The 55,647-nt window shown below is 63.8% G+C and carries 55 protein-coding genes and 1 pseudogene (2 of these 56 running past the window's edge); 25 read left to right on the top strand and 31 right to left on the bottom strand.

Annotated elements, in window-relative coordinates; all coding sequences use genetic code 11:
- From NKI38_RS07700 to NKI38_RS07690, 3 genes and pseudogenes are all read left to right on the top strand, one after another.
- Positions 1-1,712, top strand: the 3' portion of a protein-coding gene (locus NKI38_RS07700) for an ABC transporter ATP-binding protein (protein WP_352656129.1). 37 nt of this gene lie to the left of the window's left edge; the window shows 1,712 of its 1,749 coding nt (coding positions 38-1,749); its start codon lies off the left edge, out of view; it ends in the stop codon at positions 1,710-1,712.
- Positions 1,713-1,957: 245 nt separating this feature from the next.
- Positions 1,958-2,944, top strand: a pseudogene (locus NKI38_RS07695) (serine hydrolase domain-containing protein); the annotation flags it as partial.
- Positions 2,944-4,059 (top strand): anhydro-N-acetylmuramic acid kinase, encoded by a 1,116-nt coding sequence (locus tag NKI38_RS07690; RefSeq protein WP_352656127.1) that lies wholly within the window; start codon positions 2,944-2,946, stop codon positions 4,057-4,059. The pseudogene NKI38_RS07695 and the gene NKI38_RS07690, both read left to right, overlap by 1 nt.
- Here the strand turns inward: NKI38_RS07690 and NKI38_RS07685 are convergent, their stop codons facing one another.
- From NKI38_RS07685 to NKI38_RS07675, 3 genes are read right to left on the bottom strand one after another with little or no spacing between them, the layout of a single operon-like run.
- Positions 4,060-4,485 carry a GNAT family N-acetyltransferase gene (locus NKI38_RS07685; protein ID WP_352656125.1) on the bottom strand — a complete coding sequence of 142 codons (426 nt, stop codon included), beginning with the start codon at positions 4,483-4,485 and terminating at the stop codon, positions 4,060-4,062. It lies immediately after the preceding gene.
- Positions 4,482-5,873, bottom strand: coding sequence for a sigma-54-dependent transcriptional regulator (locus tag NKI38_RS07680; protein ID WP_352656123.1), 1,392 nt, complete (start codon positions 5,871-5,873; stop codon positions 4,482-4,484). The genes NKI38_RS07685 and NKI38_RS07680 overlap by 4 nt, the downstream gene beginning before the upstream one ends.
- Complete coding sequence (locus tag NKI38_RS07675; RefSeq protein ID WP_352656153.1) at positions 5,870-7,846, bottom strand: sensor histidine kinase; 1,977 nt, start codon at positions 7,844-7,846, stop codon at positions 5,870-5,872. The genes NKI38_RS07680 and NKI38_RS07675 overlap by 4 nt, the downstream gene beginning before the upstream one ends.
- 171 nt (positions 7,847-8,017) lie before the next feature.
- Between NKI38_RS07675 and NKI38_RS07670 the strand changes: the two genes are divergently transcribed.
- Positions 8,018-9,346 carry a dicarboxylate/amino acid:cation symporter gene (locus tag NKI38_RS07670; RefSeq protein WP_352656121.1) on the top strand — a complete coding sequence of 443 codons (1,329 nt, stop codon included), beginning with the start codon at positions 8,018-8,020 and terminating at the stop codon, positions 9,344-9,346.
- A 74-nt stretch (positions 9,347-9,420) separates the two neighbouring features.
- Here the strand turns inward: NKI38_RS07670 and NKI38_RS07665 are convergent, their stop codons facing one another.
- The 12 genes from NKI38_RS07665 to NKI38_RS07610 all read right to left on the bottom strand — a co-directional run bounded on the left by NKI38_RS07665 (position 9,421) and on the right by NKI38_RS07610 (position 21,144).
- Positions 9,421-10,443, bottom strand: coding sequence for an ROK family protein (locus NKI38_RS07665; RefSeq protein ID WP_352656119.1), 1,023 nt, complete (start codon positions 10,441-10,443; stop codon positions 9,421-9,423).
- On the bottom strand, positions 10,440-11,162 hold the full coding sequence (locus NKI38_RS07660; protein WP_352656117.1) for a ribulose-phosphate 3-epimerase: 723 nt from the start codon (positions 11,160-11,162) through the stop codon (positions 10,440-10,442). The genes NKI38_RS07665 and NKI38_RS07660 overlap by 4 nt, the downstream gene beginning before the upstream one ends.
- A complete protein-coding gene (locus NKI38_RS07655; RefSeq protein ID WP_352656115.1) occupies positions 11,159-11,992 on the bottom strand; it encodes an alpha/beta fold hydrolase in 834 nt (277 codons plus the stop codon). The genes NKI38_RS07660 and NKI38_RS07655 overlap by 4 nt, the downstream gene beginning before the upstream one ends.
- Entirely contained in the window at positions 11,992-12,810 is an 819-nt protein-coding gene (locus NKI38_RS07650; protein WP_352656114.1) for a sugar phosphate isomerase/epimerase family protein, read from the bottom strand. The genes NKI38_RS07655 and NKI38_RS07650 overlap by 1 nt, the downstream gene beginning before the upstream one ends.
- Positions 12,810-13,886: a Gfo/Idh/MocA family protein gene (locus NKI38_RS07645; protein WP_352656112.1), complete on the bottom strand. Its 1,077-nt coding sequence runs from the start codon at positions 13,884-13,886 to the stop codon at positions 12,810-12,812. The genes NKI38_RS07650 and NKI38_RS07645 overlap by 1 nt, the downstream gene beginning before the upstream one ends.
- Positions 13,887-13,897: 11 nt before the next feature.
- A complete protein-coding gene (locus NKI38_RS07640) occupies positions 13,898-14,719 on the bottom strand; it encodes a sugar phosphate isomerase/epimerase family protein (protein WP_352656110.1) in 822 nt (273 codons plus the stop codon).
- A gap of 198 nt (positions 14,720-14,917) precedes the next feature.
- A complete protein-coding gene (locus NKI38_RS07635) occupies positions 14,918-15,760 on the bottom strand; it encodes a carbohydrate ABC transporter permease (RefSeq protein WP_352656108.1) in 843 nt (280 codons plus the stop codon).
- Between the two features lie 5 nt (positions 15,761-15,765).
- Positions 15,766-16,662 carry a carbohydrate ABC transporter permease gene (locus NKI38_RS07630; protein ID WP_352656106.1) on the bottom strand — a complete coding sequence of 299 codons (897 nt, stop codon included), beginning with the start codon at positions 16,660-16,662 and terminating at the stop codon, positions 15,766-15,768.
- A gap of 135 nt (positions 16,663-16,797) precedes the next feature.
- Positions 16,798-18,045 (bottom strand): ABC transporter substrate-binding protein, encoded by a 1,248-nt coding sequence (locus tag NKI38_RS07625; protein ID WP_352631413.1) that lies wholly within the window; start codon positions 18,043-18,045, stop codon positions 16,798-16,800.
- 110 nt (positions 18,046-18,155) lie between these two features.
- Positions 18,156-19,301: an ABC transporter ATP-binding protein gene (locus NKI38_RS07620; RefSeq protein ID WP_352656104.1), complete on the bottom strand. Its 1,146-nt coding sequence runs from the start codon at positions 19,299-19,301 to the stop codon at positions 18,156-18,158.
- Positions 19,302-19,389: 88 nt separating this feature from the next.
- A complete protein-coding gene (locus tag NKI38_RS07615; RefSeq protein WP_352656102.1) occupies positions 19,390-20,340 on the bottom strand; it encodes a PfkB family carbohydrate kinase in 951 nt (316 codons plus the stop codon).
- Positions 20,341-20,343: 3 nt separating this feature from the next.
- Positions 20,344-21,144, bottom strand: coding sequence for a beta/alpha barrel domain-containing protein (locus tag NKI38_RS07610; RefSeq protein WP_023756676.1), 801 nt, complete (start codon positions 21,142-21,144; stop codon positions 20,344-20,346).
- Between the two features lie 160 nt (positions 21,145-21,304).
- Between NKI38_RS07610 and NKI38_RS07605 the strand changes: the two genes are divergently transcribed.
- The 3 genes from NKI38_RS07605 (at position 21,305) to NKI38_RS07595 (ending at position 24,451) form a co-directional block, all read left to right on the top strand.
- A complete protein-coding gene (locus tag NKI38_RS07605; protein WP_352656100.1) occupies positions 21,305-22,066 on the top strand; it encodes a DeoR/GlpR family DNA-binding transcription regulator in 762 nt (253 codons plus the stop codon).
- A 266-nt stretch (positions 22,067-22,332) separates the two neighbouring features.
- Complete coding sequence (locus NKI38_RS07600) at positions 22,333-23,481, top strand: Gfo/Idh/MocA family protein (protein WP_352656099.1); 1,149 nt, start codon at positions 22,333-22,335, stop codon at positions 23,479-23,481.
- 10 nt (positions 23,482-23,491) lie between these two features.
- Positions 23,492-24,451: an alpha/beta hydrolase gene (locus NKI38_RS07595; RefSeq protein WP_352656097.1), complete on the top strand. Its 960-nt coding sequence runs from the start codon at positions 23,492-23,494 to the stop codon at positions 24,449-24,451.
- On the opposite strand, the gene NKI38_RS07590 is transcribed toward NKI38_RS07595, so the two are convergent.
- Positions 24,448-25,482 carry a LacI family DNA-binding transcriptional regulator gene (locus NKI38_RS07590; protein WP_352656095.1) on the bottom strand — a complete coding sequence of 345 codons (1,035 nt, stop codon included), beginning with the start codon at positions 25,480-25,482 and terminating at the stop codon, positions 24,448-24,450. The genes NKI38_RS07595 and NKI38_RS07590 overlap by 4 nt on opposite strands.
- A 342-nt stretch (positions 25,483-25,824) precedes the next feature.
- Here NKI38_RS07590 and rsgA point away from each other — a divergent pair, with 342 nt between their 5' ends.
- On the top strand, positions 25,825-26,862 hold the full coding sequence (gene rsgA, locus NKI38_RS07585) for a ribosome small subunit-dependent GTPase A (protein WP_352656093.1): 1,038 nt from the start codon (positions 25,825-25,827) through the stop codon (positions 26,860-26,862).
- Between the two features lie 18 nt (positions 26,863-26,880).
- Here the strand turns inward: rsgA and NKI38_RS07580 are convergent, their stop codons facing one another.
- The gene (locus tag NKI38_RS07580) at positions 26,881-27,414 is read right to left on the bottom strand and encodes a sterol desaturase family protein (protein WP_352656091.1); all 534 of its coding nucleotides are present in this window, start codon (positions 27,412-27,414) and stop codon (positions 26,881-26,883) included.
- 185 nt (positions 27,415-27,599) lie between these two features.
- Here NKI38_RS07580 and NKI38_RS07575 point away from each other — a divergent pair, with 185 nt between their 5' ends.
- Positions 27,600-28,070 (top strand): NUDIX hydrolase, encoded by a 471-nt coding sequence (locus NKI38_RS07575; RefSeq protein ID WP_352656089.1) that lies wholly within the window; start codon positions 27,600-27,602, stop codon positions 28,068-28,070.
- A gap of 9 nt (positions 28,071-28,079) precedes the next feature.
- Here the strand turns inward: NKI38_RS07575 and pobA are convergent, their stop codons facing one another.
- The 6 genes from pobA to pcaD are packed head-to-tail and all read right to left on the bottom strand — an operon-like array spanning position 28,080 to position 32,885.
- Entirely contained in the window at positions 28,080-29,252 is a 1,173-nt protein-coding gene (gene pobA / locus NKI38_RS07570) for a 4-hydroxybenzoate 3-monooxygenase (RefSeq protein WP_352656087.1), read from the bottom strand.
- Positions 29,252-30,304: a 3-carboxy-cis,cis-muconate cycloisomerase gene (locus NKI38_RS07565; RefSeq protein WP_352656085.1), complete on the bottom strand. Its 1,053-nt coding sequence runs from the start codon at positions 30,302-30,304 to the stop codon at positions 29,252-29,254. The genes pobA and NKI38_RS07565 overlap by 1 nt, the downstream gene beginning before the upstream one ends.
- 12 nt (positions 30,305-30,316) lie before the next feature.
- Complete coding sequence (gene pcaG / locus NKI38_RS07560; RefSeq protein ID WP_352656083.1) at positions 30,317-30,931, bottom strand: protocatechuate 3,4-dioxygenase subunit alpha; 615 nt, start codon at positions 30,929-30,931, stop codon at positions 30,317-30,319.
- Positions 30,931-31,686 (bottom strand): protocatechuate 3,4-dioxygenase subunit beta, encoded by a 756-nt coding sequence (pcaH, locus tag NKI38_RS07555; protein ID WP_352656082.1) that lies wholly within the window; start codon positions 31,684-31,686, stop codon positions 30,931-30,933. Before pcaH ends, pcaG begins: the two co-directional genes overlap by 1 nt.
- Positions 31,676-32,083: a 4-carboxymuconolactone decarboxylase gene (pcaC, locus tag NKI38_RS07550; protein WP_352656080.1), complete on the bottom strand. Its 408-nt coding sequence runs from the start codon at positions 32,081-32,083 to the stop codon at positions 31,676-31,678. The genes pcaH and pcaC overlap by 11 nt, the downstream gene beginning before the upstream one ends.
- Entirely contained in the window at positions 32,076-32,885 is an 810-nt protein-coding gene (gene pcaD / locus NKI38_RS07545; protein ID WP_352656078.1) for a 3-oxoadipate enol-lactonase, read from the bottom strand. Before pcaD ends, pcaC begins: the two co-directional genes overlap by 8 nt.
- A gap of 93 nt (positions 32,886-32,978) precedes the next feature.
- On the opposite strand from pcaD, the gene pcaQ reads away from it, so the two are divergent.
- The 8 genes from pcaQ (at position 32,979) to NKI38_RS07505 (ending at position 41,074) form a co-directional block, all read left to right on the top strand.
- Entirely contained in the window at positions 32,979-33,896 is a 918-nt protein-coding gene (gene pcaQ, locus NKI38_RS07540; protein ID WP_352656076.1) for a pca operon transcription factor PcaQ, read from the top strand.
- Positions 33,897-34,039: 143 nt separating this feature from the next.
- Positions 34,040-35,356, top strand: coding sequence for an ABC transporter substrate-binding protein (locus NKI38_RS07535; protein ID WP_352656074.1), 1,317 nt, complete (start codon positions 34,040-34,042; stop codon positions 35,354-35,356).
- 21 nt (positions 35,357-35,377) lie between these two features.
- Complete coding sequence (locus tag NKI38_RS07530; protein WP_352656151.1) at positions 35,378-36,121, top strand: ABC transporter ATP-binding protein; 744 nt, start codon at positions 35,378-35,380, stop codon at positions 36,119-36,121.
- The gene (locus NKI38_RS07525) at positions 36,118-36,846 is read left to right on the top strand and encodes an ABC transporter ATP-binding protein (protein WP_352656072.1); all 729 of its coding nucleotides are present in this window, start codon (positions 36,118-36,120) and stop codon (positions 36,844-36,846) included. Before NKI38_RS07530 ends, NKI38_RS07525 begins: the two co-directional genes overlap by 4 nt.
- Positions 36,843-37,739: a branched-chain amino acid ABC transporter permease gene (locus tag NKI38_RS07520; protein ID WP_352656070.1), complete on the top strand. Its 897-nt coding sequence runs from the start codon at positions 36,843-36,845 to the stop codon at positions 37,737-37,739. The genes NKI38_RS07525 and NKI38_RS07520 overlap by 4 nt, the downstream gene beginning before the upstream one ends.
- Positions 37,736-38,800 carry a branched-chain amino acid ABC transporter permease gene (locus tag NKI38_RS07515; RefSeq protein WP_352656068.1) on the top strand — a complete coding sequence of 355 codons (1,065 nt, stop codon included), beginning with the start codon at positions 37,736-37,738 and terminating at the stop codon, positions 38,798-38,800. The genes NKI38_RS07520 and NKI38_RS07515 overlap by 4 nt, the downstream gene beginning before the upstream one ends.
- 2 nt (positions 38,801-38,802) lie before the next feature.
- On the top strand, positions 38,803-39,588 hold the full coding sequence (locus NKI38_RS07510) for a coniferyl-alcohol dehydrogenase (RefSeq protein WP_352656149.1): 786 nt from the start codon (positions 38,803-38,805) through the stop codon (positions 39,586-39,588).
- Between the two features lie 40 nt (positions 39,589-39,628).
- Entirely contained in the window at positions 39,629-41,074 is a 1,446-nt protein-coding gene (locus NKI38_RS07505) for an aldehyde dehydrogenase (protein ID WP_352656067.1), read from the top strand.
- 34 nt (positions 41,075-41,108) lie between these two features.
- Here the strand turns inward: NKI38_RS07505 and NKI38_RS07500 are convergent, their stop codons facing one another.
- Positions 41,109-42,038: an aldose 1-epimerase gene (locus tag NKI38_RS07500; RefSeq protein ID WP_352656065.1), complete on the bottom strand. Its 930-nt coding sequence runs from the start codon at positions 42,036-42,038 to the stop codon at positions 41,109-41,111.
- A 60-nt stretch (positions 42,039-42,098) separates the two neighbouring features.
- Between NKI38_RS07500 and NKI38_RS07495 the strand changes: the two genes are divergently transcribed.
- The 8 genes from NKI38_RS07495 (at position 42,099) to NKI38_RS07460 (ending at position 50,359) form a co-directional block, all read left to right on the top strand.
- The gene (locus NKI38_RS07495; protein ID WP_352656064.1) at positions 42,099-42,890 is read left to right on the top strand and encodes a FadR/GntR family transcriptional regulator; all 792 of its coding nucleotides are present in this window, start codon (positions 42,099-42,101) and stop codon (positions 42,888-42,890) included.
- Positions 42,887-44,614, top strand: a complete 1,728-nt coding sequence (locus tag NKI38_RS07490) for an IlvD/Edd family dehydratase (RefSeq protein WP_352656062.1) — start codon at positions 42,887-42,889, stop codon at positions 44,612-44,614. Before NKI38_RS07495 ends, NKI38_RS07490 begins: the two co-directional genes overlap by 4 nt.
- Positions 44,615-44,625: 11 nt before the next feature.
- The gene (locus NKI38_RS07485) at positions 44,626-45,405 is read left to right on the top strand and encodes an SDR family NAD(P)-dependent oxidoreductase (RefSeq protein WP_352656060.1); all 780 of its coding nucleotides are present in this window, start codon (positions 44,626-44,628) and stop codon (positions 45,403-45,405) included.
- 32 nt (positions 45,406-45,437) lie between these two features.
- Positions 45,438-46,436: an AraD1 family protein gene (gene araD1 / locus NKI38_RS07480; protein ID WP_352656058.1), complete on the top strand. Its 999-nt coding sequence runs from the start codon at positions 45,438-45,440 to the stop codon at positions 46,434-46,436.
- A 51-nt stretch (positions 46,437-46,487) separates the two neighbouring features.
- Entirely contained in the window at positions 46,488-47,513 is a 1,026-nt protein-coding gene (locus NKI38_RS07475; protein WP_352656057.1) for an ABC transporter substrate-binding protein, read from the top strand.
- A 76-nt stretch (positions 47,514-47,589) separates the two neighbouring features.
- Positions 47,590-48,693, top strand: a complete 1,104-nt coding sequence (locus NKI38_RS07470; protein WP_352656055.1) for an ABC transporter ATP-binding protein — start codon at positions 47,590-47,592, stop codon at positions 48,691-48,693.
- Entirely contained in the window at positions 48,690-49,562 is an 873-nt protein-coding gene (locus NKI38_RS07465) for an ABC transporter permease (protein ID WP_352656053.1), read from the top strand. The genes NKI38_RS07470 and NKI38_RS07465 overlap by 4 nt, the downstream gene beginning before the upstream one ends.
- The gene (locus NKI38_RS07460; protein ID WP_352656051.1) at positions 49,559-50,359 is read left to right on the top strand and encodes an ABC transporter permease; all 801 of its coding nucleotides are present in this window, start codon (positions 49,559-49,561) and stop codon (positions 50,357-50,359) included. The genes NKI38_RS07465 and NKI38_RS07460 overlap by 4 nt, the downstream gene beginning before the upstream one ends.
- Positions 50,360-50,374: 15 nt before the next feature.
- On the opposite strand, the gene NKI38_RS07455 is transcribed toward NKI38_RS07460, so the two are convergent.
- The 7 genes from NKI38_RS07455 to NKI38_RS07425 all read right to left on the bottom strand — a co-directional run.
- The gene (locus NKI38_RS07455) at positions 50,375-51,778 is read right to left on the bottom strand and encodes an FAD-binding oxidoreductase (RefSeq protein ID WP_352656049.1); all 1,404 of its coding nucleotides are present in this window, start codon (positions 51,776-51,778) and stop codon (positions 50,375-50,377) included.
- Between the two features lie 136 nt (positions 51,779-51,914).
- Complete coding sequence (locus NKI38_RS07450) at positions 51,915-53,174, bottom strand: ABC transporter substrate-binding protein (RefSeq protein WP_352656047.1); 1,260 nt, start codon at positions 53,172-53,174, stop codon at positions 51,915-51,917.
- A gap of 48 nt (positions 53,175-53,222) precedes the next feature.
- On the bottom strand, positions 53,223-53,651 hold the full coding sequence (locus NKI38_RS07445; protein WP_352656045.1) for a DUF4440 domain-containing protein: 429 nt from the start codon (positions 53,649-53,651) through the stop codon (positions 53,223-53,225).
- The gene (locus NKI38_RS07440; protein WP_352656043.1) at positions 53,648-54,703 is read right to left on the bottom strand and encodes an aldo/keto reductase; all 1,056 of its coding nucleotides are present in this window, start codon (positions 54,701-54,703) and stop codon (positions 53,648-53,650) included. The genes NKI38_RS07445 and NKI38_RS07440 overlap by 4 nt, the downstream gene beginning before the upstream one ends.
- Entirely contained in the window at positions 54,700-55,053 is a 354-nt protein-coding gene (locus NKI38_RS07435; protein WP_352656041.1) for a TIGR04076 family protein, read from the bottom strand. The genes NKI38_RS07440 and NKI38_RS07435 overlap by 4 nt, the downstream gene beginning before the upstream one ends.
- Before the next feature lies 1 nt (position 55,054).
- Positions 55,055-55,537 carry a DUF3830 family protein gene (locus NKI38_RS07430; RefSeq protein WP_352656039.1) on the bottom strand — a complete coding sequence of 161 codons (483 nt, stop codon included), beginning with the start codon at positions 55,535-55,537 and terminating at the stop codon, positions 55,055-55,057.
- A protein-coding gene (locus NKI38_RS07425; RefSeq protein ID WP_352656037.1) for a GntR family transcriptional regulator crosses the window boundary here: on the bottom strand, positions 55,534-55,647 show its 3' portion. Its footprint extends 621 nt past the window's final position; only the last 114 of its 735 coding nucleotides appear in the window; its start codon lies off the right edge, out of view; it ends in the stop codon at positions 55,534-55,536. The genes NKI38_RS07430 and NKI38_RS07425 overlap by 4 nt, the downstream gene beginning before the upstream one ends.

Genomic DNA, 55,647 nt, shown 5'->3' with positions numbered 1-55,647 from the left:
GCTTCGGCCGCAATCCGCAAGCCAATGAGGTGGTGCGTGGCATAGGCTTCGATCTGGCCGATGGCGAGACGCTGGCCATTGTCGGCGAAAGCGGCTCGGGCAAATCCGTCACCGCGCTCTCGATCAATCGGCTGATCGATTTCAGCGGCGGCCGCATCACCGGTGGCGCCATGAAACTGAAACGCGCCGACGGCAGCCTTTTCGACCTGATGACCGCGACCGAACCGCAACTGACCGGCATTCGCGGCGCCGAGATCGGCATGATCTTCCAGGAGCCGATGACCTCGCTCAACCCGGTGCTGACCATCGGCTGGCAGATCGAGGAATCCTTTCGCCTGCACCGCGGCCTGACCGGAAGACAAGCCACGGCAGCGGCCAAGGATGCGCTCGACCGCGTGCGCATTCCCGATGCCGCGCGGCGGCTGAAATACACGCCCAATCAATTGTCTGGCGGCATGCTGCAGCGGGTGATGATTGCCATCGCGCTGGCCTGCAATCCGCGCCTGCTCATCGCCGACGAACCGACGACGGCGCTCGACGTGACGGTGCAGGCACAGATCATGGCGCTGCTTGCCGAACTGAAGCGGGAAACCGGTATGTCGATGATCTTCATCACGCATGACATCGGCCTGGTCGCCGGCATCGCCGACAAGGTGATGGTGATGCAGAACGGGCAGGCCGTCGAACAGGGCGAGCTCAACCAGATCCTCGACAATGCGCAGCACCCCTACACGCAGCATTTGCTGCGGGATGTGCCGCATTTCACCAACGGCAGCACGACGCGTTCGGACGGACGGCGCGACAAGGGCGCGAGCCACGAGCCGGCCTTGAAGGTCGACGGCCTCGTGGTGCGGTTTCCTCTCAAGAGCAGTTTCTTCAGCCGCGCCACGGGCGCCGTGCATGCCGTCGATGGCGTCGATTTCGACCTGATGCCAGGCGAAACTTTGGCCATCGTCGGCGAGAGCGGTTCTGGCAAATCGACCACCGCGCGTGCCGTCTTGGGGTTGGTGCGATCGACGCGCGGCAGCTTCTCGGTCGGGGCTAGAAAAGCTTCTGCTCAGCAAAGCGCCCTGCCCGTGCAGATGGTATTCCAGAACCCCTACGCCTCGCTCAACCCGAGGCTCAGCATCGAGAGCATCCTGGCCGAACCGGTGATCGCAACCGGCGGCCGGGTGGACGCCAAGATCCGCACGAGAATGACGAGCCTGCTCGAACGCGTTGGCTTGCCCAAGAACAGCCTGGAGCGCTACCCCCATGAATTCTCCGGCGGCCAACGGCAAAGGCTGTGCATCGCCCGGGCGCTGATGCTCAACCCTTCCGTGGTCGTCCTCGATGAAGCAGTGTCTGCCCTCGACGTCTCGGTGCAGGCCAAGGTGCTGGAGCTGCTGGTCGACTTGCAGCGCGAGTTTGGGCTGGCCTATCTGTTCATCTCGCACGACATGGCGGTCGTCGAACGCATCGCCCACCGCATCGCTGTCATCTATGCCGGCCAGATCGTCGAGATCGGCGATGCGAGTTCGGTGCTGTCGAAGCCGAAGCATTCCTACACGAAGAAGCTCATCGCCGCCGTCCCGACCATCGACCGCCGCCACGAGCATTTCGAGATCGACACGCGCCAGGTCCCCTCGCTGGTCCGCCCGCAGGGGTTCGAGCCGGCGCCGGCGAGGTGGGAGCAGTTTGGCAGCGATCATATGGTGAGGGTGGAGGTGTGATGGGTGGCACCCTGGAATACGCGAGGTCGGCGGGACAGCACCCCCCTCTGCCCTGCCGGACATCTCCCCCGCAAGGGGGGAGATTGGATGTCGCCACGGCTTTCGCCAATCTCCAACATTGGAAAGTTGGCGGAACATCAACGCTGCCAATCTCCCCCCTTGCGGGGGAGATGTCCGGCAGGACAGAGGGGGGTGTGACGGATCGCGGCCTCTCGGACGGAGGCCGGCATTGAACGACCTCCCCCGAGCTCTTCAATCGCGCCTTCCAGCCCCTCGCAGCAGCGGTTTCCGCCAAGCGCATTCCCGGTGGCGTGCTCGGCATTGTCAACAAAAATGGCGAACGCATCATCCGATCGATCGGGTCCGCGCAGCTCGTGCCAAAGCCCCGCCCCATGCAGGACAACACTTGGTTCGACCTGGCATCGCTAACCAAGGTCATCTTCACCACGCCGCGCATCCTGGCGCTGGCGGAAGGCGGCGTCATCGATCTCGATGCGCCGTTGATCTCGGTCCTGCCCGATCTTCGCCAGTATGATGCGGAGGCCTGGGAGCGGAAGGTGACGTTCCGGCAGTGCCTCGGCCACCAGACGCCCTTTCCGGCGGTCGAGCCGATCTACACTTACGGACGCGATCCCGACCTGCTGCGCGCCTTCGTCCTGCAGCGCGAATGGCGGGCCCGCGATCCGGTCTATTCCGACATCAACTTCATCCTGCTCGGTTTCGCGCTTGAGCGGCTGTCGGGAAAGACGATCCGCGACATCGAGCCCGGTCCGGGCTTTGCTTGGTCAACGGAGCCCAATGTCGCCGCGGCGACCGAGGACTGCACCTGGCGCCATCGCGTGCTGTCCGGCGAGGTGCACGACGACAATTGCTCGGCGCTGCAAGGCGCAGGTCACGCCGGCCTGTTTGGAACGGCAGCCTCGGTGCTCGATTTCGCGCAAGGGCTGCTGACGGGCGCCTCCGAACGTTCGATCGCGCTGATGCGCACGCTCTTGTCCGTTACCCGCACCCATGGCTGGGAGCGCCCCTATGCGGGCTGGTCCGGCGGGGCCTTGTGTAGCCCGGGCACCATTGGCCACACCGGCTTTACCGGTACCGGACTGTGGATCGACTTCGACGGAGGCAAGGCTTGGACCTTGCTCACCAACCGGATCCATCCGACACGTCATTTCGACAGTGGAATCGGTTCGCTTCGGCAGGCGGTCGGCGATCTCGTCAATGGAGCTCAATAATGGAACCAATCTGGGCCGTCGGCCTGATGACCGGCACCGTGCTGGACGGCAACATCGACGTCGCGCTGATCAAGACCGATGGTGAGCGGATCGACGATTTCGGCACCTATCGGCTGATGCCCTATCCCCCGTCGATCCGCGCCCTGCTGGAAGAGACGCTAACGGAGGCACGGGCCTGGAATTTTGTCGGGCCGGAGCCGGCGATTTTTCGCAAGGCGGAGGAGGCCCTGACGCGTGCCCAGTCGGCGGCGGTCAGGGAATTGGTCGAGAGCTATGGCATGACGATGGCCGATATCGGCGTCGTCGGTTTTCACGGCCAAACCGTGCTGCATCGCGCGCCGCAGATCGGACGGCTTGGCCAGACAAGGCAGCTCGGCGATGGCGAACTGATGCACGCCCTGTTGGGCACCAAAGTCGCCTACGATTTCCGCTCGGCCGACATGCGCGCCGGCGGGCAAGGCGCACCATTGGCCGCTGCCTATCACACCGCGCTGATGCGCAGCGCTGGCGCCAGTGGCGAGGTGGCGGTGCTCAATCTCGGCGGCGTCGCCAACATCACCTGGTGGGACGGCGCCGACAATGTCGTTGCCTTCGACACTGGACCGGCCAACGCGCCGCTCAACGATTTCATCAAATCGAAAGGGCTCGGCGAAATGGACCGCGATGGCGCACTTGGCCGGGCGGGAACGGTCGATGAGGCAAGGCTCGCCAAGCTGTTGCAGCACCCCTATCTGACCAAAGCCTACCCCAAATCGCTGGACCGTTTCGATTTCGGCGCCGCGATGGCGGACGGCCTGGGCGCCGAGGATGGTGCGGCGCTGCTCACCGCCTTCACCGCTGCCGCCGTCGGCAAGGCGCTCGACCTTTTGCCGCGCCGGCCGAAGAAACTGGTCGTCAGCGGCGGCGGCCGTCACAACCCGACGATGATGGCAATGCTCGCCAGCCGTGCCGATGTCGAGGTGGTGCAGGCTGAAACTCTCGGCTGGAGCGGCGATGCCGTGGAGGCGGAATGCTTTGCCTTCCTCGCGGTTCGCGTGCTGCGCGGCCTGCCGATCAGTTTTCCAAGCACCACCGGCGCGCCGCAGCCGATGCGCGGCGGGCGGCTGGCCGGCTGATCAGGCAACCAGTTTCTTCTGCAGGAAGATACGGCTGCGGCCGACAGGGAAATCGGCCAGCGTGCCGAAGGGCTGATAACCCTGGCGCTGATAGACCTTGGCGGCGTTTGGATTGAAGGTATCAATCCAGGCATTGTTGCAGCCGCGCGCAACAGCTTCCTGTTCGGCCGCGTCCAGCATTGTGCCGGCCATGTGCTGGCCGCGCAGCCTTTCATCGACCCACAGCCATTGCACGTAAAGCCAGCCCCAGGCGGTGTAACCCGAAATGCCGGCGACGAGCGCGCCGTCCTCATCGCGCACGAACACCGCCAGGGCTTTTCGCTCGGAAACGCCGACATCGCCGTCGTTGAACGCCGCTAGGCGTTCGCCGAGAAAAGTGAGGTCTTCCGGCAAAGGATTTGCCGTCGTCTCAAATGTCGTCTTCATATCGATCCCCGAACAGGGTGCGCGTCCTGATCGCCGCCATTGCGAAATTCGGAGGCGGCAATGCCGTAGCGCTTGAGCTTGTCGTAAAAAGTCTTGCGCGGCACGCCGAGCGCGTCGATGGCGCTGCGCACGTCGCCGCCGTGATCGCGCAACGCATCGCGGATGAGTTGCGCCTCGTATTGGCCGACCCGTTCGGGCAACGCTGCCGCGGGCTCCGGCGAGTGCGCAGAACCGGCTTTCGCCTCATCATCCGGGCCAAGGCCAAGCGCGACACGGTCGGCAAAATGGGCGAGCTCGCGCACATTGCCCGGCCAGGCATGCGACTGGAGATGGTCGCTGACGGCGGCGTTCACCCTGGCGACAGGCCGGCCGAAGCGCTCCGAAGCCTTGCCGAGGAAATGCCCGAACAGCATCGGAATGTCGCCGCGCCGTTCGCGCAGGGGCGGTATGCGCAACGTCACCACGTTGAGGCGAAAATACAGATCCTCGCGAAAATCGCCGCGCTGGTCTGGCCGGCCGAGATCGACCTTCGTTGCCGCGACAACCCTGAGGTCGACGCGGCGGGTCTCGTTCGAGCCAAGCGGCGTGACGCTACGCGTTTCGAGCACGCGCAGCAGCTTGACCTGGAGCGCCGGCGGCATGGATTCGATCTCGTCGAGGATCAGCGTACCGCCGCTGGAATGCTCGATGCGGCCGATGCGCCGCCGTTGCGCCCCGGTGAATGCGCCCACCTCGTGACCGAACAGTTCGCTTTCTATGACGGTCTCAGGCAGCGCGCCGCAATTCAGCGCCACGAAGGGCTTTGCCCGTCGCCGCCCCCATCTGTGCAGAAGATCCGCGACCACTTCCTTGCCGGTTCCGGTCTCCCCTTCGACCAGCACATCGACATCCATGTCGGCGATCTGGCGCAAGGTCTCGCGCAGCCTTCTGATGGCGGGCGCTTCGCCGATCAGCGGCAGACCGTCGGCAGCCTGCGCCGCGGCTTCGCGCAACCGCCGGTTCTCCATCACCAGCCGCCGCTTCTCACTTGCCCGCTTCAGCGCCTCGACAAGGCGATCGCCGGCATAGGGCTTTGGGATGAAATCGTAGACGCCGTCCTTGAGCGCGGCCACGGCGAGATCGACATCGCCATGCCCGGTGACCAGGATCACGGGTATGTCCGGGTCGATCGCCTTGATGCGATCGAACAGCTGCAGACCATTCATGCCCGGCATGCGGATGTCGCTGACCACCACGCCCTCGAAATTCCTGTCGACGACACCAAGCGCTGCCTCGGCGGCGTCGAGCGCGGCCACGGTGAATCCGGCAAGCTCGAGCAACTGCGTGGTGGCGTGAAGCAGGTCTGCATCGTCGTCGACGAGTGCCACCAGCCCTGATCCGTCCGTCATTCTATCCGCCTCAAGTCGATGGTGAAGGAGGCGCCACTGGCGCTGCCGGGGGTGCTGGCGCTGCCGGGATCGAGCCGCAGGGTGCCGCCCAATTCCTGGGCGATCTCCTGCGAAATCACCAGCCCGAGGCCAAGCCCCTTCTCCTTGGTGGTCTGGAACGGCATGAACAGATTGCCGGCCGCCTCCGGACCGAGACCAGGGCCGTTGTCGCGCACCGAAATCAGCACCCTGTCATCGCGCTCGGCGAGTTCGATCTCGATGCGGGGATCAGGTTGGTCCTTCATGGCGTCCAGCGCATTCTGCAGCAGATTGACCAGGATCTGCTCCAGCCGGATGCGGCTGGCCATGACCACCGGCGAGGCGTTGCCGCGCGGCTTGACGATGGTCACGCCGGAATCGCGGATGCGGCCGGACAGCAGCGACAGCGCGCCGTCGATCGCTTCGCGCACCGGCAGTGGCGAGGCGGCGACGCCCGGCCGGCGAGCGAAGGTGCGCAGCGTGCTGGTGATCGCGCCGATACGTTCGGTCATCGAAACGATCGATGTCAGATTGCCGCTGGCCGGTTCGGTTTTGCCGCTGTCGAGAAAGCGGCCGGCATTCTCGGCATAGGTGCGGATGGCGGCAACCGGCTGGTTGATCTCATGCGCCACACCGGCCGCGATCTGTCCGAGTATCGACAGCCGGTTGGCCTGAGCGAGATCGTCGCGCAGCCGGCGGACCTTGGCTTCGGCATTCTCGCGCTCGGCGATTTCGCCGGCAAGGGCGGCGTTGGAGCGCGTCAGCTCGGCCGTTCGCGTGCTGACGCGGCTCTCCAGTTCGGCATTCATGCGCGCCAGTGCTTCTTGTCGAAGCCGGCGGGCGCGGCGGCGGCGGGTGAGCACGAAGGTTAGCAAGCCCATCAGCAGCAGCCCGAGCAATGTGGTTAGGCGCGCCGTGTTGGCGGCGGAGGAGAGAGCAGCGTCGGCAGGCGTCAGCAGCCAGAGACGCCAGCCGGGAACCGCGCCAGGCAGATCCTGCACCACTTCGACGAACTGGCGCGACTTTCCGGCGCTGTCGATCGTCGCCAGGCCGTCACCGGCGCCGCGCCGTAGCGGCAGCGGCTCGAAGCCGGCATCGGCCAACTGTAGCTGCTCGTGGGCAGCAGCGGCATCTTCGGCGGAGAGCGGCGCCAACGCACGAAACCGCCAGTCGGGCTGGCTGGTGGCAAGCACCACGCCGCGCTCATCGGTGACGAAAACGAGAAAGCCGCTGGAGCGCCAATTGGCTTCGACGCCGTCGAGCTCGACCTTCAACACCGCGACGCCAAGCGGCTTGCCGCCATCGTCGACCCGGCTGGCCAGGTAGAGGCCTGGCTTGCCGCTGATCGTGCCGAGGCCATATTGGCTGGCGGCTCCCTTCGCCATGGCCTCCTGGAAATAGTGACGAAAATTGTAGTCGATGCCGACAAAGCTCGCCGGTTCGCCGGCATTGCTCCCTGATATGGCGATGCCTGCCGTATCGATGACATAGATGGCTGACGCCGAGGCATCGCCGGCGATCGACTTGAGCTTGTCGTTGAGGGCCTTTTCTTGCATTTTTCCGGCTCGGCGCAGAGCGCCGCGCACCGCATCGTCGCGGGCCAGCACCAGTGGAACCAGGCGCTGCTTTTCGATTTCGCCGGTCAGCGTTCCCGCCGCCAGTGGCAAAGCGGCAAGTGCTGTGTCGCGTAAATTGTCGGCCGCCTGGCCGGCGGCAATGCGCCCGGCGATGACGATCGCGCCGGCCAGGACGGCAAGGGCGACGACCACGACGAGCCAGCGGCCATTGCGCAGCCGGGCCACTGCCTCGCGCAGCAACTCACGGCCGGCAAACCCTTGGGATTCGCTATCGGTGCCTGCTTGCAGCGTCTGCCCTCTCCCTTTTGCTCGCAGCCTTGCGGCCAGTGTAATGCGAAAATCCGCCCGGGCAAACGCTGCCTGTGCGGAAATCCGCACAGGCATTGCCCCCATGGCCTCTGACAAAGGCGGAAATATGGGATTCCGGCCTTTCCGCGAACTGGCACAGCGCTTGCAAAAGTCTTGGCTAGCGGCGTGCGACCGGAGCGCCGCGATGGGAGAAGTCACGCAGGGCGGTGCATTTCCGCCCCATCCGGCAGGGAGAGTTCGATGCACATCGCAGACCAATCAGGCGCGTCTTCCGCGCAGCGCAAGCCTTTCTATGCCCAACTCTACGTGCAGGTGCTCGTCGCGATCACCGTCGGCATCCTGCTCGGCCATTTCTATCCGTCCGTCGGCGAGAGCATGAAGCCGCTCGGCGACGCCTTCATCAAGCTGGTCAAGATGATCATCGCCCCGGTCATCTTCCTGACCGTGACGACGGGCATTGCCGGCATGAGCGACCTGCAGAAGGTCGGGCGTGTCGCCGGCAAGGCGATGCTCTATTTCCTCACCTTCTCGACGCTGGCGCTGATCATCGGCCTTGTCGTCGCCAATGTCGTGCAGCCGGGCGCCGGCTTCAACATCGACCCGGCGACGCTCGACGTCTCGACCGTCAACACCTATGCCGCCAAGGCGCACGACCAGTCGGTCACCGGCTTCCTGATGAACATCATCCCGACGACGATCGTCGGTGCCTTCGCCGACGGCGACATCCTGCAGGTGCTATTCTTCTCGGTGCTGTTCGGCATTGCGCTGGCGCTGGTCGGCGACAAGGGCACGCCCGTGCTCAATTTCCTGCAGGCACTGACGACGCCGATCTTCAAGCTGGTCAGCGTGCTGATGAAGGCAGCCCCGATCGGTGCCTTCGGCGCCATGGCCTTCACCATCGGCAAATACGGCATCGGCGCGGTCATCAACCTCGCCATGCTGGTCGGCACTTTCTACGTGACGTCATTTCTGTTCGTCTTTATCGTGCTGGGTGCGGTCTGCCGCTACAATGGCTTCTCCATCCTGTCCTTGATCCGCTACATCAAGGAAGAGCTGCTGCTGGTGCTGGGCACCTCGTCGTCGGAGGCAGCCCTGCCCTCGCTGATGGAAAAGATGGAGAAGGCCGGTGCCAAGCGCTCGGTGGTCGGATTGGTCATCCCGACCGGCTATTCCTTCAATCTCGACGGCACCAACATCTACATGACGCTGGCCGCGCTGTTCATCGCGCAGGCGACCAACATCCACCTTTCGATCGGCGACCAGATCCTGCTGCTGCTGGTTGCCATGCTCTCGTCCAAGGGTGCCGCGGGCATCACCGGGGCGGGCTTCATCACCCTTGCCGCCACGCTGTCGGTGGTTCCGGCGGTGCCGGTCGCCGGCATGGCGCTGATCCTCGGCGTCGATCGCTTCATGTCGGAGTGCCGGGCGCTGACCAACTTCGTCGGCAATGCCGTCGCCACGCTGGTGGTGGCACGCTGGGAAGGCGAACTCGACGAAGCCAAGCTGGCGAGGGCCCTGGCGGGCACGGCCGACGACAGCCTGCCGGCGGATGTCGTTCCGGCCGAGTAATCCGTGCGGTCTGATACCAACAACGGCCGGAGGCATGCTGCCTCCGGCCGTTACGCACGCCGCGCAGCTTGAGCTCAGCCGTTGAAGTCCCTCCTCGTGTCCGGAAATGTGCTTGGGCCAACAGGCATGCGGGCGGCAATCGTGCCCACATCATCGAACAGGACGAGGCTGGCAGCGCCAACCAGCCCAGCATGGCGGCCGAGCTGGGCCTGAACGACCGGCACGTCGCGATAGGCGCGCATGGCCCGCTGCCTGATGGTCGCCTCGATGGTCGGCAGCATCAGGTCGAGCCCATTGGCAATGCCACCGCCGACGACCAGCACATCGGGCGAATAGAGATGCAAGAGGTTGGTGAAGCCGACGCCCAGCCAGCGGGCTTCCTCGTCCAGCAAGGCCGAGGCAAGACCGTCCCGCAGCCGTGCCGCCTCGACGACATGGCGGCCGGTCACCTCCTTGTCCGCAGACAGGCGCCGCAAAGTCGAGCCGTCGCCGGCGGCCGTCGCGGCAGTGGCGCGGCGGCCAAGTGCTGTTCCCGAAGCGATGGCCTCGAAGCAGCCGACGACACCGCACATGCAACGCTCGCCTTCATTGGTGATGGTCATATGGCCGATCTCGGCGGCGAGGCCGCGGCGGCCATGCAGGATGCGCCCGTCAACGACGACACCGCCACCGATGCCGGTGGAAACCGTGACGAAGACCAGCGAGCGCGCGCCATGGCCGGCGCCGAAACGCCATTCGCCGAGTGCCGCGGCATTGGCGTCGTTCTCCAGCCGCACCGGCAGGCCGAGCCGCCGTTCGAGGATGTCGGCAAGCGGCACGTCCAGCCAGCCGGCGAGTGTCGGCGGGCCGACGGCGATGCCGGCCAGCGGATCGAGCGGCCCCGGCGCACCGACGCCAACGCCGACAATCGAGAGTGCCGGTGCCTCGGCATGGACGGTCGCCGCCAGCGCCTCGATCTGGCCGATCACCACGTCGGGGCCAGCCTGCGCCTGCGTCGGCACCGCCGCGAATGCCAGGATCTTGCCGTCGCGGTCGACCAGGGCGGCACGAAGCTCCGTCCCGCCAAGATCGATCGCAAGGGCGGCTTGTATCGTCATGCCGCGACCTTCAAGCCATGGAGCCAGCCGATGCGACCGGCGAGGTCCTTGTCGCCAAAGGCCAGCGAACCGAGAACCACGGTTTCGGCGCCGGCGGCACGCAGCAATGGCACGGTCTCATGGCGGATGCCGCCATCGGCCGCCAGAACCACGTCTGCCTCGCGGCCGGCCTGCTTGAGGATGGCGCGGGCGTCGCCCAGCCTGTCGCAGGCCTTGTCCGACAGGCTCTGCCCCTTGACGCCGATCGCCGTCCCGAGAAGCGTGACGAAAGCGACCTCGGAGACGAAAGGCGTCACCGTCTCGACCGGCGTCTCCAGCCTGAGCACGACGCCCGCTTCGGCGCCGAGTTCGCGTGCCAGCCGGACGGCGCGCAACCCCACTTCCCCATTCTCGGCATGGACGCTGATCATGTCGGCGCCGGCCTCGATGAATTGGCGCGTCTGAGCCTCGACGATTGCTTCGTCGACCATCAGATGGACATGGATGGGCTTGGCCGTCAGCCTGGCGATGCGGGCGACGAGATCGGGGAAGAACAGGAAGGACGGGGCGAAATGCCCATCCGCCACATCGATGTGATGAAGATCGACATAGGGCTCGATACGCCTGAGATCGCTCTCGAAATTAGCGAGATCAGCGGACCACAGCGAGAATTCGGCGATCATGCGATCGCGCGGCAATGCGGCGATGGCGGCAGGGCCGGAAAGAGGTTTCGAGATCATGATTGGTCCTGGTTGTTGAAACGATCTTTGAGGAAGCTGCCGATGGCGGTTCGGATCTCGGCGAAATGGCGATCCTTGTCGGTGCCTTTCGCCGCCACCTCTGCAAAGGCGGCATTGGGGATGGTTTTGGCAAGGCTGCGGGCGGTCGCCAGCGGATGGACGAGATCGATGCCGCTGCCAATGACGAGCGTGGGGATTGCGAGGCCACCGGCCGCTGCCCGCGTGACGCCGGGCCCGTCCCCTGCGATGGCCTGCATCACCTCGGCGAAAACTGTCGCGTTTTCGCGCGCGAAGAAGCCAAGCAAGGAGGCGAGATTGTCCGGCGCTTCGGTGCGAAAGCGGGCCGCTGTCGCCGAGGCCGCGAAGGCTTCGCGCGCTTCATCCAGCGGGCGGTTGCGGATGAGTTCCGCCACTTCCACGTAAGCGCGCATGTTTTGCGGCGCCGCTTCGAAAGCGCAGGCCGGGCGCACAAGCACCAAGCCCAGGACGCGGTCCGGGTGCCGGGTGGCAAGCTGCAAGGCAATCGCCGCCCCCATCGAGACGCCGCCGGCGACGAAATGGTCGATACCAGCCGCATCGGCAGCGGCCAGCACGTCATCGGCGAACATCGCGATCGAAAAAGGCCGTGTCGTGCCGGCGCCGGAGCCACCCTGCGCGCGGCATTCGACGGTCAGCCGGTGGTATTGCGGGCCGTCGGGAAAATTCTGCGCCGCCTGCGCTGCATCGCCGCCGAGGCCATGCTGGAAGACGACGGGAAGCCTGCCCTGCCCCATGTCGAAGACACGAAGCGCCGCGCCGTCACGCAGCAGGATCGTCGGCGCGGCGTCCATCAGAGGAGCCCTCGCAGAAAGGCAGCGACGCCGGGGGCTTCGTCGGCGGACAGTCCGTGGGTGACAAGCGATCCACCGAAGCCCGCCGCTTTCAGCCGCCCAACGAAATCTGGGAAATCGACGATGCCCTGCCCTGATGTGGCAAAGCGGCCGTCACCATGGCGGTCCTTGGCATGCGCCATGGCGATGTGGCCGGCGGCCTCATCGATCGCTGCGGCGACAATAGCACGCGCCTCGTCGGGCGTCGCGTGTTCGAACAGGTTTGCCGGGTCAAGCACGATCTTCAGATGCTTCGATCCCATCTCGGCGATCAGGCTGGTCGCGTCCTTGGCCGAGGTGACGATGTTGGCCTGTTCGGGCTCGATGCCGAGATCGACGCCGGCCGCTTCGGCCAGCGCCAGCGCCTTCGCCATCTCGGTGGCCATGTCGGACCAGACGGCCGGCTGGCCATTGTCGGGATGATACGCCCATTGATCGGCGGTGTTGCGCGAGCCGGTGCAGAGCGTGACCAGCGGGATGTCCAGGGCTGCAGCACCTTCGATGACGACGGCGAGACGCCGAAGGCCATCGTCGCGCACTGCCTTGTCGGGATGCGCCATATTGTAGGTGCCCGAAAGTGCGGCGAGTGAAACACCGCTAGATTGCGCCGCAGTGCGGATGGCTGCAACGGCATCCGCCGGCATCGCATCTGGCATCGACGGCAGGCCGGCGCAGGCGAGATTGAACTGCGTCGTCTCATAGCCCGCTTGCCGAACGGCTGCGAGCACCGCAGCCGGCTCGGCACCGGGAAAGGTCTTGGCGAAGATGCCGAGACGCATCAGACCGCCCCCGAAACCGAGGCGAGTTCGACCCGCTCGCCTGATACAACCGAACGCGCGATAGCGACCATGGCGCGGATCGAGGCGATGCCGTCCTCGACATTGGCGCCGCGCATCGGCGTGCCTTCCAGCACGGTTTGCGCAAGACCTTCCAACTGGCGGCGGAAGAAATGGCCATCGGCGCCGAGCGGCTTGTGGGCCGTGGCGGTCTTCTCATGAAATATCTCCACCTCGCTGGCACGGAAGTACCAGGGGTTGAATGTCCTGGCGATGACGGAGCCGTTCTCGCCATAGAGCTGAAAGCCTTCGTGCCAGTCCATGCGGACGGCGACGGTGAGGTCGAGATGGCCAAGCGCGCCGCTGGCGAACTCGGTCTCGACGAACCAGCAATAGGCGCCGAATTTCTCATTGAGCCGGGCGCGTACGGCGACGATATCACCGCACAGGAAACGCGCGGTATCGACGAGATGCGAGCCATGCGCCAGCATGAAATACTGCCGCAGATCGGCCTTGGGATTTCCCGCCGGCTTCTTCGCCAGCTTGCTGGTGACGGGCAGCGGCTGCACGGCATCGGTGTTGGTGTAGCGATGGGTGGAATCGCAGTACCAGGCTTTCAGCGCCAGCACCTCGCCGATCTCGTCGCGGACAAAATCGCGCGCGGCCTCCAGCGCCGGATCAAAGCGCTTCATGTGCCCGACCTGCAGGACCTTGCCCGAACGCCTGACGGCCTCGGCGAGTGCTTCGCCTTCCTCGACTGAGGTGCCGATCGGCTTTTCGCACAGAACATGCTTGCCGGCGTCGAGCGCCTTGATCGACATCGGCACGTGATAGGCGTCCGAGGTGGCGACGATCACCGCCTCGAGCTCCGGATCGGCGAGCATCGCGTCATAGTCGGCGTAAATCTTTTGCGGTTCGTAGGTGGCGCCCATACGGGCAAGCAGATCGGGTGCCGCGTCGCAAATGGCGTAGAGGTCGGCATTGCCCGCCTTGACGCAGGATTCCAGATGCGCGAACTGCGCGATGGGGCCGCAGCCGAGCACGCCGACTCTGAGGCGTCTGTCCTGTTTCTTGATCATCGTCTCGTTCTTCAGGCGCCGTAGGAGCGCATTGTCTGGCGGTTGGTCTTCACCGCGCCGGCGGGGTCGGCGGCGGCCGTGTCGGATTCTTCCTCGAGCACCAGCCAGCCGGTAAAGCGTGGCGCGGTGCCGGCGATCTCGATGACTTTAGGCGTGTCGCAGACGCCCTTGCCGAGCATGGCCCAGGTGCCGTTGGCGTCGACGTCCTTGAGGTGGATGTAGCGGATGCGGTCGCGGTAGGTGCGCAGCGTGTCGGACATGTCCTTGTGGCCGCGCAGGATATGGCCGGTATCCGGCACCCAGCCGACCAGGTCGGGGTCGAGCAAGGCAAAGATCGTGTCGTAGTCGGCGCGGTCGAACAGCAGCGTGTTGTGGTGCGAGCTTGGATGCACCGCGACATCCACACCGGCCTTGCGCCCAAGCTCGCCGGCTTTGTTGTAGACCTCGGCCGCGACACCGAACTTTTCGTCGCGCGGCCCTTCAGACACTACGGTCGCCGAGCCCATCGAGATCAGGGCGCCGGGGAACGCAGCGGCGAAGTCGATCCAGCGTTTGGCGGTGTCGAGGTCGGCGCCGATCTGATCCTTGAGCGTGAAACCGCTGTTCGAGCCGAAGGCGAAGGAAACCAGTATCAGGCCGGAGGATTTGAGCGCGGCAGCGAATTGCGACGGCTTGTCGGCATAGCGGCCGATCATGGTGTCGGTGATCTCGATGCCGGCATAGCCGCCATCGGCGATCGCCTTCAACAGATCGTCGGGGCCGCCGCTCCAGCCCTTGCCAAGCATTTCCCAGGTGAAGGTCTGGCAGCCGACTTTGAGGTCTTTCACGTTCATCCATTCATTCCTTGATACCGCCTATTCCTTGATGCGCCCTGCGTCAGCCGTTCGATGATGTGGCGCGGAAAGAGCGGCACGAGCACGATCGGCGGAACGGTGACGACGGCCGCGGCCGCGGCGATGCCTGCCAGCAGACAGGGCCCAATCATCGATTGCGATACGCGGGGGCCTGCTCCTTCGGTTGGGATGGACATCCTACTTGACCGAGCCCGCGGTCATGCCGGCGAGGAAGTACCTCTGGGCAACGAGGTAGATCAGCAAAAGCGGCAGCGAGCCGAGCACGCTCATCGCCATCATCTGGTTCCATTCGAAGGCGTGTTGCCCCATCAACAGCTGGATGCCGATCGGGACGGTGCGCATTGACGTCGACTTCGTCAGCGTCAGCGCAAAGAGAAATTCGTTCCAGCACAACAGGAAGGTGTAGACCGACGTCGCCACGATACCAGGCAGTGAAATCGGGACGATCACCCGCCAAAGCGCTGTCCAACTGGTGCCGCCATCGACAGCCACGGCTTCATCGAGATCGCGGGGCAAGGTGTTCAGATATCCCGTCATCAGCAGGATCGCGTATGGCAGTGTAAACACCAGGTAAGTCAGGATCAGTGCGATGTAGGTATCGAAGATACCGTATGAGACGACAAGCCCGAAGAAGGGGATCAAAAGTGTGATCGGCGGAATCGTCTGCGTGCTGATGATGAGTGTGTTCAGGCTGCCCTTGCCGCGGAAGTTGAAGCGGCTGAACCCGTAGGCCGCCAGCAAGGCGATCAGCACCGTCAGCACGGTCACCGTTCCCGCCACGAAATAGCTGTTGAAGAAGAAGCGCAGCTTTACCGGGTCGCCAAGGATGGCTGCATACGCTTCCAGCGTGAAGGCCTTTGGCAGGATGGTTGGTGGCAGGGCAAAGATTTCGGTATTCGATTTGAACGAACTGCTCAGCATCCAGTAGATCGGGAATGCCGCGAAAAAGAGCCCCGCTGCAAGCGCTACATGGAGCGCGACGGTGATCAGCCTGTCTTTCGGCGTATGCCTTTTCCTCATGGTGACTACCGAGCCTTTTGATAGCGAATATAGAACAGCGTCAGGCCGAGAGAGATCAACAAGATGACCACAGCGCTCGCCGAAGCCTGCGACAGGTTGTAGCTCGAAAACGCCAGCTTGTACGTGTAGGTGCTGAGAACCTCGGTCGAGTAGATCGGGCCACCGCCCGTCGTTATCCAGATTAACGGGAAGACCTGCATGGTCCAGATGAAGTCGAGCAGCGAGATGCTGATGATGATCGGCATGAGCATCGGGATGGTGATGAAGATCAGCTTCTGGTAGGCCTTCGCCCCGTCGATATCGGCGGCCTCGTAGAAATCCTTGGGAATGCCCTGCAAACCCGCGAGCAGGCTGACCATGAAGAGTGGATAGCCCGCCCAGATATTGGCGAAGGTGACGGCGTGCAGCGCGGTCTCAGGCGAGGAAAACCATTCGACCTTGGAACCGATGACGCCGATTTGCATGAGAATGCTATTCACGACACCGTTCGGCTCGAGCAGTAGGCGCCAGATCACGGCGATAATCACCGCGGTGAACAGCCAGGGCAGTATGTAGAGCACGCGCAGAATATTGCGCAGCGTCGGATTGATGCGGTCGCTGTTCAGCATGAGCGCGAAGATCATGCCGATGGTCATGTGGAAAATGACACTCATGCATGTGAAGTAGAGCGTGTGCCACAGCGAAGCCCAGAATACGGGATCGTCGAAGATCGCCTGATAGTGTTTCAGTCCGGCAAAGGATGGGTCGCGACGCAGCACCGCGCTGTTCTGGAACGAGTAGGCAATCACCGTCACCATCGGCAGCAGCATCAGAAGCCCGATTATGAGCAGCGAGGGCGACAGATAGAGGTAGGGTGCGACCGCTCGTTTCAGCTTGTGGTGGGAGCGCTTTTGCCGGGTCATGTGCCAACCTTGGGATACGCCTTCAAGAGAAGGTAAGCTTCGAACAGGTCCATCTCAAATTGCCGATCCGTTGTTGCCGGGGGGCCAGCCGAAGTCAGGCCACCCGGTCGAAGATAGCAACCGGGAACAGGCCGATCAGAATTTCGCCATCCAGCCCTTCTGAGCGGTGGCCGCGGCCTGTTCCGGAGACTGCTCGCCGGCGAGCATCTTCTGGGCTTGCACGTCGAACTGAGTCATCAGGTCTTCAGCCACCGGCAGGCCCGTGAACTCATTGGCGAGATAACCGGTCTTGAAGATTTCAAAAGCCTTGCCGAAAGCCTTGTCCGAGGTCACGAAATCGGGCTTGGCGTTGACGTTGCCCGGGAAGGCGTTTGCAAGCGACACGAGCTTGGCGTTCACCTTTTCACTCATCAGATATTGGACGAGTTTCCAGGCCTCTTCCTGATGTTTCGAGGCAGCAGAAATGCCGATGCCCCAGGAGGCATAGGGAAGGCCGCGCTTGCCGGTATAGTTTTCCACGACCGGGACCGGGATGAGGTCGAAGTTCAGCTTGGGATTGCGCTTGCGGATGAGGTTCACATGCGCGAGCGAGTCGATCATCATCCCGACGCGGTCGTTGACGAACTCCTCGACCTTTTCCTGCTCGGTCTTGGTGGCGATGCCGGGCGAGATGGTGCCGGCGTCGTTGAGTGATTTGACGAAGGTGAGCATATCCACCACCGGTTTGCCCTCAAGGCCTGGCTTGCCGTTCGCCATCATCGACTGACCCGAAGCCCAAACCCATGACATCATGTCGTTCTGGACGCCGGATGGCGTTTGCAGCGACAGGGGCAGCACCCAGCCATACTGGTTCTTGTCGGCGTGCGTCATCTTCTTGGCGGCTTCGAGAAACTCCGCCCGGGTCGACGGCAGTTTGGTCACGCCTGCCTGGGCGGCGAGGTCCAAATTCACGAAGACCGGATAGACGAAGGAAGCCACGGGAAACATCACCGCCTTGCCGTCCACCTTGATGATGTCCGCGACCTGGCTCTTGTCGAAACCGCTCGCATCCATCATCGGATTCATGTCGGCGAGTGCGTTCTGCGCATTCAGATTGTTCACCCAGGCACCGTCGAGACCGACGACGTCGCTGAGCGTTCCGGTTGCAGCCCCAACCGAGATCTGGTCTCGCGTGGTCGCGTAGGGGCCGCTGACCAGCGTCACCTTGATTCCGGGGTTTGCGGCCTCGAAGTCATCCATGATTGCCCTGAGCGAGCCAGCCGGCAATTCGGGCTCCCACCATTGGGTGAATTCCAGCGCCGTATCCGCCATGGCGCCGGTTGCGCCAAGCAACCATGCGGCCGCGGCTATTTTCAGCATCGCGGGTTTTATACGAAACGTCATTTTCTCCTCCTTCTTTATATTCGACCGCACAATGCGGCCGATCGTCTGGTTATTCAGAAGTCTTCTTATGCAGGCGCCTCGCCCTCGCCCGCGGGTCTTGTCGCGAATATTCAGATCGCCAGATGCGTCTCGGGATCGAAGAAATGGAGCTTGGCGTCATCCAGGGCCAACCTGATTTCCGAGCCGGAGCGGACTGTGCTGACCGGTTCGAATTTCGCCACCGCATTCGACGCCAGGCCGAAATCCTGCACCGCGTCAGGATCGCCGGAGTCCACCCGGACCGCGTCGATGTTGAGATGGACGATATGTTCGGATCCGAGTTCTTCGATCGAGGTCACCTTTGCCGGTATCGTCTGATACTTGCGGCCGGATTCGAGGCTGCTGTCATAGAGATCCTCCGGTCGTATCCCGAATACGACCTTGCGCCCTGCATACGACCTCAGGTCCGGCCTGCGCACGAAGGCTGCATCCTGCAGCCGGATGGCTAAGGCACCAGACATCAGTTCGTCGCCCGTCAGGATCGCCTCGAAAAGGTTCATTGAAGGAGACCCGATGAAGCCGGCAACGAAGGCGTTCACCGGCGATTCATAGAGCCTCTTGGGTGTGTCGACCTGCTGCAGCACGCCGCCTTTCAACACCGCGACCCGGTCGCCCATCGTCATGGCTTCGGTTTGGTCGTGGGTCACATATATGGTCGTTACGCCGAGCTGCTTTTGCAGACTGGTGATTTCGGCGCGCATTTGAACGCGCAGTTTCGCGTCCAGATTGGAAAGAGGTTCGTCCATGAGAAAAGCTGCCGGCTCGCGCACCATGGCGCGGCCCATCGCAACCCTTTGACGCTGTCCGCCTGAAAGGTTCGCGGGTTTGCTGTCCAGCAGAGACGTCAATTGAAGGGTTTTGGCGATCTCGTCCACGCGCTTTTTGCGCTCGGCCTTCGGCTTGCCTGCCAGCCGCATCGAAAAGCCGATGTTTTCGAACACCGTCATATGCGGGTAGAGGGCGTAGCTCTGGAAGACCATCGCGATGTCGCGGTCCTTGGGCGGCATGTCGACAACGTCGACTCCGCCGATCCGAAGGCCGCCGCTGGTGACGTCCTCCAATCCCGCGATCATCCGCAACGCGGTGGATTTGCCACAGCCGGACGGCCCGACGAGAATCAAAAACTCGCCGTCCTTGACCGACAGGTTCAATTGGTCGATTGCGTGAAAATTGTTCCCGTATGTCTTGCAGATATTCTCAAGAATGACTTCTGCCATATTCCTCCCTCCACAAGTCTAAGCCACTGATTTTTATGATTTTCCTCGGCTTATGTTCACCTGCGAAATATTCCTCGGATAGTTCGGGCTATGTTCCGGTATCGAGCCGCCCATATTTCAGTTCGACTGCCGACGGCGCGTTCGTCGACGCCAGAACTTCCGTGACCTGGTCGTTGGTCGGAAGCGCCTCGCGCCCGCCCCGCCCCGTTATCGAAAGGGCCGCCGCCGCGGCCGCGAATGCGACCCGGCCTGCGGTGTCGGCCCCGCGCGTCAATGCAAGGGCATAGGCGCCGTGAAAGCAGTCACCGGCGCCGGTCGAGTCGACGACGGCAACCCGGTGCGGAGGCAGGTGCCAGAGCCCTGTCTCGTCGCGTCCGCGAAAGAAGACGCCCCTGCCGCCATCCGTCAGAACCACGGCGGACCGCGACGGCAACCACAATGCGTCGAGTATCTCGGCAGGCGACTGGCGGCCCGTGGCGGTCCGCGCAAAGCCGAGCGGAAGAATGAGATGGTCGCAGAGCCCGATCAGTCTCTCGGTGGCTGGGCCGCGGCTCCATTCGACATCGCCGAGGATTGCAAGGCCGAGATCGCGAGCCCGAGCCACGACATCCAGCGAGCCGATCCCGTAACTGTCGACGATCAGGACGGTCGCGCGGCTGAGAACCTCGTCCGGAAAGTCCGGCGCGGTGCCGAGCATCGCTTCGTCGTCATACGCGATGAACCGCTCCCCATCCGAACCGACGGTGATCCGCGAGCGCACCGGGCGCGCGTGCGGGTGGCGCGGCGCGAACGCGGTTTCAACGCCGCTCGCAACGAGATCGCACAACACGGCGTCGTCGGCGGCACTGCCCAGCCATCCGACGAAGCCGGCGGTTCCGCCGAGCCGCGCGACGGCGGCAAGTGCCGTCGCGACATTTCCTCCGAAAGCTCGGGCACTTTGCAAAACCTTCCCCTTGCCCGCCGACAACGGCTGATCGACATAGATGATGTCGTCGATCGCAATAGCTCCGAAGCCGAGGATTGAAGGGACGGTGGGCATCGTTCAGGCACCCGCCTTCGCCAAGGCGTCTTGCGCCGAAAGGCCATCGTGGATGACGCCCCGAAAGGCAATCGCTGCCTTTTCCGGATCGCCATGTCCCCAGAGATTGCGGCCCACCACGGCACCGCGCGCGCCGGCACGGATGGCGTCCGCCGTCTGCTGAAGGGCGCCGAGCAGCGTGTCGGTCTTCGGACCACCGGCGATCACAACCGGCACCGGACAGGTCCGAACGGTCTCTCGAAACGACTCGAAATCGCCCGTGTAACCGATCTTGATCACGTCGACGCCGGACTCGTAGCCGATGCGCGCCGCATAGGCGATCTCGTCGGGGGTGAAGACGATTTTTGCCCCGTCGGTGAAATCGCGAGGGTAGATATGCGCCACCACCGGCATGCCGTAACGGGCCGCCGCATTCACCGAATCGGTGAGCCAGCGTATGTATTTGCCCTCGGTCGCGCCGCGCACCGGAATGGCCACGGCCAACGCATCGGCGCCAGCGCGCACCGCATCCTCGGGCGTTGCGATCAGTTCACTGATGCGATCGTCTGGGGTGAAGCAGCCGGCCTGGATCACAAGGGAAGCCTTGCCCGCGTATTGCGGCCACAGATGGCGCGCGGTGCCAGGCTGGATGCTGACGTAGTCGGGCTTGCCTACCATGACGCGTGCAAGCGCGCCCGGCAGGTCGGCAAGACCTCCTTTGCGCACGTCGCCATAGCCGACAAAGTGGTCGACCGCGCCGCCAAAAAGATTCCCCGATGGATGTGAGAAGAGGCGCGCCAGGCGCACCTTGGTTCCGAGGCTCATGAGTCCAAAACTCTCCAATCGATTGGTTTCAAAATCCTAGACCAGTGTTTGCGAAAGAAAGGACAAATGCAATCTTTCGAAAGCTTTCGAATTCGCGTATTTTTGGTAGAGTGAACCGAGGCCAGGGCGATCGCTTGGCGCATGGAGGCAAGGACAGGCAATGTTGTCAGAGCAGAGACGCCAATCGATCCTGGGTGAAGTGCAACGCAGCGGACAGGTTCGCATCAAAGACCTGTCAGACGATTTTGGCGTGTCGGAAGTCACGGTGCGCTCCGACCTCGAGATACTGGACCGCAAGGGACTGCTGACCAAGACCCGTGGAGGCGCAGTGACCCGGACCACGGATTCGACCACGGCCGCATTCGCCCGGCGGATGCAAACGAACCTCGATGCAAAGAAACGCATCGCCCGGGCAGCGATAGAACTGTTCGAGGACAACCAATCGGTCATCTTCGACGGCGGCTCGACATTGATGCAGGTTGCCATGCTGTTACCGCCGCTCAGCAATGTCGTGGTCGCGGCCACGGCGATGAATATCGTGCAGCATCTGATGCATCGGCCCGGGCTCGACGTTCATATGATCGGCGGCCGGGTCTATCCGGACACGGTGAGCACGCTGATCACCGATGCCGACACGGCTCTCGGCGGCTTGGTAGCGCATCAGGTCCTTGTTGGAGCGCATGCGATTGACTCGTCACTGGATGTGGTCGACGTGAACGAAGACATGGCGCGAACGAAGCGAAACCTCGTGCGCATGGCCCGGCGCGTTGTCCTCCTTGCGGATTCGAGCAAATGGGGCGTCAGCGGGACCTCCAAGGCCTTTTCACTGTCGAGCGTCGATGTGGTGATCACCGACGATGGCCTGTCCGACCCGATACGCAGCCAGCTTGATAGGACCGGGGCCAAGGTGATCTATGCCTGACCCCGTCGCCGTCCCTGGCCGTGACAGAACCAACGCGCTCATACCCCACGGGATTCGCATCGGCGGTCGGCCGTTTTTTCATGTCTGTCATTTTCTCCTCCTAGGGCCGGCAGCCTCCCGAAATATCGCGCCAGCGTTTTCGCATGTTGTATAAAAATTTTACGCGCGTCAATATTTAAAATGTTGTATAGCCCCGTCGAAGGCGATCCGTTGCCGGCTGGGCGGATCCAGCAGACCCATCACCGCATTGGGAGGTACGATCTAGAATGCACGGAAAATCAAAGACGAAATTCGGGATCGGCGTCATCGGATGCGGCAATATCTCGATGACCTATCTGCGCAATACCGCGCTCTTCGGCGGGATCGAATTGCGTGCCTGCGCTGATATCTCGGCCGAGATGGCGGCTGTGCGGGCGAAAGAATACGGCATCCAGGCACTCGGCGTCGATGCGCTGCTGGCCGACCCCGAGATCGATCTTGTCCTCAACCTGACCATTCCAGCGGCGCATTTCGACATTTCGCTTGCCGCACTTTCGGCCGGCAAGCACGTTTTCACCGAAAAGCCGCTTGCCACCTCTGCCGCCGACGGACAGCGCCTGGTCAACGAGGCGAAGTCACGCGGCCTGCTGCTCGGCTCGGCGCCCGACACCTTCCTGGGTGCCGCCGGACGCCGCGCCCGCCGGCTGATGGACGAGGGTGCCATCGGCCGCCCGGTCACCGGCACAGCCTTCATGATGGGCCGCGGCATGGAGCACTGGCATCCCAACCCGCAATTCTACTACCAGCCCGGCGGCGGCCCGGTGTTCGACATGGGCCCCTACTACCTCACCATGCTGGTCAATCTGCTCGGTCCGGTGGAGCGTGTCATGGCGATGGCAACACGCGGCCAGGAGGAGCGGCTGATATCAGCCGAAGGGCCGTTCAAGAACACGACATTCAAGGTCGGCACGCCGACCAACGTGCTGTCGCTGCTCGAATTCCGCTCCGGTGCGACCGTCACCTTCGGCGCCTCGTGGGATGTCTTTCGCCACTCCAACCACCCGATCGAGTTGCATGGCATGGAAGGCTCGCTGCGCCTGCCCGACCCCGACACGTTCGGCGGCACCGTGTCGCTGTCGGAACGCGGCACTGAGTGGAAGGATTTCGCAAGCGAGGGCGAGTTCTACGGCGCCCGCAACTGGCCCTATGCCGCGCCCGACCGCGCCAATTACCGCATGCTCGGCGTCGCCGATCTGCTGCGTTCGCTTCAAACCGGCAGCACACCGCGCGCCTCCGGCAGCCTTGCGCTGCATGTGCTTGAGATCATGGAGGCGATCCTGCATTCCGGCGAAACACAGGGCTCAGTCGCCATCGCGGGCGATGTCGTCCAGCCGGCCCTGCTGACCGAGGAAGAGGCAAGCAGCCTGCTGGCCTGAGGATATGACGATGACACTCGACCCGGATGCGCTGCGCGTCCTCGAAATCAGCCGCGCAGCCGGCGGCGAACCGTTCGAGACCGACAGCGTGGCGGCGGCGCGCGCCGCCTACAATGCCTCGTTCCCGACGCTGCAGGGCGAGCACGAGCCGGTCGCTGCGACCCTGGAACAGCAAATCGACGGGCCGAACGGGCCTGTTGCGCTCCGCATCCATCGTGGCATCGGTGCGCTGCTGAGCGGGGCGCCGGCGCTGCTCTATCTGCATGGCGGCGGCTGGGTCATCGGCAATCTCGATTCGCATGATGAGATCTGCCGGTGGCTGGCCAATCTCGGCAACACCGTCATTGTCTGTCCCGATTATCGCCTGGCACCGGAACACAGATTTCCCACAGGGTTGGAGGATGGCCTGGCGACGCTGCGCTTCATGGCGCAGAACGCCGCCGCTCTCGGTATCGACCGGGCTCGCATCGGCGTTGCCGGCGACAGCGCCGGCGGCAATCTCGCCGCCGTGCTGGCGCTGCTTTCCCGCGATGAGCTGGCGCCACCCGTTACGGCGCAGATCCTGATCTATCCCAACACCGACGCGCGGCAGACATCTGACAGCTACCGGCGCTTCGGCGACGGCTTCGGGCTCACCGCGACCACCATGGCATGGTTCCGCGACCACTATGTGCGAACGCCCGACGACATGCTGGACTGGCGCGTCTCGCCCTTGCTGGCGCCTGATCTCGCCGGTGTCGCGCCGGCTTTCGTGGCGCTTGCCGGCTGCGACATCCTCGCCGACGAAGGGACAGCCTATGCGGCGCGCCTGCAAGCCGCGGGCGTGCCTGTGATCCTGCGGCAATGGCCGGGCCAGATCCATGGCTTCGTCTCGATGGGACGCCATATCACTGCCGCCCGGCAAGCGGTGGCCGAGGCGGTGGCTGCCTGGCGCCACTTCGAGAAGGGTTCGCTGACGCCGGACGCTTAGGCCGACTGACGCATCACCAGGGTAGCACCGAGCTTGACCGTGCGTGCCAGGCTTTGCTTCGGCGGATCGGCCTCGTCCAGCAAGGCTAGCAGGATCTCGACGCTGCGGCCGGCCATGGCGGTGAAATCCTGCGCCATGGTGGTCAGCGCCGGACAGGTGTAGCGGCTCAGTGGATGATCGTCATGCGCGGCAACGCGCAGATCGCAGTCGGGCTTGCGGCCGATCTTCAGGCCACGCGAGTACGCGGCCGCCATCACGCCAAAGGCGAGACGGTCATTGGCGCACAGGATGGTGCGGCCGGGCAAGGTGCCGGCCTCCAGCATTCTTTCCATCTGCTCGTAGCCGACGCGTTCAAAGTCCCAGGTGTAATCGCGCGCCGCCTCGATGACGACCGGCTTGAACCCGGCAGTTTCCATCGCGACGATGTAGCTTTCCTGGCGTTCGCCGGAGTTGTGGTTGACATGCGGAATGTCGAGATAGGCCGGGGGCTCACCCGACCGGCAGAGATAATCGACGATGGTCGACACGCTCTGCCGGTTGTCGTTGCCGACGAACGGCGTATCGCCCTCGATATAGGTGTCGAAATAGACGATCGGAATGTCCTGCCCGAGCTTGTCGAAAACGCTGCGGTCGGAAGCCAGGCCGAGCGGGGCGATGATCGCGCCGGCGACCTTCAGCGACAGCAGCGTCCTCACAGACTCCGCCTCCAGCTTCGGCAAACCGTGCGAGGAGATGACGATCGGCCAGTAGCCTTCGTCGCGGCAGCGAAATTCGATGCGACTGACCATCTCGGCGTAGAACGGATCGGTGATCGTCGGCACGACGATGCCGATGTTGCGGGTGCGCTTGCGGTTGAGGTTGCGCGCGAAAAGGTTCGGCTGATAGTCCGAGGAGCGCAGGGCAGCTTCGATGCGCGCCCGTGTCGCCGGCTTCACGCTCGCCGGATCGTCGAAATATTTGGACAGCGTCGGCCGAGACACGCCACATGCCTGGGCGAAGTCATCCATCGTGCGGTGCGTCTTCTCCGCCATCGATATTCCTGATCCCCTTACCGTCATTGCCGAGCGGATGAGCCGTCACCCGTCATGCGGCCGTTGACCGGACGCAGCAATGCTTGACCGAACTTATTCTGTCAAATTTTTACAGTTCCCAATACAGCGCAAAAATATTACGTGCGTCAAATTATTTATTGGCGCCCTTAAATCGGCTGACGCACTGATGCAAGCGCGCGGCGCGTTTGCCGCTCGGCTATCGGCCATGGCCCTGCTTGCCAAAAGTCGCCACGCCGCCCATACACGGCTTGGGCAATCGCCCAACCGAGGTCCGCTTCTCCTTCGACTTTGCCAGGGATACAGTCCAATGTCCGCGACGCCGTGGTCAAAGCCTTGACGGATCCCTCCACGCCATCGCTCGCCAGTTTGGGCTGGACGGATTTCTTCGGCGACCAGCTCGAGCCCGATGAAGCCAATCTCGTCCCGACGCGTATCGCCACGGTCCATCGCGACCGCCTGACCGGCCTGTCCCAGGCAGGGGCAGTCGACCTGACGCTGCCGGCGCAGGCGAACACCGGTGATTATGCCGTCGGCGACTGGGTGCTCATCGACGCGCATGACAGGCTTGTGCAGCGCCGCCTGACCCGCAGGACGGTGCTGGAACGGCGCACCCAGGGCGGCAGGGTGCCGCAGCTTGCCGCAGCCAATGTCGACACGCTGTTCATCGTCACCTCGTGCAATGCCGACTTCAATCCCGCCCGGCTCGAGCGCTATTTGGCGCTGGCCAACGAGGCCGGGACGACACCGGTGATCCTGCTGACCAAGGCAGACACGGCTGAGGACGCCGAGGCGTACCAGAAGCAGGCTGCAGCACTTCAGCGTGGACTGGCCGTCGTGACGCTGAACCCGCGCACCGCAGATGCCGCGACCGCTTTGGCCGCCTGGTGCGGTGCTGGCCAGACGGTAGCGTTGATCGGCTCCTCCGGCGTCGGCAAATCGACGCTGGTCAACACACTGGCCGGACCGGCGCAGCAATCGCCGCAACAGACCGGAGGCATTCGCGAACACGATTCCAAGGGACGCCACACCACCACGTCGCGATCGCTGCACGCCATCGCAGGTGGCGGCTGGGTGATCGACACGCCCGGCATGCGGACGCTGCACGTCAGTGATGTCGCCTCCGGCATCGACACGCTGTTTGCCGAAATCACCGAACTCGCCCCGCTCTGCAAGTTCCGCGACTGCACGCATGTGCACGAGCCGGGCTGCGCGGTGCAGGCTGCCTTGAAGGCCGGGACGCTCGATCCGGAGCGTCTTGCCCGCTGGCGCAAACTGTCCGACGAAAACCAGCACAACACGCCGGTTCAGAGTGGGCCGCGCGGGGCCAAGTCTCCCGGCGGTCGCGGAAAGAGGCGTTGAGCGGCGAGGACTGACGATTCAGAGCCGCGCCGTACCGAAGACCCGATCCCAAAGTGCCGACGTAACACCGAAATTGGCCGATTCGTCGATGTGGTGATGCACGGCGTGGCGGCGCTTGAGCGTGTAGAGATAGCTCGGATGGGTGGGATGCCAGTGATGGATCATGTGGTGGATGCTGATGTACCAGAGGTATCCCAGCATCAGCCCGCAACTTACAGCGCTCGCGGTTGCGAAACCTGAGACCATCCAGACGGGCACAAACGCAACCAGCACATGCACCCCAAGGCTGAGCCAGGTCGGCGTGCCCACCGAACTGCGCTCCTCGACATGGTGACGATCATGCAGGTTCTTGATGTAGGGAATGTGGTGAAGGACAAACCTGTGCAGCAGGTATTCGGTCAGCGTCCAGAGGAAGAGACAGACAAGGACAGTGCCTATCCAGCCTGGCGCACCCTCTTCGCCGGCCTCAAGCAGCCCAGCCACTGCCAGCACGGCGATCACCAGCGGATAGACCACGAAGTCGCTATAGTAGCCAATAAGACCCAGTTGCATCGTCACCTAGCCTTCGAGCCGCCAAATAAGCGATGGTATCAGATTGCCGGACTCGCGGATGAGGTGCAATGCGGACGCAGCTGACATAGCGTCGCATTGCCGTGGAGCAAGGTTCGCACCAACGATTCAGGCACAGTCGATAGGCTGCCGCCTTTGCAACCAACGTCGCAAACGGACGCATCACAATGGCAAAACGCAGTGCTGGGTTGCTGATCTATCGCCGCGGCGATGGCGGTCTCAGAGTGTTGCTGGTTCACCCGGGCGGGCCGTTCTGGATGAAGAAGGACGACGGTGCATGGTCGATACCGAAGGGCCTCGTCGGCGAGAACGAAGATGAGTTGGCGGCGGCTCAACGCGAGACCGAGGAAGAGCTCGGCGTCAGGGTCGATGGGTCCTTCACGCGTCTCGGCGACTACAGGCAACCGGGCGGGAAGACCGTCATCGCCTGGTCTGTCGAGGCGACCGTTGACATCGATGTCGGCGCCATCACGAGCAACATTTTTACCATGGAATGGCCGCCAAGGTCGGGATCCCTGAAGGAGTTCCCCGAGATCGACAGAGCGGGCTGGTTCACCTTGGCCGAAGCCGAGGTGAAAATCCTCAAGGGACAACGCCCGATGCTACTGGATTTTGCCAGGCAGCAAGGCGCCGGATGATCCGCAGCCTCAGTATGGCAGGCCGATATAATTTTCGGCAAGTGCGGTCGATGCGGCGCGCGACTGCACGAGGTAGTCGAGCTCGGCCTCCTGGATGCGCTGGCCGAAGTCGCCGGTGTCGGGAAAGCGGTGCAGCATCGTCGTCATCCACCAGGAGAAGCGCACTGCCTTCCAGACCCGTGCCAGCGCCTTGCCTGAATAAGCGTCGATGCCGGCGTGCGATTTCTCGACATAGAAGTCGCGCAAGCCGCCGAAGAGATAGCGCACGTCGCTGGCGGCAAGGTTGAGGCCCTTGGCGCCGGTCGGCGGCACGATGTGAGCCGCGTCGCCGACCAGGAACAACCGGCCGAAGCGCAGCGGCTCGGCAACGAAAGAGCGTAGCGGCGCGATCGACTTCTCGAAGGATGCGCCGGTGACGACATTTGCCGCCGTCTGCTCGGGCAAGCGGCGGCGCAACTCGTCCCAAAAACGATCGTCGGACCACGCCTCGACGCGATCGTCTTGCGGACATTGCACATAATAGCGGCTGCGGTGCGTCGAGCGCATCGAGCACAGCGCAAAACCCCGCTCGTGATTGGCGTAGACCAGCTCGTGATCGGCAGGCGGCACTTCGGCCAGCACGCCGAGCCAACCGAACGGATAGTGCCGTTCGAAGGTTTTCAGCGCATCCGCGGGCACAGATTTGCGGCTGACGCCGTGATAGCCATCGCAGCCGGCAATGAAGTCGCAGTCGATGCGATGCGTGGCGCCGTCCCGGTCATAGGTGACGAAGGGCGCGGCGCCATCGAAATCATGCAGCGTGACGTTTGCTACCTCGTAGATCGTGGTCAGTCCTGCCGCATCCCGCTTATCCATCAAATCATGCGTCACCTCGGTCTGGCCGTAGACGGTGACATGCTTGCCGCCGGTGAGTGCGGTAAGGTCGATACGATGCAGGCGTCCGTCGAAGGCGAGCGAGATGCCGGAATGCGGCAGCCCCTCGGCATGCAGCCGCGCCCCGGCACCCGCTTCCTCCAGCAATTCGACCGTGCCTTGTTCGAGCACCCCTGCCCGCACCCGGCCAAGCACATGTTCGCGGCTCGCGCGTTCCAGAATGACCGTCTCGACGCCGATACCGGCCAGTAGCTGGCCGAGCAGCAGGCCGGACGGCCCCGAACCAACGATAACGACCTGGCTGCGCATCAGTGGCCGAGACTTTCGACCTGTGCGGCCAGTTCGGCGGCAAGGCGCAGCGAAGCGGCGGTTGCGACCACCATCTGCGGCAGCAACAGCCATTCCAGCGTCCATGCCGCGCCCGAGCGCTCCTGTTCATGCACAAGCGCCTGATGCATGCCGGAGAGCTGCGTGGCGTTGAAGCGGGCAAGCGCCACCAGCGCTTCGGCCTTCACGGGGTTCTGCTTGTGCGGCATGGCCGACGAGCCGCCGCCACCGGAAAGCTCGATCTCGGTTCCATTCTGAGCCATCAGCGCGATGTCCTGGCCGAACTTGCCGAGGCTGCCGGTCACCAGCGACATCAGGCCGGCAAAGTCGGCGAGTGCATCGCGCTGGCTCTGCCACTGCGGGGCGTCGCCAAGGCCGAGCTTTGCGGCAAGGGTCGCGCGCACTGCCGGCCCCTTGTCATCAAGCTTTTCCAGCGTGCCGGCGGCACCGCCAAACTGCACCACCAGCAGGCGCGTAGACTGTTCCGAGAGTCTTTCCTGATGTCGTTGCAGCGGCGCCCGCCACGCCCTGATACGATCCGCCACTTGGATCGGAATCGCCGGTTGCATGCGCGTTATACCGGTCAGCTCCCTGCCGCCAAAACGCTCTTCGAGCGAAGAGAGGCGCATGACGGTTTCGGTCAGCAGCAGATCGAGATGATCGACGATGGATTTCAGCCGAAGCATCAGGCCGGTGTCGATGACATCCTGGCTGGTCGCGCCGAAATGCACTTTCTCGCCATGCGGTTCGCCGATCGCCGCTCTGATCTGGCGCACCAGTTCCGGCACAATGACGCCGTCTCTGGCGACAGCGGCCCGCAGCAAGGCAGTGTCGGGCCGGAACGTGGCCAGCGCTGCCACGATCGCTGCGGCATCATCCTTGGCGATGATCCCGGTTTCGGCCTCCGCTTCCGCCAGCGCACGCTCGAAAACCAGCATCGCATCGATCTCCGCTTCGACGGAAAAGTACCGGCTCGCTACCTCGTCACCGAGAAGGGCGGAGAGCAGTGGATGATCGAAGGGCGATACGGTCATGGCGCGAGTCTCCTAGCTGTCGAAGAAGACCGTTTCCTTCTCCCCCTGGAGATGGACATCGAAGATGTAGGTATCGCCCTTGCGCTCGGCGATCAGCGTCGGCACGCGGATGCGGTGCTCGATGCGTGCCAGGATCGCATCCCCGGCATTGGCCTTTTCCTCGTCGGAAAAATACAGCCGTGTGTGCAGGCCGAGATTGATGCCACGGGCGACGATCCAGAGTGTGATGTGCGGCGCCATCAGGCTGCCATCCCTGAACGGCACCCGGCCCGGCTTGATCGTCTCGAACGTGCACAGGCCGGTGTCCATGTCGGTCGGGCAACGGCCCCAGCCGAAGAAATTCGGATCGGCAGCACCGCGCAGTTCGGCCGGTGAATTGTAGAGCCCGTCCGCATCCGCTTGCCAGATCTCGATCAGCGCGTCCTTGAGCGGCGTACCGGTGCCGTCGAGCACCCGGATGCGCAGGCCGATGCGTTCGCCCTTGGTCTTGTCGTTGACCATGGTGGCGCCAAGATCGGTCGGGTAGACGCCGCCGATGCCGCAGAAATTGGGAGTCAGTCCGATGTGGACGTAAGGTCCCGCGGTCTGCGAGGGGCTTTCCCTAAGCCGGTCGAGCGATTGGGCCATCAATTGCCCTCCAGCCTGTTTTCGAACAGCGACGAGCGGCGCCCGCGCAACACGATGTCGAACTTGTAGGCGCGCGCGTCGAAGGGGATCGTCGCTTGCATGTCGAGCGCGGCGATCAGCGTCTCGACGGCTGCCTTGTCGGGGATGCCGCGCGCAATCGGGCACTGCCAGATCAGGGGATCGCCCTCGAAATACATCTGCGTGATCAGCCGCTGGGCAAAGCCATGGCCGAACACCGAGAAATGAATGTGCGAGGGGCGCCAGTCGTTCGGCCCGTTCGGCCAGGGATAGGGACCAGGCTTGACGGTACGAAAGGCATAGCCGCCATCCTCGCCCGACATGGCGCGGCCGCATCCGCCGAAATTCGGATCGAGCGGCGCCAGATAGCCGTCCTTCTTATGGCGATAGCGGCCGCCGGCATTGGCCTGCCAGAATTCGAGCAGCGCGCCGGGCACGCCAACGCCGCGTTCGTCGAGCACCCGCCCATAGACGATGATGCGCTCGCCGAGCGCACTTTCGCCGGGCCTGGCGAAATTGTGGATCAGGTCGGCGTCGAGTTCGCCGAGCATAGCGTGGCCAAAGACAGGGCCTGCTATTTCCGACAGTGTGTTGTCGAAAGCGAGCGGCGCCTTCTGCGGCGAGCGCAGCACGGAGGTCTTGTAGTTCGGCGTCAGCGCCGGCGGATGCCAGGTCCGGTCGCGCTGAAAGAAGGCGCCGGTCTCGGGCCTCCGGTTCGAGCCGGACTCAGCGGGCATTCTTGGCTCCGTCCATTTCCGAAAACACGTCCTTGGCGATCTTGAAGGCACGGTTAGCGGCTGGCACCCCGGCATAGATGGCGACATGCAGGAACGCCTCGCAGATATCGTCGCGCGAAGCACCGGTGTTGACGGTGGCGCGCACATGCATGGCCACCTCCTCATCATGGCCGAGTGCGGCCAGCAGCGCCAGAGTGACGATCGAACGTTCGCGCTTGGTGAAGCCCGGCCGTGCCCACACGGTACCCCAGGCGGCCTCGGTGATCAGTTCCTGGAAAGGCTGGTCGAAATCGGTGGCGGCGACCTCGGCCCGGTCGACATGCCGGTCGCCGAGCACGGAGCGCCGCACTGCGAGGCCGGTGCGATATCTGGCTGCATCGCTGGGGACTTCATCCATGGGTTTCGGCTCCAAGGGCAAGCGATGCGATAAAATCGCGGATCAGGGCGACCAGCGCCTCTGGCTGTTCGACGCAAGGAATGTGCCCGGCGTCGCGGATGATTTCGAAGCGCGCGCCGGGGATCAGCTCGGCCAGGGAGCGGACGAGATCGGGAGGCGTCGAGCCATCCTGATCGCCGGCGACGCAGAGCGTCGGCACCGCGATGTGGCGTGCAGCATCGGTGAAATCCGCATCGCGAATCGCCACGCACGTCCCGATGTAGCCTGCAGGCGCTTGCCTGGTCATCATGTTCCAATAACCGTCCAGCTCGGCCAGACGCGCCGCGTGGAAGGCGGGGGTGAACCACACTTTGAGCACGCCATCCGCAACGGCCTGGATGCCCTTGCTTTCGACCGTCGCGATGCGTGTGTTCCAGCTGTCTGTCGTGCCGATCTTGTGGGCCGTGTCGCAAAGGATCAGGCCTTCGACCATTTCTGGGCGCCTGCGATAGAAGCCTTGTGCGATCAGGCCGCCGACCGACAGGCCGCACAGCACGACCTTGCTCAACCCGAAATGATCGATGAGCGCCGAGAGATCGTCGACATGATCGTCGATCGACCTGATGTCGCCGATATCGGACAGCCCATGGCCGCGCTTGTCATAGACCAGCAGCGGCATTTCACCATCGAGCGCCGTGACAATTTCGTCCCAGATCCGGAAGTCGGTGCCCAGCGAATTGATGAATATGATCGGGCGCCCATTGCCGGCCGCCTTGATGTGGCGATGGTGCAACGTGATGCCGCCGATGGTGACGAATGGCACGATTTCGATCCTCCATCCCCACATTGCACAAGGCATTTGGTTCGGTAAAATGATATTTTGCGCCATTTCATTAACTCAGGGGTTATCAAATCCATGTCCGTAGGCCGCATTCGGTTCCGCCACCTACAAGCATTCCTGGAAGTTGCGCGGCAGGGGAGCGTGGCGCGGGCGGCCGACTTGCTGCATGTCAGCCCGCCGGCGGTGACCAAGACATTGCGCGAACTGGAAGAGGCGCTGGGTGTGGCGGTGGTCGAACGCGACGGCCGCGGCATCAGGCTGACGCGCATCGGCGAAATCTTCCTGCGCCATGCCGGCACGGCAATCACGGCGCTGAAGCAAGGCGTTGATTCCGTCCGCCAGGACGGGGCGGTCAACCGGCACTCGATCCGTATCGGCGCGTTGCCGACAGTGTCGGCGCGGGTCATGCCGCTCGCTATGAGCCTGTTCCTCAGGGAGGGCACCGGTGCTGCGATCAAGATCGTTACCGGCGAGAACGCGGTGCTGCTCGAACAATTGCGCACCGGCGCGCTCGATCTCGTCGTCGGACGGCTGGCGGCGCCGGAGAACATGACCGGCTTCTTCTTCGAGCACCTCTATTCTGAACCGGTGCTGTTCGTGTTGCGGGCGGGACATCCGCTGCTCAACCCGGGACAGGATGTGTTCGCACGGCTCGACGAATTCCCGATGCTGATGCCAACACGGGAATCGGTCATCCGTCCCTTCGTCGACCGCCTGTTCATCACCAACGGCATGACCGCGCCGGCAACCGAGATCGAAACCGTCTCGGATTCCTTCGGCCGCGCCTTCCTGCGGCAGAGCAATGCCGTCTGGATCATTTCGGCCGGCGTCGTTGCCAACGAACTCAGCAGCGGTGCCTTCGTCGCCTTGCCGGTCAACACTGACGAAACCAAGGGGCCGGTCGGCCTGACGATGCGCACCGACACCGCGCCCTCGCCGGCCTTCTCCATCCTGCTGCAGACCATCCGCGAGGCGGCACGACAAGGCAGCTGACGCCTGAGACCGTCCGAACTGAAAGCGGCCTCGATTGCGGAATTTCCTAACCCATGGGTTAATAAAACACCGCAAAATATCATTTTACCGAACCAAACCGCTGGTGCACTGTGACGATGGAGGACCACAAAGGGAGGAACAAGATGACGCACGCACTCGGCAGCAGATCCATTATTCCAGGCATTTCGCGGCGCCAGTTCATCGCCGCCTCGATCGCCGGCGGTGCAGCGCTCACGCTTGGCGGCCGCAGCGCCTTTGCCCAGGCCGGCGACACGCTCAAGGTCGGCTTCGTCAGCCCGCGCACCGGGCCGCTCGCCGGCTTCGGCCAGACCGACGGCTACGTGCTCGACCTGGCCCGCAAGGCTTTGGCCGGCGGCCTCGATATCGGCGGCAAGAAATACAGCGTCGTGATCCTCGAGCAGGATACACAATCGGATCCCTCCCGCGCGGGCCAGCTGGCCAAGGACCTGATCAACAACCAGGCCATCGACCTGATGCTGGCGGTGTCGACGCCAGAGGTGATCAATCCGGTCGCCGATGCCTGCGAGGCCGCCGGCGTGCCGTGCCTGTCGACGGTCATGCCGTGGGAAGCCTGGTATTTCGGCCGTGGCGCCAAGCCCGATGCGCCCTCGCCGTTCAAATGGACCTATCATTTCGGCTTCGGCGTCGGCGAGTTCTTCAAGGCCTATATCTCGCAATGGAACCTGATCGAGACCAACAAGAAGGTCGCCGTCATGTATCCGAACGATGCCGACGGCAATGCCATCCGCGCCCATTTGGCACCGCTGCTGGCCAAGCAAGGTTTCACCATTGTCGATCCCGGCGCCTATGAGACCGGCACCACCGACTATTCCTCGCAGATCGCCCTGTTCAAGCAGGAAGGCGTCGAAATCTTCAACTCATTCCCGATCCCGCCGGATTTCGCCGCCTTCTGGCGCCAGGCGGCACAGCAAGGCCTGATCAAGCAGATCAAGATCTGCCAGGTCGCCAAGACCGGACTGTTCCCGTCCGACATCGAGGCACTCGGCGATCTCGGCATGAAGATTTCGAGCGCCGCTTATTGGCACAAGGCCTTCCCCTACAAGTCGCCGCTGACCGGCGTTTCGGGCATCGAGCTGGCTGACGGCTACGAGGCGGCGAGCGGCAAGCAGTGGACGCAGCAGCTCGGCGCCTCGATGTCGCTGCTCGACGCCGGCTTCGAAGCGCTGAAGGCAAGCACCGACGCCAAGGACAAGGCGGCGGTGGCCAAGGCGTTGAGCACGCTCAAGACAGAGACAATGGTCGGCAAGGTCGACTTCACCAGCGGCCCCGTGGCCAATGTCTCGCCCGGCCCGATCATCGGCACGCAATGGGTCGCCGCCAAGGAAGGAGCCAAGTTCCCGCTCGATTATGTCGTGACCGAAAACGCCACGGACCCGAACGTGCCCGTCGAAGCCAAGCTTCTGCCTTACAACGGCTGATGGACCGCTGACGAGGATCACCTGGTGACCCATCCGCAACAACAGGCGATCCTCGCTGCCGCCGGTATCCACAAACGCTTCGGCGCGCTTGTGGTGCTGGATTCGGTCAACTTCACCATGGAAGCCGACGAGGCGGTCGGCATTGTCGGCCCGAACGGCGCCGGCAAGACCACGCTGCTCAGCGTGCTGGCCGGGGCTTTTCCACCAAGCTCAGGCACGGTCAGCTTCAAGGACAGCGACGTGACGCCGCTGACGGCGACGCAGCGCTGCCGGCTCGGTCTGGTGCGCACGCACCAGGTGCCCAAGCCGTTCAGCGGCATGACCACCTTCGAGAATGTCTTCGTCGCCGCCTCGCATGGCGCCGGCCTTGGCCGCGACGAGGCCTATGAGGAAGCGCTCGGCTCGCTGAAACTGTGCGGCATGCTCGGTGTCGCCAACCGGCGCGCCGAAACGCTCGGCCTGCTCGACCGCAAGCGGCTGGAACTGGCGCGCGCGCTGGCGGCCAGACCGACGCTGCTGCTGCTGGACGAGATCGGCGGCGGACTGACCGACGGCGAGGCAGGCGAGTTGGTCGACACGATCAAGGAATTGCGCCGGCGCAAGATCGGCATCGTCTGGATAGAACACATCGTCCACATTCTCCTGCAGGTGGCAGAGCGGCTGATCTGCATGGACGCCGGCAGGATCATTGCCGATGGCGATCCGCAAACGGTGATGGCCGACCCCGAGGTCGTGCGCGCCTATCTCGGCGGAGGCCCGAAATGAGCCTGCTTTCGGTCGAGAACCTGGTTGTCCGGCACGGCCTGCTGCAAGCGGTGCGCGGCGTCAGCTTCACGATCGAACACGGCGAAACGCTGGCACTGGTCGGCGCCAACGGCGCCGGCAAGACGACACTGCTGAGGGCAATCGCCGGAGCGCATCAGCCGGCGGCCGGCCGCGTGCTGCTCAGCGGCGCCGATCTCACCGATGTGCCGTCGCACAGACGTGTCGGCATGGGCATCGCGCTGGTGCCGGAGGGGCGAAAACTGTTCGTGCAGATGACGGTCGAGGAAAACCTTCTGCTGGGCAGGACCGCCGTCCGGCCGGGCGACTGGAGCGTCGACAAGGTGCTGGAGATGTTCCCCAATCTGAAGCCACGCCGCCATGCCAAGACGGGCCACCTCTCTGGCGGCGAACAGCAGGCGACGGCGATCGGCCGCGCGCTGATGAGCAATCCGGACGTGCTATTGCTCGACGAGGTCTCGCTTGGCCTGTCGCCGCTGATCGTCGACCGCGTCTATGCAGCACTTCAAGGTCTGATTGCCTCAGGCACCACGATCATCCTCGTCGAACAAGACCTCAACCGCGCGCTCGCGGTATCCAACCGGGTCATCTGCATGCTCGAAGGGCGTGTCGCGCTCGAAGGGGCGAGCAAGGCGGTTTCGCGCGAAGAGGTGACGAAAGCCTATTTCGGCCTGCACCGGAAAAGCCTCGGGAGCGTTCCGGTATGAGCAACCAGATCATCCAGGGCATTCTTCTGGGCGGCTATTATGCGCTGATTGCCTGCGGACTGTCGTTCATGTTTTCGGTGATGCGCATCATCAACCTCGCCCATGGCAGCCTTGCCGTGTTCGCCGCCTTTGCGCTGTGGTGGCTCGCCTCGCGGTACCATGTCTCGCCATTTCTGGGCCTGCTCATCGTGCTGCCGCTGATGGCGGCGATCGGCTGGGCGTTGCAGCGCTTCCTGCTCGAACGCAGTGCGCGCGGCGGTGCGCTGCTGCCCATCCTGACGACGTTTGGCCTCGCCATAGTCATCGACAATCTGCTGTTCGAGCAATTCGGCGCCGACACCCGCTCGCTGGCGCCCTATATCGGCAGCCTGTCCTACGATTCCTGGGAATGGCCAGGCAGCATCTATGTCGGCAAGCTCGCCGTGATCATGTTCGCCAGTGCAGTGATCCTGCTGGGCGGGCTGCAATTGTTTCTCACCCGCACAAGGCTTGGCCGCTCGATTCGCGCTACTTCGGAGGACCCCGACACTGCCGGCCTGGTCGGTGTCGATGCACGCCGGGCCAATGCGATCGCCTCGTCCATCGCCATGGTCACGGTCGGCCTTGCCGGCGCGTTCCTCGGCATGCGCGCCACCTTTGATCCCTATGCCGGCACGCCGCAACTGCTGTTCGCCTTCGAAGCGGCGGTGATCGGCGGCGCCGGTTCGTTGTGGGGCACGCTGATCGGCGGCATCGTGCTGGCGCTCGCGCAGACACTGGGCGCGCAAGTGCATCCGCAAGGTTTTCTGATCGGCGGCCATGTCGCGTTCCTGATCGTGTTGTTCATTCGGCTCTCCACTTCGGGCCTCGGCCTGCGCGGCCTGCTGCGCTTGCGCACGAGGAAGCCAACATGAGCACCGTTTCGACATCCCCCGTCATCGAGCGCGGCACGGCGACGTCGCGCATCGCCGCGATTGCGGTGGCCATCATCATCGCGTTGCTGGCGATCGCGCCGCACTTCCTGTCGGCCGGCGCGGTCGACCGCATGACGGCTTTGTTCATCTATGTGATACTGGCGGCGATGTGGAACGCGCTGGCCGGCTTCGGCGGCCTGGTCTCGGTCGGCCAGCAGGTGTTCTTCGGGCTCGGCGCCTATTTCGCCATCCGGCTGGCCGATGCCGGCCTCAACCCGTTCCTCGCGCTCTTCGCCTCTGGAATTGTCGTCGGCGCGGTCTCCTGGCCGCTCTCGCTGTTCATGCTGCGGCTGAGGAACGGCGAGTTCGCCATCGGCATGTGGGTGATCGCAGCGCTGACGCATCTTCTGGTCAATCTCGATCGGCTGGTGCAAGGCGAAACCGGCACATCGCTGATCTCGCTCAACGTCTACGACGCCGGCACCAGGCGATCGACCATCTACTGGCTGGCGCTGGCCTCGATGACCGCTTTGCTCGCCATCCTGTTTGGCCTGCTGCGTGGCAGCACCGGCGCCGCCATCCGCGCGATCCGCGACAATGAGGATGCGGCCGCCTCGGTCGGCGTGCGTGTCACCGGCACCAAGCGACTGCTGTTCGTACTTGCCGCCTTCGGCATCGGCATTGCCGGCGCGCTGTGGCTGGCGACCTCGATCACCTTCCAGCCCAAGACCTACTTCAACGTGCAGTGGACCGCTTACATGATCTTCATGGTGCTGGTCGGCGGCATCGGCACTTTCGAGGGCGCCATCCTAGGCGCACTAGTGTTCTTCCTCATCGAGACGTGGCTCGGCGGCACCGGCGTCTGGTATCTGGTCGGGCTCGGCGCCACCGCCGTGCTGTTCTCGCTTTTCCTGCCACGCGGCCTTTGGGGGACGATCGAGGAGCGTTTTGGGCTTCGCCTGCTGCCGGTCGGCTATCGCGTAAGGCTTCCGGCGAACATCGCCGACGGCGGTACCGCGCCTTCGCCACAGCAAGCCGCAACATATCGGGAGAAGGCATGACCATGCTTTTCGGCAAGACGATCCTCATCACCGGTGTTGCCTCCGGCATCGGCGCGCGCACGGCGGAACTTGCCGGCCAGCTTGGCGCCGACGTGATCGGCGTCGATGTGCGTGAGCCGACCGCTCCGGTCGGCAGCTTCGTCAAGGCCGACATTTCGTCGAAAGCCGGCGTCGACGAGCTGATCGCCCGCCTGCCGCAGCGCATCGATGCGCTCTGCAATGTCGCCGGCCTCTCCGGCAACACCGGTGCGGCATCGACGCTGGCCGTCAACTTTTTCGGGCTGCGGGCTCTGTCGGAAGGCATCGCGCCAAGGCTTCGCGAGGGCGGCGCCATCGTCAACGTCGCCTCGATCGCCGGCTACGGCTGGCGCGCCAATCTCAACCGCGCCGCGTCCATGGTAGGCATCGAGGGTTTTCCGGATGTCGCCAAGGTGGTCGAAGACCATGCTGTCAAGAACGAGGAAGGCTATCCGGTTTCCAAGGAACTGCTCTTGCTGTGGACTTTCCGCGCCGCGCATCAGGATCTGTTCAAACACCGTGGCATCCGCATCAATGCGGTGAGCCCGGGGCCTGTCGAAACGCCGATCCTGAAGCAGTTCCGCAGCGTGCTCGGTGACGCCCGTGTCGACAGCGACATTGCAAGGGTCGGGCGCGCCGGCACATCGGGCGATATCGCCCCAGTGGTGCTGTTCCTGTGCTCGGACGGAGCGCGCTGGGTCAACGGCGTCAATGTGCCGGTCGATGGCGGCCTCGAAGCATCGATCAATGCCGAAGTGCTCGGCTTCTAAACCTCAATCAACAGCTCCAATCGGAGCAGTGGAGACTACAATGGATATCGGACTTCTGATCGACGGTGGCGAACGGGCAGCCTCGGGTGCTGCGTCCTACGAGCGCATGGACCCGTTCACCGGCAAACTGGCGACGCGTGCCGCGGCAGCGAGCATTGCCGATGCCAATGCCGCGGTCGAAGCCGCCGCCGCCGCCTTTCCGGCGTGGTCGAAGGCCGGGCCCGGCGAGCGCCGCGCCTTGCTGTCGAAGGCTGCTGACGTCATGGCCTCCAAGGTCGGCGAGTTCACCCGGCTGATGATGGAAGAGACGGGAGCGACCGGTCCCTGGGCTGGATTCAACGTCATGTTGGCGGCCAACATGCTGCGTGAGGCGGCGGCGATGACGACGCAGATCTCGGGCGAGATCATTCCGTCCGACAAGCCGGGCACGCTGGCCATGGCGATCCGCCAGCCCGCCGGCGTGTGCCTCGGCATCGCGCCGTGGAACGCACCGGTCATTCTCGGCACCCGCGCCATCGCGATGCCGATCGCCTGCGGCAACACCGTGGTGCTGAAAGCCTCGGAAATGTGCCCCGGCACGCACCGGCTGATCGGCCAAGTGCTGGTCGAGGCTGGGTTGCCCAAAGGCGTCATCAATGTCGTCACAAACGATCCAAAGGACGCGGCAGCCATTGTCGAAGCATTGGTCGGACACCCTGCAGTCAAGCGCGTCAACTTCACCGGCTCGACCAAGGTCGGCAGGATCATCGCCGAACTCGCCGGCCGGCATCTGAAGCCGGCGCTGCTCGAACTCGGCGGCAAGGCACCACTGCTGGTGCTGGACGATGCCGACATCGACGCGGCGGTCAGCGCGGCCACCTTCGGCGCCTTTATGCATCAGGGCCAGATCTGTATGTCAACCGAGCGTCTGATCGTCGATGAGAAAGTCGCCGATGAATTCGTTTCCAAGCTGGCTGCCCGCGCCTCACAACTGCCGGCGGGCGATCCGCGCGGCCATGTCGTGCTGGGCTCGCTGATCAGCAGCCAGGCCGCCGACAAGATGGAGGAGCTGGTCGCCGATGCTGTCGCCAAGGGCGCCAGGCTGATGGCGGGGGGCAAGCGCACCGGCACCGTGGTCGAAGCGACTTTGCTCGACCACGTCACGCCGGCGATGCGCGTCTACGCCGAAGAATCCTTCGGACCGGTCAAGCCGGTGATCCGGGTGAAGGGTGAGGACGAGGCGGTGCGCGTCGCCAACGACACCGAATACGGTCTCTCCTCGGCGGTGTTCAGCCGCGACCTCAAACGCGCCATGGCGGTTGCCGCGCGCATCGAAGCCGGCATCTGCCACATCAACGGGCCGACCGTCGGCGACGAGGCGCAGATGCCGTTCGGCGGCGTCAAGGGCTCGGGCTATGGCCGCTTCGGCGGCAAGGCCTCGATCGCCGAGTTCACCGATTTGCGCTGGGTGACGATCGAAGATCCGGGCCAGCACTACCCGTTCTGATCCGGCCTCGCATTGGGCCGTTCGACATAGGCGATCAGATCGCCTGCGAAGGCGTGAAGCGAACGCTTGCGGATCGCATCTGGCCGGGTGCCAGCACGATGCAGCCGGTGTCGATGCCTGCGTCACCCCTGCGGTTGAATGCATCGGTGATGTTGCTGACCGGCTCGGCACAAAAGAACGGCTCGCCCGGTGGCGTGTAGAGGACGAGGAAATCGAGTGGCGCCTCGGCCTCGATGTCCAGCTGACGCCCATGCTCCGGCCAGGCGATCCGCACACGACGAGCCCATCCGGTGAAGACCGTATCGAAGTCCGTCTCTGACACGTCGAAGCCCGTGGTCGGATTGGCACCGGCTGGCGGCAGGACGTGCCGTGTGGGCAGGATTTCCGCATCGGTTTCCCACATGCCGGACACCCGCGCCTGAACATGCGTCCACGGCGTCGACGGAAAATAGGGATGGAGGCCGAAACCGGCCGGCATCGGGCTGTCCGAGAGGTTGCGCAGCGAGATGGCAACAACCAGCCTGCCGTCGATCAACGAGATCGCTTGCTCGGCTTCATAGCTCCACGGCCAGGAATCGGCGAGGTGGCGATAGCGCAAGACGGCAATGCCTGCTTCGTGCCGCACGACCGTCCATGGCCGACACCAGCCGTGGCCATGCTCATGATGCGGATCATCGGAACTGGTCGGCAGTTCGACGGTGCGGCCGGAGAATGCGAAGCGGCCGTCCCTTATGCGATTGGAGTAGGGGACCAGCGGGAAGCAGGCCATAGCGCCGGCGTCGCGGCTGTTGATTGCCGCCTGATCTGTGGGGCGCAGCCAATCCACCACGGAGCCGTTTTGCCGCCAGCGATACGACGCCAGCGCGCCGCCTGCAGCCGGGGCAATCTCTACAGTCGCAATGCCATCGCTGATCGAGACCAGCTCTTGATGCTGCTCGGCAACGGCAGCGGAATTCTTTGTCATCGGCACTCCCCATCCCTTGACTCCAATTGCCACGCCTATAAGACATATCATATGAATAGTATGAAGAATAAGAAGTCTTTCAGCACGGCGCGCACGTCAAGGGTTGCGGTGGCGGTTTCCAGCGGCTCGACGGCGCTGCATGCGACGGTCGTCGAGCAGATCGGGCTGCGCATCGTGCAGGGCGACTTCCTGCCCGGCGAGGCACTGCCCAATGCCGACGATTCCAGCGAGATGCTGGGGGTCAGCCGCACCGTGCTGCGCGAGGCGATCAAGGTGCTGGCCGGCAAGGGGCTGGTCGAATCGCGGCCGAAGACCGGCACAAGGGTGCGCCCCCGCTCCGACTGGAATTTCCTCGATCCGGATGTTCTGTCGTGGCGCTACGCCAGCGGTGTCAGCGCCGACGATGTCCGGGCGCTGTTCGAATTGCGCCGGGCCATCGAGCCGATGTCGGCCGCGCTCGCCGCCAGGCGCGCCACACCGGCGCAGATTGCCGAGATCAATGCCGCGCTGGCCGAAATGGAAGCGGTTGTCGACGACGGCGATCGCTTCGCCAAGCCTGACCTTTTGTTCCACCAGACAATCCTGCGCATGACCGGCAATGAGCTGATCGGCTCGCTGGCGGCACTGGTCGAAACCGCACTGGTGATGAGCTTTCGCCTCTCCAACGACAATCCGGAAGGGCAGCGCCACTCTTTGCCGCTGCACCGCGAAGTGGCCGAAAAGATTGCATCCGGCGACGCGGCAGGCGCGCAAAAGGCGCTGCTGGTGCTCATCGACAATGCCGAGGAAGACGTGCGCCGCAGCGTCGAGAACCGCAACAAGCGCCGCCAGGATCGGGAACAGACATCGTGACCGACACCAAACGCAAGCTGCGGTCTGAGGCCTGGTTCGGCGGCGAAGGCAAGAACGCCTTCATGCACCGCAGCTGGATGAAGAACCAGGGCATCCCCGCCGACGCTTTCGACGGCCGCCCGGTGATCGGCATCTGCAACACTTGGTCGGAACTGACCCCGTGCAACGCCCATCTGCGGGCGCTGGCCGACCACGTCAAACGCGGCGTCTATGAAGCCGGCGGCCTGCCGCTCGAATTCCCGGTGATGTCGCTGGGCGAGAGCAACATGCGCCCCACCGCCATGCTGTTTCGCAATCTGGTCAGCATGGATGTCGAAGAGTCCATCCGCGGCAATCCGATCGACGGCGTCATCCTGCTGGTCGGCTGCGACAAGACCACGCCGGCACTGCTGATGGGTGCCGCATCGTGCAATCTGCCGACCATCGCGGTTTCCGGCGGGCCGATGCTCAACGGCAAGTTCCGTGGACAGGATATCGGCTCGGGCACCCATGTCTGGAAATTCGCCGAGGAAGTGAAGGCCGGCCGCATGCCGGTTGCCGACTTCCTCGCCGCGGAGCAGGGACAAAGCCGGTCGGCGGGCAGTTGCATGACGATGGGCACGGCTTCGACCATGGCCAGCATGGTCGAAGCGCTCGGCATCGGCATGCCGGACAATGCCGCGATCCCGGCGGTGGACTCGCGCCGTGGCGTGCTCGCCCAGATGGCTGGCCGCCAGATCGTCGATCTGGTTCGCAGGGACGTGACGATCGCGCAGATCCTCACCAGGCAAGCCTTCGAGAATGCCATTCGCGTCAACGGGGCGATCGGCGGCTCGACCAACGCGGTGCTGCATCTGATCGCCATCGCCAACCGGATCGGTGTCGACCTCAGTCTCGAGGATTGGGACCGACTTGGCCGTGACGTTCCAACCATTGTCGATCTGATGCCGTCGGGCCGATTCCTGATGGAAGATTTCTACTATGCCGGGGGGCTAGCTGCGGTCATGGCGTCGCTTGATGAAGTGGGGCTTCTTCATCGCGACGCCATGACCGTCAGCGCCAAGACCATCGGTGAATTGATCGACGGCGCGCCCAACTACAACAGCGAGGTGATCCGGCCGCTGAGTCAGCCGCTGACCAAGGAGGGTGGCATCTCCATCCTGCGCGGCAATCTGGCGCCTGACGGGGCGGTAATCAAACCGTCCGCGGCGACGCCGGAGCTGATGCAGCATCGCGGCAAGGCGGTGGTATTCGAGAACATCGAACATTACTACGCCCGCATCGACGATCCGGAGCTGGATATCGACGCCTCCTCGGTGATGGTGTTGAAGAACTGCGGGCCGCGCGGATATCCCGGAATGGCCGAGGTCGGCAACATGCCGCTGCCGGCCAAACTGCTCAAGCAGGGCGTCTCCGACATGGTGCGCATTTCAGACGCGCGCATGAGCGGCACGGCCTACGGCACCGTGGTGCTGCATGTAGCGCCGGAAGCAGCAGCCGGCGGCGCGCTGGCGCTGGTGCGCAACGGTGACCTCATCGAGCTCGATGTCGCCGGCCGCCGGCTGGAACTCTTGGTATCGGATGAGGAACTCGCAATCCGTCGGCGTGACTGGCAGCCGCCGGCGCCGCCGGAAGGCGGCTACCAGAGCCTCTATGTCGAGCGGGTGCTGCAGGCCGACAAGGGCTGCGATTTCGACTTTCTCGTCGGCAGGCGCGATGCCGGCATTCCTCGGCATTCGCACTAGAGAGGCGCGCCATGACGGATGAAATCGGCAGCTACGCCATCTACCCAAGCCTCAAGGGCCGAAGTGTCTTCATAACCGGCGGCGGCAGCGGCATCGGCGAAAGCCTGGTGCGCCATTTTTGCGCGCAAGGCAGCCGTGTCGCCTTTGTCGATCTGGCCGAGGAACCGTCCCAACGCCTGGTCGACGCGATCGCGGCCGAGGGACATCCCGCACCGCTGTTCATTCCCTGCGACTTGCGCAACGTCGAAGAGTTGCAGGCAGCCACTGTGCAGGCGATGCAGCACAACGGCCCCATCCAGGCACTGTGCAACAATGCCGGCAATGACGACCGTCACCGGACCAAGGACGTGACACCAGCCTATTGGGACGACCGCATGGCGGTCAATCTGCGCCACCAGTTCTTCGCCGCGCAGGCGGTGCGCCCACAGATGAACACGCTGGGCAGCGGCTCGATCATCAATTTCGGCTCCATCACCTGGATGGTTGGCGATCCCGATTGCCCAGCCTATGTCACCGCCAAAGCCGCTGTTTACGGCATGACCCGGGCGCTGGCCCGCGAACTCGGCCACGAGCGCATCCGCGTCAACTGCATGGTGCCGGGCTGGGTGATGACAGAGCGCCAGATGCGGCTGTGGCTGGACCCGGCCGGCGAACGGCAGATCGCTGAAAGGCAATGCCTGCCCGACCGGCTGCAACCCTCCGATATCGCGCGCATGGCGCTGTTCCTCGCCGCCGACGACAGCCGCATGTGCACAAGCCAGCAGTTCATAGTCGATGCGGGCTGGGTGTGACCCGTACGGCTTCAAAGGAAGAAGGTTAGTTCATGCGTCTTGTACAGTTCAGAATGGCCGACGGCAGCAGACGGGTTGGCCGTGTCTCGGATGACGGCAATCACCTGCATCCGCTCGACAAAACCAGCAGCGTGCTGGAACTGGCCGAAGCGGCAATCGCCCAGGTCACGTCGATCGCAGCGCTGGTCGAGAAGCGGACCGGCACAACGACAATCGACTACGACCAGCTGTTGCGCGACGGCCGCGTGCTGGCCCCGGTCGACCATCCGGAACCGGCACGCCTCCTGGTCACCGGCACGGGCCTGACCCATACCGGAAGTGCCGCTGCACGCGACAAGATGCATGTGCTGACCCATGGCGAGGATGCCGAGGAATCGGATTCACTGAAGATCTTCCGCATGGGCCTGAAAGGCGGCAAACCCGTCGCCGGGCAGATCGGAATCCAGCCCGAATGGTTCTTCAAGGGCGTCGGCACCTGTGTCGTGCCGCCCGGTGCGCCGCTGCCGATGCCGGCCTTCGCGCGCGCCGGCGCCGAAGAGGCTGAGATCGTCGGCCTCTATTTCAATGGGCCGGATGGCCGCCCTTACCGCATCGGTTACGCGCTCGGCAACGAATATTCCGACCATGTGACGGAAGCCGAGAACTACCTCTATCTCGCCCATTCCAAGCTGCGCTCCTGCTCGATCGGCCCGGAGCTGCTGATCGGCGACCTGCCCGACGAAGTGCGCGGTCATTCCCGCATCCTGCGCGACGGCACCGTCATCTGGGAGCGGGAGTTCCTGTCGGGCGAGGCGCACATGTCGCACTCGATCGCCAATCTCGAACACTACCATTTCCGCTACCCGATGCACCGCAGGGCGGGCGACCTGCATGCCTATTTCTTCGGCGCGGCGGTGATGAGCTACGCCTCCGGCGTCAAGACGGCTTCCGGCGACGAATATGAAATCCAGGCACAGACATTCGGCAAGCCACTGCGCAACCGGATGGTGTCGGTGCCGGACGAGGGACTGGTCGCCGTCACCCAGCTGTGACGGCGAAAGTCCGGAAACTGCGGTCCATAGAATGACAATGGGAGATTGAAAATGGGACTGAAAAAACTGTTTCTGAGAATGGCGACGATCGGGCTCGGCATCGGCCTGATGACATCGGCGGCGCTCGCCGCGAACCTGCGGGTTCTGGCCTGGGACGGCTACGCCGATGCCGACTGGGTCAAGGACTTCACCGCTGCGACCGGCATCGGCGCCGATGTCGTTTTCATCGGCAGCGACGACGAGATCTGGGCCAAGATCAAGGGCAGCGAAGGCCAGGACTTCGACGTTTTCGCCGTCAACACCGCCCAGCTGCAGCGCTACATCAAGGCCGATCTGGTGTCACCGATCGACGTCACCAAGCTCGCCAACCAGAAAGAGGTGCTGCCGCGCTTCCGCGATCTGACCGCGGTGAGCGGCGTCACCAAGGACGGGAAGGTCTACGGCATTCCGTTCTGCTTCGACTCCATCGGCCTGATCTACGACACGGACAAGGTCAAGCCGGCGCCGACCTCGATGTCGGTTCTGTGGGACCCGGCCTACAAGGGCAAGGTGCTGGCGTACGACAATGGCGAGCACAATTTCTCGTTCACCGCACTAACGCTCGGCTACAAGGATCCATTCAACCTCGACGAAGAGCAGATGGCGGCGGTCAAGGCCAAGCTGGTCGAACTCAAGCGCAACGTGCTGAGCTTCTACACCACCGCCGACGAGGCGCAGCAGATCTACCAGAACAATGACGTCGCCCTGATCTGGGCCAATTACGGCCAGCAGCAGGTCAAGGCGCTGCAGAAGATCGGCGCCCATGTCGCCTACGTCAATCCAAGCGAGGGCGCGCTCGCCTGGCTCGACAACTGGGTCATTTCCAAGGGCGTCCGCGACAATGCGGCGGCCGAGAAATGGATTGATTTCATGCTGAGCAAGAAGGTCAGCGGCGAGCTTTCCGAGCGCACCGGCTTCGGCAACACGGTGACGGAAACCGGCAGCGCCGGCGGCAACGACAAGCTGGTCTGGCTCAACAATGTCGAGGACCCGCTCAAGCGTTCGGACCTGTGGAACGAGGTCAAGGCGACGCCCTGATATTGCCGTATCCTGCCTTCGAAGGACCCGGCGGTCCGGAGGTTCCGGACCGCCGAAGCGTATGCGAGAGTATTTCATGAACCAGAACGCCGACCTCTTGACGCTGCGGTCCGTCTCGAAATCCTACGGCACGGTCCCCGTGCTGCACGACATCGACCTGTCAATCCGGGATGGTGAGTTCCTCACCGTGCTTGGGCCTTCGGGCTCCGGCAAGACCACGGTCCTGCGGCTGATCGGTGGGTTGGAGCCGCTGACATCGGGCGAGATCCACCTGGATGGGCAAGACATCAGCCGCATGCCGATCAACCGGCGGCCGTTCAACACCGTGTTTCAGGACTATGCGCTGTTTCCGCATCTGACCGTTTCCGGCAATGTCGGCTACGGGCTTTCGGTCCGCCATATCCAGCGCAAGGAAATCGCGCGCCGTGTCGCGGAGGCGCTCGACCTGGTTCAGCTCGGGCGTTTCGCCGACCGCTTTCCCGCGCAGCTCTCCGGCGGACAACGCCAGCGCGTCGCACTCGCCCGTGCGCTGATCTGCCAGCCGCGCCTGATCCTGCTCGACGAGCCGCTGGCGGCACTCGACCTCGAACTGCGCCGGCAGATGCAGGTCTTCCTGAAATCCATCCAGCGCGAAATCAAGACCACCTTCCTGTTCGTCACCCACGACCAGGAAGAAGCCATCGGCATGGCCGATCGGATCTGTGTCATGGAGGCCGGCCATATCCGTCAGCTCGGCACGCCGCACGACCTTTACTACAAGCCGAATTGCGAGTTCGTCGCGCGCTTCTTCGGCGAGAACAATCTGGTGGCCGGGAAACTCGAACCGGTGCAGGGCGAGCTGCGATCGATCGAGACGGCGCTTGGGCGCCTGGTTTGTTCGATCGGTGACCAGCCGCATTTGAAAGCCGCAACGGATGGCGCCAGCGCCTACGCTGTCTTCCGTCCCGAAGCCTTGCATCTTGCGGATGCAAGGGACACCGATAACCGCTTTTCCGGCACGATCTCCGACATGGCCTTCGCCGGCTCGTCGACCGTCGCCACCATCACGGCCGGCGCCGACAATGCCACGCAACGTTTGCGGCTACGTGTGCCGAGCCGGGTCGGCGGCAGCGCGCTCAAATCCGGCGAGACGGTGTCGCTTTCGTTTGCGCCGCATGAAGGCCATCTGGTGCTGGCATGAGCGAAGCCGGCTCGACACTGCCTGCGGAAAGACGGCTGTCGCTGCTGGTGATGGTGCTCGCGTTTGCCTTGCCGGTGGTCTTCGTCCTGGTGCCGCTGGTAATCTTCCTCGGCTACAGTTTCTTCAGCGTCGATCAGGGCACGATCGTATACGGGGTATCGCTGGGCAACTATGTCAGGTTCTTCACCGATCCGGTCTTTCTGCCGGTGTTCTGGAACACCATCGTGCTGTGCGTCTCGGTGGCCATCATCTGCATTCTGCTTGCCTATCCCGCCGCCTATTTCCTGACGACGCTGCAAGGGCGCTGGCGCTATGCCTTGCTGATGCTGCTGCTGGTGCCGTTGCTGATGAGCTACGTCATCAAGATCTATGCGATCCGCAGCATCCTCGGCCTCAACGGCTTTCTCAACAAGGCGCTGGTGGCGGTCGGCATCCTGCAGCAGCCGTCGACGCTTTTCGTGTTCAACATGAACGCCATCCTGCTGACGCTGACCCTGCTCTTGATCCCCTTTGCTATCCTGCCGATCTTCCTGTCGCTGGAGCGGATACCGCAGGTGCTGCTGCGTGCCTCCGACGATCTCGGGGCGAGCGGCTGGCAGACATTCCTGCGCATCACCTTGCCGCTCAGCCTGCCCGGCGTGGCCTCGGCGGCGAGTTTCGTCTTCGTGCTGGCGATCGGCGATTTCCTGACGCCGCAAATGGTCGGCGGGATCAGCGGCTTCACCTTCGGCCGCATTCTCTACAGCCAGTTCGGCACGGCCTATAACTGGCCGTTCGGCGCCGCACTATCGGTGGCGCTGGCGGTCGTGGTGATCGCGGCAATCCTCGTTGGCGAACGCTTCGGGCGAAATCGAGGGACTTCGGTATGACCACCCTGCCCCGGTTGTCCACCGTCCTTCTGGCCGCGATCACGACGCTGGTTGCCGTGCTGCTCTACAGCCCGCTGTTCGTGCCGATCGTGTCGTCGTTTTTCACCATTGCGCGTGGCAATGTCGACTGGTCGTCGCCGACCTTCGCGACCTATGTCGCGCTGGCCGAAAATCACGACATATTGGTCGCCTTGCGTACCACGCTGATCGTCGGTGTGTGCACCGTCATCCTCTCGGTGGTCATCGGAACGCTGCTGGCGCTCTACTATCACGGCCGCCGCTCCGGGCGGTCGATCCTGCAGTTCATAATCTTCCTGCCGTTCCTGATGCCGCCCATCATCAGCGGTCTGGCGCTGCTGATCTTCTTCCGCGAAATCGGCCTCGAACGCTCGCTGCTGACGATCGTCATCGGGCATACGGTTTTCGTGCTGGCGATCGTCTACCGCACAGTGCTGATGCGGCTGCAGTCGATGAGCCGCACGCTGGTCGAAGCCTCCTACGATCTCGGCGCCACGGGCTGGCAGACGTTCTGGCGCATCATCCTGCCGAACCTGTCGAGCGCGATGGTCGGCGGCGCGATCCTGGCCTTCGCGCTGTCGTTCGACGAGACGATGATCACCATCCTGGTCACCGGCACCCAGAGCACATTGCCGGTCAGGCTGTGGGCGATGATGCGGCTTGGCTTCTCACCCGACATCAATGCGCTGGTGGCGCTGATCCTGATGTTCACCGTGCTGCTCTGCGTGCTTGCCGCTCGCTTTCTCATCCCCAGGCAAGTCGCGACGGAACGGACTTGAATTACAGGGCAATCGTCATCGGGAGAAGGCGGTTGGGTTGAGGTCGAAGACCCGTCCCGGATTGAGGATGTTTCTGGGGTCGAATGCGGCCTTCAGCCGCCGCATCGTGGCGATTTCGGCGTCACTGCGGACCAGATGCAGCCACTTCTTCTTGTCGAGGCCGATACCATGTTCGGCCGAAACGCCGCCGCCGGCCGCCGCCACGCCGCGATAGACTATGTCGTATGCCGCCGCCGGATCGACCGTGCGAACCTGGCAGTGCAGATTGCCGTCGCCGAGATGGCCGAAGACATAGATGTCGGCGCCGGGGTCGACGGCATGGATGGCGGCGTCCGCCGCTTGCAGGAACGCTCCCATGCGCGCGAGCGGAATGCTGACGTCGACGCCGATCAGACCCTTGATCGAAAACAGGATGCGATTGGCGTCTTCGCGCACGTCCCAAAGGGCTCGGAATTCGCGCGACGACTGCGAGACGACGACATCGTCGATGACGCCGTCCTCGACCGCTTGCATCAGCACTTCGGCGAAGCGCTCGCCGTCGCGCTCGGGCTCGCTGCCCTGTATCTCGGCCAGCACATAAACAGGCGAGCCCGCGGGCAGCGGCGCGCGCATGGCCATGCTGGCGACCATGACGTCATAGAGCGGTGCGAAGTTGACCTCATAGGCGGACAGCAGTGGGCCGAGCTTTTGCCGCAGCAGCCCAAGCAGCGCGATCGCCGCATCGAGCGAGGAGAGCGCGCAGAAGGCGTTCACCTCGGACGCGGGCTTCGGATGCAGCCTGAGCGCGGCGCGGGTGACAACACCGAGAGTTCCTTCCGTGCCGATGAAGAGCTGGCTGAGGTCGTAGCCGGAATTGTCCTTGGGCAGGCCCTTGAGCGAAGTCAGCACGCTGCCATCAGCAAGGACGGCTTCCAGCCCCAGAACCTGCGCCCGGTACATGCCATAGCGCAGCACGCGGATGCCGCCGGCATTGGTGGCGACATTGCCGCCGATAGTGGCCGAACCGCGTGCGCCGATATCGACGCCGAACATCAGCCCCGCACCGTCGGCTGCCTCCTGCACCGCCTGCAGCGTCGCGCCCGCTTCGGCAACGATGCTGACAGCCTGTCGATCCAGAACTGCGAGGCCGGTCATGCGCTCCAGCGACAGCACCACCTCACCCGGCTGCACACGCGCGGCGCCTGCCAGGCTGGTGCGTCCGCCCTGCACCACAACCGGCTGGCCGAGATCGTTACATGCGGCGAGTACCGCCGCGACGCCCTCGGTGTCGCGCGGGCGCAGCACCGCTTCGGGAAGCGCGCCGAGCTTACTGTCGGGATCGTCGCGATAGCGCTGGTCCACATCCGCGCCGGCGAGCACGCCGCCCGCACCCAGCCGGTTGTCGAGAGCGGATAGAAGTCGTTGGATTTCAGGCGACATCAGCCAATCCTATTCTGGATCGCCTGCCGGTCAAACGCTTGTTCGTGCAAACGACATCGTCCGCGTGACCCCTGTATGCGGATGGGCCGATCGCCCCGCATCGATCGCGCTGTGATCGATGCCGGGCGACAAGTTCTTACTGAAGTTTCGCCTGCAGGGCGTTGACGTCGTCGGTGGTCATTTCCCCGTCGGTCGTCACCTTGCCGTCGACGATCTTCCACAGCCGGAACGGGCCGGTGATGTCGCCATATTTGTCGAAGGCGACCGGGCCGATGACGCCTTCGTAGCGGATCGGCTTGCCGTCCTTGATCAGGCCGAGCGCCTTGGCGAACTCCTCCTTGCCGGCAAAGATCGGCGTGCCAGCGGGATCGACCGCCTTGTACATCGCGTCCTTGATCTTGGCCGGATCCTCCGAGCCGGCAATGGCGATGGCCAAGCCAACGATGGCGCCGGCATCATAGGAACGGTCGGCCGCCGGATTGGACGGTTCGATGCCGGAGAATTCCTTGTAGTTCTTGGTGAAATACTCCGTCGAGGCCGTCGGGCTGGTGCCGGACGAGGTGCCATAGGCTTCCTTCAGATAATCGGCGCCGACGGACTCGATGAAGTCCGGGCTGTTCATGCCGTCATTGAGCAGGAATTTCTGCACGCCGCCCTGCGAAATCCAGGTGCGGGCGACCGTTGCGCCGTCGACCGGCGTGCTAACGAGATAGAGGCCGTCCGGCTCGCCGGCCATTGCCGCCGTGACTTCCGAGGCATAGCTCGACTGCTTCTCGTTGTAAGGCGTGTCGGAGACGATGGTGCCGCCGAGCGCTTTGTAGGCGCGCGAGAATTCGGCCACCATGTTGACGCCAAAGTCGTTGTTGACATGGATGATCGACAATTTCTTGAAGCCCTTGTCGACGGCATATTTGGCCGCGGCTACGCCCTGCAGCGCATCCGAGGTGATGGTGCGGAAGAAGATACCATTGGTCTTGCCGTCGCGCCCGAGCGCCGTCAGCGTCGGCGAGGACGACGCCGGCGAGACCTGGACGATCTTGGCCGGTGCTGTGACCGACGTCAGGATCGGGATCGACACCGACGAGATGATGCCGCCGATGATGACCGGCACCTTCTTCACCTGCACGAGCTGGGTGGCGGCGTCGACCGCGATGTTGCCCTGGCTCTGGCTGTCGCGCGTATCGGTCGCCAGATCGCAGCCGCGCACGCCGCCGGCTTCGTTGATGTCGCGGAAGGCCATCTCGACCGACTTGGCGCCGGCCTGACCGTATTCGCCGGCCGGGCCGGTCAGTTCCATGACGAGGCCGACGGTGATCTTGCAATCTGCGGCCTGTGCCGCACCCGCCATCGTCACGAGAGCAAGTGCTGTGGTGAGTTGGAGTATCGTCTTTGTCATTGTTGTTCCCCTTTCGTTACTCAACTGTATTTGATCTCTGGAGCCTGTTCAGCGTTCCGGCACCTGCAGCCAGGTTTCATGCAGATGCCGCCATTCGACGCCGTTGGGCGCCGATGAACTGGTGGTGAAAACGGCGCTCGACTGGCGGCGGCTGTGCTTGCCGCCGCGCAGTTGCGCTTCGACGTAAAGGACGACGATGGTATCGGCGTCCTGCCAGCCGGGCCGGATGTCCTCGATCGAAATGGCAAAACCGTCGTCGCAAGAGGCGCGGCTTGAACGGACATGATCGACGACCGCCTTGCGATCGAGCACCTGACCGTCCGGCGCCACCATGCTGAAGTCCTCGCCGATGGCGCGTTCGAAGCGGCCGAAGTCTGCCATGTTGGCTCGCGCGGCAACGAACCAGTCGACGAAGAAGCGATGCAGGTCGATAACCGCGGCGCTGGCGCGTGAAAACAGGGAGCGCTCGCCGCTCATTTCTTCCCCGCATTGAGGTTGTAGTGCATGATCGAGCCGTGACGGCCGTGACGGTCGCGCTCCAGCGTGTAGACGTCACCCTCGAGGCCGGTGCCTTGCGCGATGACGGCTGCAATCCGCGTCCGGTCCCCGGCATCGAGCGAAACGTCCATGATCTTCGCATTGGCCAGCGCATGCGCCTGGTTGCGGGCGCCGACGATGACGGCCGCCACTTGTGGCTGCTCGAGCACCCAGGCGCTGGCGACGGTGGCGACATCAACGCCGTGGCGGTCGCCAACGGCCTTCAGCGCCTGAAGCAGCTCCTGGAACAGGTCCCAGCCGCCGAAATCATCGATGATCAGCTTGTATTTGACCAGCGAGCGGTTTTCGAGCGGGGTGGCGGGTTCGGCCACGCCGAGCCATTTATCGCTGAGGAAACCGCCGGCGACTGAGCCGTAGCAGAGGAAGCTGACGCCGTTCTGTTTTGCCAGTGTGGCAAGGCTGTTGCCGGGCCGCTGGTCGAGCACCGAATATTGCAGCTGCTGGCTGACAAGCGGAATGCCGGCCGCCAGGATTTCCGCGAGCCTTGGCGTGTCGAAATTGGTGGTGCCGAGATTGCGGACCTTGCCTTCCAGCCGAAGCTCGTCGAGCCAGCCCATCGCCTCGACATAACGAGGCTGCGCATAGTCCCACCAATGGAACTGCACGAGATCGAGCCGCTCGGTCTTCAGCCGCCGCAGCGATTGGTCGACGATGCCCCTGACATAGTCGCGGCTGATGCTGGCCAGCCGTTCAAGGTCGGGCACCAGCTTGGTGTGCACCTTCATCCGGGCCGCGACATCGAGGCCGCGCTCGCTGGCAAGCCGCAGGCGCGCGGCGCCGATGAGTTCCTCGACACCGGTGTAGATGTCGGCGCAATCATAGGTCCAGATGCCGGCATCGAAAGTGGCGATCAGGTCGGCCACCGCTTGGCTGCGGTCGATGGCGCCGTGGCCGCCGGCCAGCTGCCAGCTGCCGCGAATGACACGCGAGATGGTGTAGCCGGGTCCGAGTTCGAAGGTCTTGGCGGTCATGTCAGGTCATTCTCCTTCGGCAGCGGCACGGCCGTCGTCTCGGCATGGCTGAACCGCCGCTTGGCCACCCTGACGATCCGGAGCCGGCTGGCGCAATTGGGATCGGGACAAGCGATCTCGGCGTCCGAGGTCATCCAGTCGTTCGGGTGGGTCGGGCGCTGCTTCGCCGCCAGCAGCGGCAAGACGGCGGAGATCGAATAAATCGAAAACCCCTGCCCTGCCGGCATCGACAGCATCTCGCCCTTGAGCTCGAAATAGTCGCCGGCCTTGGCGCCGCAATAGATCGGTTTTCCCTCGGGGATGACCGCCTCGACGCGAAGATCGAAGAGCTCGAAACTGTCGTCAGCCATTTCAGGCCTCCACCAGGCTGAAGGTGACGTCGCAGGCACCGTTGCGCCGGATCACCCCACATGCGGCGGCGAACTGATCACGCTCTTCGGCGCGCACTTGCGCCACAACGCTGCCGGCGAGCCAGCCGATCGGGAACAAGAGCCGCGCGCCCTGCCCGTAGTAGAGGCCGATGTCGAAGATCGCATTGGGATTGCCGCCCCACATGCGCGGCGGCACGAAGGACAGCACGATGTCGCCCGGCTGCGGCGTCAACGTCGCGTTCTCGGCCGGCAATGGCCTGGCATAGGTCTGGCCCTCGAGATCGGCTGATGGAACCGGACAGGAGATTTCCGGCCCTGTCCACATCGCATGGATGCCCGGGACGACGCGTGGCATGCCGAGATAGGCCAAGAGGAAGGCAGCGTTTTCCGGTGCCTTCTCGGGCAGCAACAACGCCGTGACGGAAAGCTGCGAGCGCGGCTCGGTGATGTTGATGGAGGTCATGTCTGGTCTTTCGCGGCGGCGGCCTGCAGCTTGCTGCGCAGGAAGGTGAAGGGGCGGCTGATGTCGGCGACCAGCGACTCGCGCGCCGCCTGCGCATCCTGCGTGGCCAG

The sequence above is a fragment of the Mesorhizobium sp. M0621 genome, from assembly GCF_040320745.1.
In the GTDB taxonomy this organism is placed as follows: Bacteria; Pseudomonadota; Alphaproteobacteria; order Rhizobiales; family Rhizobiaceae; genus Mesorhizobium.
The sequence above is the reverse complement of the archived record's forward strand: the minus strand, read 5'-3'. Positions and strand labels throughout refer to the sequence as shown.

What these genes read in the sequence shown, in the direction of transcription:
- NKI38_RS07690 (WP_352656127.1), top strand. Translation starts at nt 2,944, where the DNA reads ATGGAACCAATCTGGGCCGTCGGCCTGATGACCGGCACCGTGCTGGAC.
- NKI38_RS07685 (WP_352656125.1), bottom strand. Translation starts at nt 4,485, where the DNA reads ATGAAGACGACATTTGAGACGACGGCAAATCCTTTGCCGGAAGACCTC.
- NKI38_RS07680 (WP_352656123.1), bottom strand. Translation starts at nt 5,873, where the DNA reads ATGACGGACGGATCAGGGCTGGTGGCACTCGTCGACGACGATGCAGAC.
- NKI38_RS07670 (WP_352656121.1), top strand. Translation starts at nt 8,018, where the DNA reads ATGCACATCGCAGACCAATCAGGCGCGTCTTCCGCGCAGCGCAAGCCT.
- NKI38_RS07665 (WP_352656119.1), bottom strand. Translation starts at nt 10,443, where the DNA reads ATGACGATACAAGCCGCCCTTGCGATCGATCTTGGCGGGACGGAGCTT.
- NKI38_RS07660 (WP_352656117.1), bottom strand. Translation starts at nt 11,162, where the DNA reads ATGATCTCGAAACCTCTTTCCGGCCCTGCCGCCATCGCCGCATTGCCG.
- NKI38_RS07655 (WP_352656115.1), bottom strand. Translation starts at nt 11,992, where the DNA reads ATGGACGCCGCGCCGACGATCCTGCTGCGTGACGGCGCGGCGCTTCGT.
- NKI38_RS07650 (WP_352656114.1), bottom strand. Translation starts at nt 12,810, where the DNA reads ATGCGTCTCGGCATCTTCGCCAAGACCTTTCCCGGTGCCGAGCCGGCT.
- NKI38_RS07645 (WP_352656112.1), bottom strand. Translation starts at nt 13,886, where the DNA reads ATGATCAAGAAACAGGACAGACGCCTCAGAGTCGGCGTGCTCGGCTGC.
- NKI38_RS07640 (WP_352656110.1), bottom strand. Translation starts at nt 14,719, where the DNA reads ATGAACGTGAAAGACCTCAAAGTCGGCTGCCAGACCTTCACCTGGGAA.
- NKI38_RS07635 (WP_352656108.1), bottom strand. Translation starts at nt 15,760, where the DNA reads ATGAGGAAAAGGCATACGCCGAAAGACAGGCTGATCACCGTCGCGCTC.
- NKI38_RS07630 (WP_352656106.1), bottom strand. Translation starts at nt 16,662, where the DNA reads ATGACCCGGCAAAAGCGCTCCCACCACAAGCTGAAACGAGCGGTCGCA.
- NKI38_RS07625 (WP_352631413.1), bottom strand. Translation starts at nt 18,045, where the DNA reads ATGACGTTTCGTATAAAACCCGCGATGCTGAAAATAGCCGCGGCCGCA.
- NKI38_RS07620 (WP_352656104.1), bottom strand. Translation starts at nt 19,301, where the DNA reads ATGGCAGAAGTCATTCTTGAGAATATCTGCAAGACATACGGGAACAAT.
- NKI38_RS07615 (WP_352656102.1), bottom strand. Translation starts at nt 20,340, where the DNA reads ATGCCCACCGTCCCTTCAATCCTCGGCTTCGGAGCTATTGCGATCGAC.
- NKI38_RS07610 (WP_023756676.1), bottom strand. Translation starts at nt 21,144, where the DNA reads ATGAGCCTCGGAACCAAGGTGCGCCTGGCGCGCCTCTTCTCACATCCA.
- NKI38_RS07605 (WP_352656100.1), top strand. Translation starts at nt 21,305, where the DNA reads ATGTTGTCAGAGCAGAGACGCCAATCGATCCTGGGTGAAGTGCAACGC.
- NKI38_RS07600 (WP_352656099.1), top strand. Translation starts at nt 22,333, where the DNA reads ATGCACGGAAAATCAAAGACGAAATTCGGGATCGGCGTCATCGGATGC.
- NKI38_RS07595 (WP_352656097.1), top strand. Translation starts at nt 23,492, where the DNA reads ATGACACTCGACCCGGATGCGCTGCGCGTCCTCGAAATCAGCCGCGCA.
- NKI38_RS07590 (WP_352656095.1), bottom strand. Translation starts at nt 25,482, where the DNA reads ATGGCGGAGAAGACGCACCGCACGATGGATGACTTCGCCCAGGCATGT.
- NKI38_RS07580 (WP_352656091.1), bottom strand. Translation starts at nt 27,414, where the DNA reads ATGCAACTGGGTCTTATTGGCTACTATAGCGACTTCGTGGTCTATCCG.
- NKI38_RS07575 (WP_352656089.1), top strand. Translation starts at nt 27,600, where the DNA reads ATGGCAAAACGCAGTGCTGGGTTGCTGATCTATCGCCGCGGCGATGGC.
- pobA (WP_352656087.1), bottom strand. Translation starts at nt 29,252, where the DNA reads ATGCGCAGCCAGGTCGTTATCGTTGGTTCGGGGCCGTCCGGCCTGCTG.
- NKI38_RS07565 (WP_352656085.1), bottom strand. Translation starts at nt 30,304, where the DNA reads ATGACCGTATCGCCCTTCGATCATCCACTGCTCTCCGCCCTTCTCGGT.
- pcaG (WP_352656083.1), bottom strand. Translation starts at nt 30,931, where the DNA reads ATGGCCCAATCGCTCGACCGGCTTAGGGAAAGCCCCTCGCAGACCGCG.
- pcaH (WP_352656082.1), bottom strand. Translation starts at nt 31,686, where the DNA reads ATGCCCGCTGAGTCCGGCTCGAACCGGAGGCCCGAGACCGGCGCCTTC.
- pcaC (WP_352656080.1), bottom strand. Translation starts at nt 32,083, where the DNA reads ATGGATGAAGTCCCCAGCGATGCAGCCAGATATCGCACCGGCCTCGCA.
- pcaQ (WP_352656076.1), top strand. Translation starts at nt 32,979, where the DNA reads ATGTCCGTAGGCCGCATTCGGTTCCGCCACCTACAAGCATTCCTGGAA.
- NKI38_RS07535 (WP_352656074.1), top strand. Translation starts at nt 34,040, where the DNA reads ATGACGCACGCACTCGGCAGCAGATCCATTATTCCAGGCATTTCGCGG.
- NKI38_RS07525 (WP_352656072.1), top strand. Translation starts at nt 36,118, where the DNA reads ATGAGCCTGCTTTCGGTCGAGAACCTGGTTGTCCGGCACGGCCTGCTG.
- NKI38_RS07520 (WP_352656070.1), top strand. Translation starts at nt 36,843, where the DNA reads ATGAGCAACCAGATCATCCAGGGCATTCTTCTGGGCGGCTATTATGCG.
- NKI38_RS07515 (WP_352656068.1), top strand. Translation starts at nt 37,736, where the DNA reads ATGAGCACCGTTTCGACATCCCCCGTCATCGAGCGCGGCACGGCGACG.
- NKI38_RS07510 (WP_352656149.1), top strand. Translation starts at nt 38,803, where the DNA reads ATGCTTTTCGGCAAGACGATCCTCATCACCGGTGTTGCCTCCGGCATC.
- NKI38_RS07505 (WP_352656067.1), top strand. Translation starts at nt 39,629, where the DNA reads ATGGATATCGGACTTCTGATCGACGGTGGCGAACGGGCAGCCTCGGGT.
- NKI38_RS07500 (WP_352656065.1), bottom strand. Translation starts at nt 42,038, where the DNA reads ATGACAAAGAATTCCGCTGCCGTTGCCGAGCAGCATCAAGAGCTGGTC.
- NKI38_RS07495 (WP_352656064.1), top strand. Translation starts at nt 42,099, where the DNA reads ATGAAGAATAAGAAGTCTTTCAGCACGGCGCGCACGTCAAGGGTTGCG.
- NKI38_RS07485 (WP_352656060.1), top strand. Translation starts at nt 44,626, where the DNA reads ATGACGGATGAAATCGGCAGCTACGCCATCTACCCAAGCCTCAAGGGC.
- araD1 (WP_352656058.1), top strand. Translation starts at nt 45,438, where the DNA reads ATGCGTCTTGTACAGTTCAGAATGGCCGACGGCAGCAGACGGGTTGGC.
- NKI38_RS07475 (WP_352656057.1), top strand. Translation starts at nt 46,488, where the DNA reads ATGGGACTGAAAAAACTGTTTCTGAGAATGGCGACGATCGGGCTCGGC.
- NKI38_RS07470 (WP_352656055.1), top strand. Translation starts at nt 47,590, where the DNA reads ATGAACCAGAACGCCGACCTCTTGACGCTGCGGTCCGTCTCGAAATCC.
- NKI38_RS07465 (WP_352656053.1), top strand. Translation starts at nt 48,690, where the DNA reads ATGAGCGAAGCCGGCTCGACACTGCCTGCGGAAAGACGGCTGTCGCTG.
- NKI38_RS07460 (WP_352656051.1), top strand. Translation starts at nt 49,559, where the DNA reads ATGACCACCCTGCCCCGGTTGTCCACCGTCCTTCTGGCCGCGATCACG.
- NKI38_RS07455 (WP_352656049.1), bottom strand. Translation starts at nt 51,778, where the DNA reads ATGTCGCCTGAAATCCAACGACTTCTATCCGCTCTCGACAACCGGCTG.
- NKI38_RS07450 (WP_352656047.1), bottom strand. Translation starts at nt 53,174, where the DNA reads ATGACAAAGACGATACTCCAACTCACCACAGCACTTGCTCTCGTGACG.
- NKI38_RS07445 (WP_352656045.1), bottom strand. Translation starts at nt 53,651, where the DNA reads ATGAGCGGCGAGCGCTCCCTGTTTTCACGCGCCAGCGCCGCGGTTATC.
- NKI38_RS07440 (WP_352656043.1), bottom strand. Translation starts at nt 54,703, where the DNA reads ATGACCGCCAAGACCTTCGAACTCGGACCCGGCTACACCATCTCGCGT.
- NKI38_RS07435 (WP_352656041.1), bottom strand. Translation starts at nt 55,053, where the DNA reads ATGGCTGACGACAGTTTCGAGCTCTTCGATCTTCGCGTCGAGGCGGTC.
- NKI38_RS07430 (WP_352656039.1), bottom strand. Translation starts at nt 55,537, where the DNA reads ATGACCTCCATCAACATCACCGAGCCGCGCTCGCAGCTTTCCGTCACG.